Raw genomic sequence first — 56,218 nt, forward strand, 5'->3', positions numbered from 1 at the left:
GCGCCTCGAGCGTGTCGGCCAGGATGCTGGCCTTGTCCCGGCCGCCGGTGGTCTCCTCGCCCTTGCCGAGCAGCAGGTAGGCGCCGAGCCCGTCCGGGCCCAGCCCGCGGGCCACGTCGGCGAGCGCGCGCATGTTGACCACGCTGGCCCGCAGCTTGGCCAGCTGGCCCTCGGGCAGGTCGGGGTGGTTGTGGAAGAGCGCGGTGGTGATCACCACGCCGAGCACCGAGTCGCCGAGGAACTCCAGCCGCTCGTTGGTGGGCAGGCCGCCGTTCTCGTACGCGTACGAGCGGTGGGTCAGCGCCCGCTCCAGCAGTTCCGGGTCCAGCGTGACGCCGAACGCCGCCTCCAGGTGACCGACGGACGCCCGCCGCCGCTTGTCGTTGGTCATGATGTGCGTACCTCGGTGTCGGTGGTGCGGTCGATGCGGTCCTCCGCGGCGTCGAGCAGCGCGGAGACCAGGTCGGCGGCGCCCCGCCGCCACAGGTGGGCGGCGAGCGCGATGCCGGAGGCCACGTCGTCGGGCCGGGCGGCGCCGTGGCAGACGACCACGGTCCCGGCCACCCCGAGCAGGGCGGCCGCGCGCGGCGCCCCGCCGCCGGCCGGTGGTCCGCCGGCCATCGCGTACGCGCCCTCGATCGCCTTGAGCAGCACGTTACCGGTGAACCCGTCGGTGACCACCACGTCGGCGCGGGTGCCGAGCGAGACGTCGTAGCCCTCGACGAGGCCGACGTAGCGGCCGCCGCAGGGCAGCGGCTCGGCGGCCAGCAGCGGGTCGGCGTGCCGGCGGAGGCGGTCGCCCTTGCCCGCCTCGGTGCCGACGGAGAGCAGGCCGACCCGGGGCTCCGGGATGCCGTGCGCGACCGCCGCGTACGCGGCACCGAGCATGGCGTGCCGGGCGAGGGTGGCCGGCCGCGGGTCCAGCGAGCCGCCGACGTCGAGCAGCACGACCGGGCCGGCGACGGCCGGCAGGGTGGCGACCAGGGCCGGCTGGCGGACGTCGGACCAGCGCCCGAGGCCGAGCGCGGCGGCGGTGACGGTGGCGCCGGTCGAACCGGCGGAGACCAGCGCGTCGGCGGCCCCGTCGCGGACCGCGGTGACCGCCGCCCGCACGGTGCTGGGTGCGCGGGCGGCGCTGGGATGGTCGGCCATGCCGACGGCGGCGCGGACCGGCCGCACGGCGACCCGGGCACGTTGCGCCGGGTCGAGGGCGGCGATCACCTCGCCGGCGGCCTCGGCCGGGCCGACGAGCAGCAGGTGCAGGTCAGGGTCGGCGCGCACGGCCCGCAGAGCGCCGTCAACCACGACGGCGGGAGCATCGTCCCCGCCGAGGAGGTCAACGGCGATCCGCGCGATGCCCGGCTCCACCGGAACGCCGGCCGGAACAGGCCGGCCGGCGTTCGTGGGAGCCGGGGCACCGGGCGTTCGCCAGGGCGCGCGCGCCGCCCGACCCGTGGTCGGGGGCGTCACTCGGCGTCCGGTCAGACCTCGAGGACCTGACGGCCGTTGTAGGTGCCGCAGACGGAGCAGGCGGCGTGCGGCAGCTTCGCGGACTTGCACTGCGGGCAGGCCACGGTCGCGACCGCCGCGGTCTTCCACTGCGCCCGGCGGGACCGGGTGTTGCTGCGCGACATCTTGCGCTTGGGGACGGCCACGGTTCTTACTCCTCTTTACGGGTCAGTTGCGACAGGCCCGCCCAACGCGGGTCGATCTGCTGGTGACTGTGGTCGGCCGGCAGCTCGTCCCGGTGCACCCCGCACTCGGGGCACAGGCCTGGGCAGTCCTCCCGGCAGCGCGGGTTGGTCGGCAGTGTGAGCACCACCGCGTCCCGCAACGCCGGCTCCAGGTCGATCAGGTCTCCCTGCATCCGGCCCACCTCGTCCTCGTCGGTCGTGGTGTCCGTGGTGCTGTTCTCGTACGCGTACAGCTCCTGGATCCGCACGACCACCGAGTCGTTGATCTCGCGCAGGCAGCGCCCGCACTCGCCCCGGACGGGACCGCTGACGGTGCCCGAGACGAGCACGCCCTCGGACACCGACTCCAACCTCAGGTCGAGGTCGAGGTCCGCGCCCTCCGGCACGCCGATCAACTCCACGCCGAGGTCCGCCGGTGCCGGTACCACCCGCTTGACCGTACGCAACGCACCAGGCCGACGCGGCAGCTCCCTCGTGTCGAGGACCAGCGGCGACCTGGGGTCGAGTTGGGAAGGCGTGTGTTTGGGCATAGTCAGACTCCGGCCGGTGAGAGGCCGACAAACGAGGTTACCTGGGCAACCCCCGGACCGTCGAACCGGGGGCGACGCCCGCCCCGCCCTGCCGGCTGCTGAGGTGCCGGTCAGAAGGGTAGCGGGCGCTCCGCCTCGTCGCCGGCGAAGGTGCCGATCTCGCGCAGCGCGTGCATCTTGTCGCGCCCGCGTTCGATCGAGGCCAGCGCCCGGGTGAGGAACTGCTCGAAGTTGGCCAGCGCGGTGTCGACGTAGTCGTCGACCTCCTCGCGCAGCCGCTGCGCCTCGGCGCGGGCCTCGGCGATGATCCGGGCGCCCTCGTGCTCGGCGGAGACGGTGATCTCGTTCACCGAGACCAGGCGGGCGTGTTCCGCCTCACCCTCGCTGATGATCCGGTCGGCCTCGCGCTTGCCGGCCTCCATGATCTTGTCCCGCTCCTCCAGCAGGGCGGCCGCCCGGCGCAGGTCGGCGGGGAGCTCGGCGCGCAACTCCTCCAGGGCCGCGATCATCTCGCCCCGGTCGACCATGCAGTTGTTGCGCGACATCGGGACGGAACGGGCCGTCTCCACCATGGCGATCAGTTCGTCGATGCGGTCGAGCGGGTCCACCGGTACCTCACTCCTGTCGTTCGTACGGCCGACCTACATCATGCGGGCTGCGGCCCGGTTCCCGCTTCACCCATCATCACCCGCACCATCCACCACCGCCCCCACCGCCCCCGGCGCGTCGCACGCCCCCGGCCCTCGCGATCGGGCACGTTCCGCCCCCGCATTCCGCCCACCACGGGACGAAAGAGGGCCGAGGTCTCCGGCTCGCGGCAGCGGTGGGGTGGGGTCAGCCGCGGGGGAGGTTGGGGGTCAGGCGGGTGTGGAGGGCGTGGCGGACCACGTCGGGGACGTGGGCGGAGATGTCGCCGCCCCACTTGGCCACGTCCTTGATCAGGCTGGAGGAGAGGAACGAGTAGAGCGGGTTGGTCGGCATGAAGAGCGTCTCGACGCCGGCCAGCCCGATGTTCATCTGGGCCATCTGCAACTCGTAGTCGAAGTCGCTGACCGCGCGCAGGCCCTTGACCAGGACGCTCGCCTGCTGGGCGCGGCAGAAGTCGACCAGCAGCCCGCGGAACGACTCGACCCGGACGTTGTCGTACGAGGCGGTCACCTCGCGGAGCATGTCGATCCGCTCCTCGACGGTGAACAGGCCGCTCTTCGACTGGTTCACCAGCACGCCGACGATCACCTCGTCGAAGAGCCGGCTCGACCGGCCGATGATGTCGAGGTGTCCGTTGGTGACCGGGTCGAACGAGCCGGGACACACCGCACGTCTCATGATCGGCGACCGTACCAAAGGGTGGTCTCGCCGTAACGGCGACTTCGCTCGGCGGTGACACCCGGCACCCACTCGACCGGCCCGGTCCGGCTGGAGCGTTCCACCACCACCAGCGCGTCCGGGGCCAGCCAGCCGCCGTCGACCAGCGCGGCCAGCATCGCGGTGACCTCCACGTCCGGCAGCGCGTACGGCGGGTCGGCGAAGACCACGTCGTACGGGCCGCCCTCCGGGCCGGCCGCCAGCACGGTGCCCACCTTCCCGGTGACCAGCCGGGCGGCCGGGGCGGCGCGCAGGGCCGCCACGTTCTCCCGGATCACCCGGGCGGCCCGCGGGTCGGACTCGACCAGCAGCACGTGCGCGGCGCCCCGGGACAGCGCCTCCAGCCCGACCGCGCCGGAGCCGGCGTACAGGTCGGCGAAGCGGGCGCCGGTCAGATCGACCTCGGCCTGGACGGCACTGAACAACGCCTCCCGGACCCGGTCGGACGTCGGCCGGGTGCCCGCGCCGGGCGGCGCGGCGATCCGCCGGCCACCGAGCGTCCCGGCGACGATCCGGGTCACCGTCTCCTCCTGCTCATGGCCCCGACGCTACGCGAGACCGGGGGACCCGCCGACGACACCGCCGGTATGCGCGTCGCGCCGGCCCGGCCACCCTTCGTATATCAATGATCTCGCATTCATAACATCATCCTTAGGTCCCGCTGAACGCTGTAACGCACGCGGCGATCTCGCTAGGGTCTGCCGGGTGTCGGCGGTGGACCGCCGGCCCAGGCACGGAGCGGCGCCCGCACCGGACGCGCACCGAGGCACCCGCGACCGTCCGAACCGCCCCACTCCGCGCCCACCCCCTTCAGCTTCCTCACCCCGGGAGTACGCGTGATCCGTACCAGAGCGTCGCTGCGGCGACCACTGGCCGTACTGGGGGCCGCCTTCCTCGGCCTCACCGCGGCCGTCGCGGTGGCCGCGCCGGCCAGCGCCCACCACACCACCATCACCGCCACCGCCGACTGCGACGGGCTCACCGGCGAGCGGGTGATCACCTGGACGGTGGAGAACAGCGAGCGGGACAAGGCCGCGACCCTCAAGACCGTCACCGCCGACCCGTCCACCCCGGTGAACCTGGCGGCCGACACCACCAAGCCGCTGCAGGGCGCCGTCGTCCCCAAGGGCGGCTCGGTGCAGGCGGTGCAGCGGGTGCCCGGCGACACCGCCGGCGCGAAGCTGACGATCTACGCGCTGTGGAAGAAGAACGGCCAGGACCGCACCAACGAGGGCAGCATCAAGCTGGGCGGCGACAAGCCCTGCACCCCGGCGCCGAAGTGTGTGGACGCCAGCAAGGCCAAGTACAGCCACACCTTCGACGGCCCGAAGGGCACCGCGACCGTCAAGCTCGACGGTGACCTGCCGCTCTGCGGTGACAGCAAGCAGTACTTCACGCTGGTGTCCTACTTCGCGCCGCGGCCGCAGTTCGCCACCCCGCAGTACGTCTACGGCACGCCGGACAGCGACTGGATCGGCGGCACCCAGACCGAGATCGACCTGAAGGTCGAGATCCCGGACTGCCACACCCAGGTGGACCTGATCTGGGGCGGCACCGACGAGATCATCGACCCGCTGGTCGAGGGCGGCAAGCGGTACGGCGACAAGAAGCTCGGCTCCAAGGGCGCGCCGGGCAACCGGTCCACCGGCCCGCATGGTGCGTACAACGGCGGCGACAAGAGCTGCACCACCCCGGCGGCCACCTTCGCGTCCAACTGCGACGGCACCGTCACCGTGTCGCTGAGCAACGACGGCAAGATCTCGAAGTACCCGGTCGAGTTCGAGGTCCGGGGCGAGAACGGCTGGTCCAAGAAGGTCACCGTCGAGCCGGGCAAGGCCGACAACGGCACCGTGGTGCCGGCCGAGAACGCCGGCAAGGTCGAGGTGCTGGTCGACGGCAAGGTGATCGAGGACGGCAGCTACTCGTGGCAGCGTCCGGAGGACTGCCCGCTGCCCACCATCACCACCAAGGCGGACTGCGAGACCTTCACGCTGACCGCCACCAACCCGGAGGGTGGCCTGCCGGTCAAGGTGGTCTTCACCTACGGCAAGGAGACCGAGACCCGGACCGTGCAGCCGGGCGACTCCGAGACCGTCACCTTCAAGGCCGGCAAGGACGACACCGCGCTGGTCGTCCTTCCCGAGCTGGAGCTGGAGATGGAGGCCGTCTACGCCCCCGAGGGTGACTGCGGTGGCGGTGGCGGCGGTGGCGAGGAGCCGGGCCTGCCGGTGACCGGTGCGGCGGCCGGCGGCATCGCCGCGGGCGCGGTCGCCCTGCTCGCCCTGGGCGCGGTGCTCTTCGTCGTCGCGCGGCGTCGGCGGGTGCGCTTCACCGCGTGAGCTGAGCCGAGCTGAGCGCTGAGGGCGCGTCGACCCACCCGGGTCGGCGCGCCCTCACCATGTCCCGCCGGCACGGCCACCCGCCGCGCCGGCCCGGCACGCGGCGCGAGCCGATGCCGGTGCTGCCGCGGACCCGCTCCGCCGCATGGCACGAGCGGACGATGCCGACACGGACCACCGCCGCGCGGCACGCTCACCACCACAGGGCACGGGCGGACGGTCCTGGCGCGGGCCGCCGGGATGCCACACCGGGACCCCCGACACGGCACTGACGAGGTGCACCCGCGCGGGTCGGCCTCGAAGCATCACCTGGCCAGCGCGCGCGACCGCACGAGAGGTACGGCGGCGCTCCGGTCAGCCCTTCTCCAGGTATTCCGCGCGCTCCTCGTCGACCAGGGCGGCCACCGAGGCGGCCAACGCCGGGTGCCGGGACAGCTCCGGATCCTCCTCGACCAGGGTGATCGCCTCGGCCCGCGCGTCGCGGATCAGGTCGGCGTCGCGCAGCAGGGAGAGCAGTCGCAGGTGCGAGCGGCGGCCGGACTGGGTGGCCCCCAGCACGTCGCCCTCGCGGCGCTGTTCCAGATCCAGTTCGGCCAGCTTGAAACCGTCGGTGGTGGAGGCGACGGCGTCCAACCGCTCGCGCGCCGGGCTGCCCTCGTTCGCCTCGGTGACCAGCAGGCAGAGCCCGGCGGCGGCGCCCCGGCCGACCCGGCCGCGCAGCTGGTGCAGCTGCGAGACGCCGAACCGGTCGGCGTCCAGCACGATCATCACGGTGGCGTTCGGCACGTCGACGCCGACCTCCACGACAGTGGTGGCCACCAGCACGTCGAGGTCGCCGGCGGCGAAGGAGCGCATCACCGCGTCCTTCTCGTCGGCCGGCAACCGGCCGTGCAGCACCCCGATCCGCAGCCCGTGCAGCGGCCCCTCGGCGAGCAGCGGCGCCACCTCGGTCACCGCCAGCGGCGGCCGCCGCCCGGAGTCGTCCTCCCGCGGCGCCTCCTCCTCGGACGCCGGACCGTCACCGATCCGCGGGCAGACCACGTACGCCTGGTGCCCGGCGGCCACCTCCTCGCGCAGCCGGCGCCAGGCCCGGTCCAGGAAGGCCGGCTTCTCGGCGGCCGGCACCACGTGCGAGGCGATCGGCGACCGGCCGCGCGGCAGCTGGGACAGCGTCGAGGTCTCCAGGTCGCCGTAGACGGTCATCGCCACCGTGCGCGGGATCGGGGTCGCCGTCATCACCAGCACGTGCGGGGGCTGCTCGGCCTTGGCGCGCAGCGCGTCGCGCTGCTCGACGCCGAAGCGGTGCTGCTCGTCGACCACGACCAGGCCCAGGTCGGCGAAGTCGACCCCCTCGTAGAGCAGGGCGTGGGTGCCGAGCACGATGCCGGCGGCGCCGCTGGCCACCTCGGCCAGCGCCCGCCGGCGGGCGGCCGCGCCGAGCGAGCCGGTGACCAACTCGACCCGGGTGGCGTGCTCGGCGGCGCCCAGCTCGCCGGCCCGGCCCAGCGGCCCGAGCAGGTCGAGCATGCCGCGGTGGTGCTGGGCGGCGAGCACCTCGGTGGGGGCGAGCAGCGCGGCCTGCCCGCCGGCGTCGACCACCTGGAGCATGGCGCGCAGCGCCACCACCGTCTTGCCCGAGCCGACCTCGCCCTGCAGCAGCCGGTGCATCGGGTGCGGGGTGGCCAGGTCGGCGGCGATCTCGGCGCCCACGTCCCGCTGGCCGGGGGTCAGCTCGTAGGGCAGCCGGGCGTCGAAGGCGTCCAGCAGGCCACCCGCGCGCGGCGGGCGGGGGCGGGCGGGCCAGTCGGCGGCCCGGTGCTTGCGCTGCACCAGGGTCAGCTGCACGGCGAACGCCTCGTCCCACTTCAGCCGCCGCCGGGCCCGGTAGAGCTCCTCCTTGCTGGACGGCCGGTGGATCTCGCGCAGCGCGGTGCCGAGCCCGACCAGGTTGCGGCTGGCCCGCACGGTGGCCGGCAGCGGATCGTCCGGCGGGGTGAAGGTGTCCAGCACCACCCGCACGCAGCGGGCGATCACCCAGGTCGGCACCGCCGCGGCCGCCGGGTAGACCGGGATCAGCGCGCCGGCGAACTCCTCGATCTCCTCGCTGGCCGCCGCCTCGCCGTCGCCGCCCTCGCCGAGCAGCACGTACTCCGGCCCGTTGAGCTGCCGCTTGCCCCGGAACTCGGTGACCTTGCCGGCGAACAGCCCCCACCGGCCCGGCCGCAGCTCCCGCTCCCGCCACGCCTGGTTGCCGAAGAAGGTCAGGGTGAGCAGGCCGCCGGAGCCGTCGCCGACGGTCACCTCCAGCAGGTTGCCGCGGCGCTGGCGCATCGGGCGTACGGCGGTGCGCTGCACCTGGGCCAGCACGGTGACCTGCTCACCGACGTCCAGCGAGCGGATGTCGGTGTGCTCGCCGCGCTCGTCGTAGCGGCGCGGGAAGTGGTAGACCAGGTCGCCGGCGGTGTGCAGGTCGAGGTGGCTGGCCAGCGCCTTCGCCGTCTTCTCGCCGACCAGCTTCTTCAGCGGCGTGTCCACCGTGGCCGTCTCGGGCATCACTCGACCCCCACCAGGAGCGGATAGTGCGGCTGGCCGCCCGGATAGGCCTGCACCTCCACGAACGGCCAGTGCCGCCCGACGTGCTCGCGCACCGCCTCGGCCAGCCCGTCCGGGGCGTCCGCGCCGGCGAGCAGGGTGACCAGCTCGCCGCCGCCGCCGAGCATCCGGTCGACCATGGCGACGCAGGTGTCGAGCAGGTCGGCGCCGATCAGGTGCACCTCCCCCTCGACCAGCGCCAGCACGTCGCCGGGGCGGCACGGGCCGGCGACGGTGAGCGCCTCGCGGCTGGCGTAGCAGACCTCGGCGTAGCGGCAGGCGCCGGCCGCCTCGGCCATCGCGATCACGTCGTCCTCGAAGCGCCGTCCGGGGTCGCGTACGGCCAGCGCCGCCAGCGCCTGCACCGGCGAGCGGGTCGGCACCACGCTCACCTTGACGCCGAGCCCGTGCGCCTCCCGGGCGGCGGCGCTCGCCACCGCCTGGGTGTTCGGGTCGTTGGGCAGCACCACCACCCGGGCGGCCCCGGTCGCCCGGATGGCGTCCAGCAGCTCGCCGGTGGAGGGGTTGCCGGGCACCACCGTCGCGCCCTCGCCGCCGAAGAGCTCGGCGATGCCCGCGCCGGCGGCCACCACCACGGCGGCCCGCCCGTCCGCCGCCACGGCGGGTGACACCGGTGCGACCTGGTCGGCGAAGCGGGTCACCGAGATCCGGTGCGGCCGGCCGGCGACCACTCCCGCCTCGATGGCCGCCCCGACGTCGTTGACGTGCACGTGCACGTTCCAGGTGCCGTCGCCGTCGCCCACCACGACCAGCGAGTCGCCCAGCGCCGCCAGCTCCGCCCGCATCCGGGTCACCGCCGGCTCGTCGGCGTCGAGCAGGAACTGCACCTCGTAGGCGTACTCGTCGGAGCCGGTCTCGCGGGCGGCGACGGCCGGCGGGCGGGCCGCCGGCCGCGCGGACGCCGGCCGCTGCGGGCTCTCCCCGGTGATCACTTCGACCAGCGCGTCGAGCAGCAGGCAGAGCCCGCGCCCGCCGGCGTCGACCACGCCGGCCCGGGCCAGCGCGGGCAGTTGCTCGGGGGTGCGGGCGAGCGCCCGGGACGCCTCGCCGGCCGCCGCCCGGGCGACCGCGCAGAGCTCGTCGCTGTCCGCCCGCTCGGCCGCCCCGGCGGCCGCGGCGACGACGCTGAGCAGGGTGCCCTCGACCGGGCTGGCGACCGCGGCGTAGGCGGCGGTGGTGGCGTCGCGCAGCGCGACCGCCAGCTCCCGGCCGCGCACCGCTGGCCGGGCGGCCAGCGCGTCGGCGAAGCCGCGCAGGATCTGCGACAGGATCACCCCGGAGTTGCCCCGGGCGCCGAGCAGCGCGCCACGCGCCATCAGCCGCAGCGCGTGACCGTGCGGGGTGGGCCCGTCGTCGGGAAGGGTGTCGAGGTCCATGGCCAGCGCCTGCTGGGCCGAGGTCAGGGTGAGCACCAGGTTGGTGCCGGTGTCGCCGTCGGGCACCGGGTAGACGTTCAGGTCGTCGATCTCGCCCTGGTGCCGCTTGAGCGCGGCCAGCCCGCCCGCGCACCAGCGGCGGACCGCGGCGGCGTCGAGGGTGTCCAGCACGGCGTGAAGCCTACTGGCGCGCACCGACACCCGCCGGGCTCGGCCGGACCGCCCCGGCGTGTCCCGGCTACCACCGGTGGGCGGCCGGGCGCGCTACCCTTGCCGGGCGTCCCGTCACGCCGCGGGCCGCTCCCCCCGCCACCCCGCGGGCCCGCACGGCCCGGGCGGACCGGGCCGGTTGGGCAGGGCGGCGGGTCATCGGGTAACCTGGCCAGGTTGCCCGGGCACCGCCTGGCGGCGACCTCATGAACGTTTCAAACCCAGGAGTATCCCGTGGCTAGCGTGTGCGACGTCTGTGGCAAGGGGCCGGGCTTCGGCCACAACGTGTCCCACTCGCACCGGCGGACCAACCGCCGCTGGAACCCGAACATCCAGTCGGTGCGGACCCCGGCCGGTGGCGGCAACACCAAGAAGATGCAGGTCTGCACCTCGTGCATCAAGGCCGGCAAGGTCACCCGCGCCTGACGCGGTAACGCCGACCGACATATTCGCCAGCGCCGGCGGGCCCTCGTGGCCCGCCGGCTCTGTCGTGTCCGGGCACCGGCGTTGACCGGTACGCGACGCTGCGTCGACGCACCCGCACCGGTCCGGTTAGGGTCTGCGTGCGCCGGCCGTCCCCTTCCCGGCGCGCACCCCCGAGCACGGAGGACGACTGGTGCAGCTGGACCTGGGCCGAGACGAGATGATCATTGTCGGGGCGTCGATCGGCATGCTGCGCTGGTACGCCGAGGAGCTGCCGGCCGGCTCGGTGGTCCTGGTCGAGGAGCCGGACGTGATCCAGCGGCGCGGCATCGAGCAGCTGGCGGGCGAGCTGGCGTTCATCTCCCGGGTGGTGGCCGCGCGCTACCAGACCGGCCTGGACGCCGCCGCGCTGGTCGCCCGTGAGCCGGGGCTGCGCTCCGCCCGGCTGGTGGTGCCCGGACTGGAGTACGCGGTCGGCGCGGCGGCCCGGCTCGCCGCCGAACTCGGCCTGCCCGGCGCCGGGGCGGCGGCCGCCGACATCTTCTCCGACAAGCACCGGATGCGGCTGCTCGCCGCCGACGCCGGACTGGCCAACCCGGCCTTCGAGCTGGTCGGCACGGCCGCCGAGGCGGTGGCGTTCGCCGAGCGGCACGGCGGCCGGTGCGTGCTGAAGCCCACCCGCCGCTCCGGCAGCCTCGGCGTCCAGATCATCACCGACCCGGCGGAGATCACCGACGCCTGGGCGGCCACCGCCTCCCCGGAGGCGCCGCCCGAGGCGACCGACGGGCTGCCCACCGGGGTGCTCGTCGAGCAGGTCCTGGCCGGGCCGGAGCACAGCGTCGAGCTGCTGGTCGCCGACGGCGAGGTGATCTTCGGCAACGTCACCGACAAGCGGGTGTTGCCCGGACGCTGCCCGGTGGAGACCGGGCACACCGTGCCCACGGCCCTGCCGGCGGCCACCCGCCGGGAACTGCTCGCGGTGGCGGCCCGGCTGGCCACCGCCGCCGGCTTCCGCACCGGCGTGCTGCACAGCGAGTGGATCCTCGCCGACGGCCGGCCGACGCTGGTGGAGTGCGCCGCCCGGCTGCCCGGCGACATGATCACCGCACTGATCTCGATCGCCTACGAGTGCGGGTTCATCGAGGCGTACCTGCGCACGCTGCGCGGCGAGCGGCCGGCGCTGCGGCCCCGGCCGACCGGCGCGGCGGCGGTGGAGTTCCTGCTCGCCTCCCCCGGCACGGTCTCGGCCGTCGACGGGCTGCGCGACGCCCGCCGGGTGCCGGGCGTGCTGGACGTGCAGGTGGAGGTGGCGGTGGGCGACACCGTGACCGAGGTGACCTCCTCGCTGCGGCGCAGCGGCCACGTGCTGGCCTGGGGCATCGACGGCTCGGCCGCCACCGACGCCGCCGGCAAGGCCGCCGAACAGATCCGGATCACCACCGGCTGACGCCGCCGGTCACGGCCCCGCGCGGGGCGGTGGCTCAGAGGGTACGGCCGAAGGAGAGGCAGCCCGGCTCGTCCTTGTAGAAGCCGAAGTTCGGGATCCGCTCGTAGCCGGCCGAGGTGTACAACCCGATCGCCTCGGGCTGCCGGTCGCCGCACTCCAGGATCAGCCGCTTGCGCCCCTGCTCGCGGGCGGACCGCTCGACCGCCGCCAGCAGCGCCCGGGCCACCCCCCGGCCGCGCGCCGCCGGCGCGGTGTACATCCGCTTCAGCTCGGCGGTCCCCTCGCCGTGGCTGCGCCAGCCGCCACAGCCGACCGGCTCGCCGTCGAGCCTGGCGATCAGGAACGCGCCGCCGGGCGGCTCGAACTCGGCGGCGTCGACCGGGGTGTCGTCGCCGCTGCCGCCGTACCGGGCGCCGAGGTCGGCCAGCGCGTCCCTGATCAGGCGCTGCGCCTCCGGCGAGTCGAAGCGCGCGGCGTGGATCTCGATCTCCGTCACGGAGTAAAGGTTACGACCGCTCGGGGCCCTTACCGGAAGTGGTCCCAGCCGGTGACCCCCTGGTACGGCTCGCCGTCGACGGTGACGCCCTCGCCGGCCACCACCCGCCCGACCGGGCGCCACTGCTCGGGCAGCGTCACCTCGGGCGGGAAGGTGGCGGCGAGCGCGTGGTCCTCGCCACCGGCCAGCAGCCAGGCGTACGGGTCGACGCCGAGCGCCTGGGCCGCGTCGCGCATCTGCCGGGGCACCTCGAAGGCGTCCCGGCGCACGTCGATGCCGACCCCGCTGGCCCTCGCCACGTGGCCGAGGTCGGCGAGCAGCCCGTCCGACACGTCGATCATGGCGGTGGCGCCCAGCCCGGCGGCCTGCGGGCCGGCCGCGTACGGCACCTCCGGGCGCCGGTACGCCTCGACCAGCAGCCGCGGCGTCCGGAAGCCCCGGGAGAGCACGGTCAGCCCGGCCGCCGCGTACCCGGTGCGACCGGCGAGCGCGACCACGTCGCCCGGCCGGGCGCCGGAGCGCACCACCGGCGCCCGACCGGCCAGGTCACCCAGGGCGGTCACCGCGATGGTCAGCGTGGGGCTGCCGGACATGTCGCCGCCGACCACGCTCGCGCCGACCGTCGCCGCCTCCGCGGCCAGCCCGTCGGCCAGTTCCTCGGTCCAGCCGACGGCCAGGTCCGCGGGGATGCAGAGGGCCACCAGCAGGGCGGTCGGGGTGGCCCCCATGGCCGCGATGTCGGCCAGGTTCGCCGCCGCCGCCCGGTGCCCCACGTCCCGCGCCCCGGACCAGTCCCGGCGGAAGTGCCGCCCCTCCACCAGCACGTCGGTGGAGGCCACCACCCGGGCGTCCGGGGCGGCCACCAGCGCCCCGTCGTCCCCGGGCCCGAGCAGCACCGTCGAGCCGGCGGACAGCCGGGCGGTGACCCGGTCGATCAGACCGAATTCGCCCACCCCCGCGACGCTCATGCCGGCACTCCGCTCCGCCGCCGGCCGCCAGCAGGCAGAAACCCGCCGAGCCCGGTGATCCGCGCGCTCGTGCCGGCGCTCCGCCCCGCCGCACGTGCCCACGGCACCGTCGCGCAGCGCTCGATGATCCACTCCCTCATGCCGGCACCTTCCTCGCCGCCGGCGCCGCACCCGGTCCGACGCCCCGCCCGCTCCTGCCGCGCTCGCTCACCGCTTCTCCTTGACCACCGATAGGGATCAGACCTGGTCCGTAAGGTACTTTCTCCTCTCGGGCCGCTCGCGGGCGGCGACGGACGGAGGTCGAGTCGTGGTACAGGCGTACATCCTCATCCAGACGGAGGTCGGCCGGGCGCGTGACGTGGCCGGTCTGATCGCGGACCTTGCCGGCGTGGTACGGGTCGACGCCGTCACCGGGCCCTACGACGTGGTCGTGCTCACCGAGGCGAACACCGTCGACGAGCTCGGCAAACTCATCGTCAGCAAGGTGCAGATGGTGCCCGGCATCACCCGCACCCTCACGTGTTCGGTGGTACGGCTGTAAGTGGACAAGATCACTGATTCTCCCCGCCCGGAGGCCGGCGGGGCGGAGAGCCCCGCGCCCACGACGCCGGACGGCACCAACCGCCGCGCCGCGCTGATCGCGACGCTGGTCGCGCTCCCGGTCACCGTGCTGGTGGCCGGGCTCGCCTTCGTCCAGCTCGCGCCGGACGAGCCGGCCCCGTCGCCGAGCCCCTCGGCGACGACCGCCCGCGCCCAGTCCACCGCGCCCGTGGAGATGGCCGCGCCGGCCCTGGCCGAGCGCCCCGCCACGGTGTGCCGCGCGCTGCTCTCCCAGCTCCCGCCGAGCGTGCGCGACCTGCAGCAGCGCCCGGTCACCGCCGGCCCGGAGCAGAACGCCGCGTACGGCGACCCGGCGCTGACCGTCGCCTGCGGCGGCGCCGAGCCGGCCGTGGGCGCCACCGACGACGTCTGGCTGGTCAACAAGGTGTGCTGGCACGCCACCGAGCAGACCGACGCCACCGTGCTCACCACGCTGGACCGGGAGACCGCGGTCACCGTCCGGGTGCCGCGCGCCTACGAGCAGCCGTTGCAGTGGATCGCGCCGATCGCCGACACCGTGGTCGCCGCGGTCCCGTCCGGCGGCGAGGCCCCCACCGGCTGCCAGGGCTGACCCTCCCCCACCCACACCTGGCGCACCCCTGGACCCGGGCGTGCACGTTCACGGAAAGAGTGGCTTCCCACGCTCGGGAGGCCGCTCTTTCCCCAAAAGTGCGGGCGGGGCGACCCGCGCGCGGGTCAGTGGAGGCCGACGCCGCGGGTGAGGGCGGTGCGGATGAGGCGGTCGACCAGCTTCGGGTACTCCAGGCCGGAGGCGGCCCACATCCGCGGGAACATCGACGTCGGGGTGAAGCCGGGCATCGTGTTGATCTCGTTGAGGTAGACGTCCAGCTCCGGGGTGACGAAGAAGTCGACCCGGGCCAGCCCGGCGCAGTCGAGCGCGGTGAACGCGCGGACCGCGTACTCCTGCACCTGCCGGGTCACCCGGTCGGGCAGGCCGGCCGGGATGTCGTACTCGCAGGCGTCGTCGAGGTACTTGGCCTCGAAGTCGTACCAGTCGTGGTCGGCGACCACCCGCACCTCGGCCAGCACGGACGCCTCGGGCGCTCCGCCGGCCTCGCCCTCCAGCACGCCGCACTCGATCTCGCGGCCGACGATCGCCCCCTCGACGAGCACCTTGGGGTCGATCTGCCGGGCGGTGGCGACGGCCGCGTCCAGGTCGGCCCAGTCGTCGACCTTGGTGATGCCGAACGACGACCCGGCCCGCGACGGCTTGACGAAGACCGGCAGGCCGAGGCGCTGCTTGTCCTCCTCGCTCAGGGTCATCCCGTTGCGCAGCACCGCGTACGGGCCGACCGGGATGCCCTCGACGGCGCAGAGCTTCTTGGTGAACTCCTTGTCCATCGCGGCGGCGGAGGCGAAGACGTTCGCCCCGACGTACGGGATACCGGCCATCTCCAGCATTCCCTGGATGGTGCCGTCCTCGCCGTACGCGCCGTGCAGCACCGGGAAGACCACGTCCACGTCGGCCAGCGCCCGGGGACCCTCGGTGGGGTCGAGCACCATCAGCCCGTTGCCGGTCGGGTCGGCGCGCAGCACGATGTCGGTGCCGGACTCGGCGGTGATCTCCGGCAGCCGGCGCGAGTTGATCGCCAGCTGCGACGGGTCGCCGTTGGTCAGCACCCACTGCCCGGCCCGGGTGATGCCGACCGGCACCACCTCGAACTCGTCCGGGTCCAGCGCGCCGAGCACGCTGCCGGCGCTGACGCAGGAGATGCCGTGCTCCGGGCTGCGGCCGCCGAAGACGATCGCCACGCGGGTCTTGCCTGGGGTGGTCACTCCGGTCACCTCTCGGTACGCGACTGCGGGCTGGCGCTCACCCGGTTGACCTTACTGTGCGTGGCCGGAAACCGATGCCGATACCCGAGGAGACGCGAGGGGCCAGGACAACCGGTCACCGCGTGCTTTACGGTACGTGATCGGGCGCTGGACGCGCGGGGCCCTGCTGGGCGCGCTGGACGGCGGCGGGGGCGAGGGTACGCCGGCATCGGCGGGCGCCCACTACGCTGCTCGTCCTATGAGCCCTGATCCCCTCATCGCCTCGCTCTCGGCGGCCCTCGACGCCCGCCCGGACGACCTGCCGCTCCGACTGCACCTCGCCGCGCTGCTGCTCGACGCCGGCCGGTCCGGCGAGGCGATCGCGCAGATCGGGCAGGCGCTGGCCCGGGATCCGGGCAACGGCGAGGCCCAGGCGCTGATGCAGCGGGCGCTGGCCCCCGTACCCCCGCCCCCGGCGACCCCGCCGGCGCCGGCAGCCCCGCAGCCTCCGACCGCCCCGCAGTCGCCGCCGGCCCCGCACGCGCCGGCGCAGCGGCCCGCGCCGGCCGGGCCGGACGTGCCGCCGGCGGCCGACGGATCCGACCCGCTGGCCGCGTACGAGCAGGAACTGGCCGATATCGTGCCGCCGCGCTTCGCCCGGGCCGGCGACGAGCCCGAGCCGGTGACCGGCGACGCCGACCGGGTGTACGACGTGGAGGTCTCCGGGATCCGGCTGGCCGACGTGGGCGGCATGACGGCCGTGAAGGAGCGGTTGGAGCTGGCCTTCCTCGGCCCGCTGCGCAACCCGCAACTGCGCAAGATGTACGGCAAGAGCCTGCGCGGCGGGCTGATGCTCTACGGCCCGCCCGGCTGCGGCAAGACCTTCCTGGCCCGGGCGGTGGCGGGCGAGATGGGCGCCAAGTTCATCTCGCTGTCCATCGTGGACGTACTCGACATGTGGATGGGCAACTCGGAGCGCAACCTGCACGAGCTGTTCGAGGCGGCCCGGCGCAACGCGCCCTGCGTGCTCTTCCTCGACGAGATCGACGCGCTCGGCCACAAGCGCTCCCAGGTCAGCTCCAGTTCGATGCGGACGTTGGGCAACCAGCTGCTCGCCGAACTGGACGGCATGGAGGGCAACAACGAGGGCGTCTTCGTGCTGGCCGCCACCAACACCCCGTGGGACGTGGACCCGGCCCTGCGCCGTCCGGGCCGGCTCGACCGGGTGGTGCTGGTGCTCCCGCCGGACGCCGAGGCCCGCCGGGCGATCCTCGAGTACCACCTGCGGGACCGGCCGATCGCCGGGATCGACCTGCGCAAGGTGGTCGCCGGGACGGAGGACTTCTCCGGCGCCGACCTGGCGCACCTCTGCGAGACGGCGGCCGAGTTCGCGATGGCGGACTCGGTCCGCACCGGCGAGGTGCGGATGATCGAGCAGCGGGACCTGGAGCGGGCGCTGAAGGAGGTGCGCCCGTCGACCCGCCCGTGGATGGCCACCGCGCGGAACGTGGCCATGTTCGCCAACGAGGGCGGCGTCTACGACGACCTGGTGGCGTACCTGAAGCGGCGCAAGCTGCTCTGAGCGCGGGGCGGCCCGGCGGGGCGCCGGGCCGCGCCGCCCGCCGGGCCGGGCTACCACCGCGCGTGCGCGCGGGCCGTCCCTCAACCGCGGGCGTGCCGCCGGCCGATGGCGATCACCTTGACCCGCTGCCGGCCGGCCCGCACCATGCCCAGCGCCATGAACGCGCCGGCGATCCGCTCGGCCGCCTCCCGGCTGCTCGCGCCGACCACCTGGCGGCGCCGCTCGGGACAGGTCCGCTCGTTGCGCCAACTGCCGTCGATCGGGCGGACGTCCGTGAGCACCACCAGGAACCGGGTCATCGCCGGCCGCCGGCGCACTCGGCGGGATCCTGCTGACCAGTACGCACGTCGAGTCCCTTTCAGTGTGCGGCCGCCAGGTGGCGTGGCACGCGGCGGTCGGGTACGGGGGAGAAACCCGACCGCCGCGCGCCCCATCCCCTCCGGTCGCTCACCGCCGCCGTCGCCACGACAACCGGCGGTGAGGACGCGATGACAGATTGACACCTTCACAGCCATGAATGCAACTCTCATCGGCGTTCTCTCATGTACTAATTCCCGATACGTGTGCGACCATCGATGCATGGCCCCCAAGACCGCGCGTGCCCGCCGGCTCGGCATCGCGCTGCGCACCCACCGGGAGGCCGCCGGGCTCACCCTCGAGGCGGCGGCCGACGAGATCAACAGCACCCGGAGCACCCTCTCCCGCTACGAGAACGCCCAGACGCTGGTCAGCCCGGCCACGGTGCGCGCCCTGCTCACCCTCTACGGGGTCGCCCCCGACGACGTGGCGGCGGCCGTGCAACTGGCCAAGGACGCCCGCAAGCCGGGCTGGTGGGTGTCCTACTCGTACCTGCTGGACCGGCGCACCATCGACTTCATCGCGCTGGAGGCCGAGGCGACCGGGATCGCCAACTTCGAGCCGTCGGTGGTGCCCGGGCTGCTGCAGACCGCCGACTACATCCGCGGCGTGATGCGGGGCGGCCCGCACACGCTCGGCGACGACCAGGTGGAGCAGCGGGTCCAGCTGCGGCTGGACCGCCAGCAGCGACTCACCGCCGACGAGCCGCCGATCCTCGACGCGATCATCGACGAGGGCGCGCTGCTGCGGCCGGTGGGCGACCGCGGCGTGATGGAGGGCCAGCTACGCCATCTGCTGAAGATGGCCGAGCTGCCCAACATCACCGTGCAGGTGATCCCGCTGGCCGCCGGCTACCACCGGGGCACCCGGGGCTCGCTGCACATCCTGGAGTTCGCCGACCCGGAGGACCCGATCATCGCCTCGGTGGAGACGGTGGCCGGGCAGATGGTCCTGGACCGGCCGGGCGACCTGCGTACCTGCACCAAGATCATGGAACACCTGCGGACCGTCGCGCTCAGCCCGGCGGACAGCCGCGACCAGCTCCTCCAACTCCTGAAGGGACGGTAGGACCATGACCCCGACGATCAGCGCGGCGCTGGCCTCGGCCGGGTGGCGCAAGAGCAGCCACAGCGGCGACGAGGGAGCGTGCGTGGAGGTGGCGGCGATCCCCGGCACGGTGGCCGTCCGCGACTCCAAGGACCCGGCCGGGCCGGCCCTGCTCTTCCCGCCCGCCGCCTGGGCGGCCTTCGCCGCGGCGCCGCCGCGCCGCTGACCGTCCAGGCGCCGACGACGCGCCGCTGACCGTCCGGCGGCCGCCGCGCCGCTGACCCTCGCACCGCCGCCGCGCGGCGGGTCGGCGCTCAGCCGCCGACCAGCGGTCGCGGGGCCGGCTCGGCGCGCAGCGCCTCCAGCGCCGCAATCGCCGCGCCCCGGGCGCCGGCCATGTCCCGCTCCGGCACCAGGGCGAAAGTGGCCACCGCGGCCTGCTCCGCGCGCAGCACCGTGTGCTCGCGTACGGTCGCCAGGAACCAGTCCCGGAACTCCGGCTCCGCCTCCACCACCCCGCCGCCGACGAAGTACGCGTGCGGGTCGGTGAAGTTCGCCGCGACGGTGAAGAGCCGGCCGAGCGCCATCGCCTGCTGCGTGAAGACCTCCCGGGCCAGCGCGTCGCCCCGCTCCCCGTAGCCGCGGACCAGCTTCGCCGCGCGGGCCGGTGGTTCGGCCGCGAGCGGGTGCCCGGGATAGCGGGTCAGCCAGTACGGCAGCAGGTTGCGGGCGATCCCGGTCAGCGAGGCGACGCTCTCCGCGTCCCCGGCGAAGCCGCAGGCGCAGGTCGGCACGGGTTGGTCGGGGGCGAGCAGGCCGGTGAGCGGGATGTGCACGTGGCCCAGTTCCCCCGCCATCCCGGCGGCGCCGGCCACCACCCGGCCGCTCTCCACCACGCCGCCGCCCAGCCCGGTGCCGACGATGGCCGACACCGACGAGCGCCGCATCGCCTCGCCGCCGAAGTACGCGTGGTGGGCGTAGAGCGCGGCCGCGTTCCCGTCGTTGTGGTAGACCACCGGCAGCCCGAGCCGCCGCTCCAGCGCGCCGCGGACGTCGAACCCGCGCCAGGCCGGCTGGGAGAAGTTGGTCGACCCGCGCGACGAGATCACCCCGGTCGCGCTGGCCGGGCCGGGGGTGTCCAGGCCGACCGCGCGCACCTGCCCGCGCGGGACCCCGGTCAACGCCAGCACCCCGTCGAACGCGCGGGCCAACGCCTCGATCGCCGCCTCCGGGCCGGCCAGCACCTCGCTCGGGATCTCCACCAGCCCGTTCACCAGGAACCGACCGTCCACGGTGAGCACCGTGGCGTTGTTGCTGGTGCCGCCGTTGTCCAGGCCGACGACCACCGGACCGTCCACGCCGCCCACCGCGCCGCCTCCCGTCGTAGTGACCTGCCGGAAGGCTAGTTCCCGAGGCCCGGCTCCGCCATGCCCGCGCCGGCCACGCCCCGGCCCGCCGGCCGCGCCGGTCAGACCCACGACACCGGCGTCGCCGGTCAGGCCCGCCGCGGCGACGCGCCGGCCGACGGCGGACACCGGCACGGGTCCGGGCCGGACACCGGCGGCCGCCGGAACGCGTCGCGCTCCGGCGGCCGGGGTGGTCGGTCAGCCGTTGTCGATCAGGCTGGCGATCTCGTTGTAGATGAGGTGGGCCTTGGCGCCCTGGTTGGACGGGCAGCCGCCGAGGTGGTGCAGGGCGATCACCCGGTGGCTGCCGTTCAGCACCGGAGAACCCGAGTTGCCGCCCGAGGTGTCACAGCTGTAGCTGATGTTCCAGGTGTTGTAGTTCGCGTTCTTCACCGTGCAGAGCGCGCCGCCCTGGGTGTCCTCGTAGATCGACAGCCGCTTCGGCCGGCCGTCGCCGTGCCCCGGGATGTACATCCGGGTGCCGGTGGTGGTGGCGCTCGTCGCCAGGTAGAGCGTGCCGAAGCCCTGGATGCTGGCGAAGTTGTTGACCGAGTACAGGGTGTAGTCCAGTTGGCTGGAGCCGCCGGCGCTCACCTTGTACAGGGTGGCGCCGCTGACCTTCGTGCCGGCGCCCGGGTTGTTGCCGCCGCAGGTGGCGCACTGGTAGTTGAACTGCATCTCGCTGCCGCTGACCGTGGCCTGCGTCGACATGCAGTGCTTGTTGGTCAGCATCCGGTTGGTGTTGCCGACCCGCCAGGTGGTGCACATCCCGCCGCCGCTGATCAACAGCCGGGCCACCGCGTTGCCCCGGGCGTACTCGGTGGGGTGGCTGCTCTGGTAGCAGACCACGTCGCGGCGGGCGTCCGTGCTGCACACCGACTGCGTGGAGAAGTTGTACTGGCCGATCTCCGCGGCGTCGTACCCGCGCCAGAGCCGGTCGATGGTCGCGGCCTCGCCGCCCGAGCGGCGGCTGCTGTGCAGTTTCACCACCGCGGTGTCGCCGTCCACCGACATGGCCCAGAAGCCCGGCCGGCCGTCGGTGGTGTAGTCCGAGCCGGTGGCCCGGTTCAGGGAGCGGTCGTACCGGTAGCTCTCCCGGCCGTCCGGGCTGGACACCGTGACGTAGTCGCCCGGGGCCAGCCGCAGCGAGCTGAAGTGCACCTTCACGTACGCCGCGCCGGGGTGCCGGATGACCTGCGTGCGGCCGTCGCGGGCGTAGGACAGCGAACTGTCGACCGTGCGCAGTTCACCGACCGTGGTGACCCCCTCGGCGGAGAACTGCTCCGACTCGGGAGCCCGCTGCGACTGTGGCGCGAGGGGCTGGTCCGGATCCGCCGCGACGGCGGGTGCCGACACCAGGCTCAGCCCGAGCGCGCCGGCGGCGAGCGCGACCGCCGCCGTGCGCATGCGGAGTCGAGATTGCTTCATCGTCGCTCCTCCCCAAGGAGGCGGCCGGTCGCCGCCCTTGCCGCCTTCATACCGGAGCCGATCGATACATACAAGATTATCTATACCGCGGTATGGCCGGCGTGCCGGCCCGCCCGGAGCTGTCCGGAGCTGTCCGGGCGGGCTGGCGGCCGGATCAGGCGGGACGGCGGGCGGTGACCGCTGTCGCCTCCAGGTCGTCGTCGCGCAGCACGGTCGGCACCAGGCCGGCGGCGGAGAGCATCGCGCACAGCCCGCCTACCTGCCCGGCGCTGGTCTCCACCGCCAGGTGCCCGCCCGGAGCCAGCCACTCGGCGGCGCCCGCGGCCACCCGGCGCAGCACGGCCAGGCCGTCCGGCCCGCCGTCGAGCGCCACCGGCGCCTCGTGCAGCCGCGCCTCCGGCGGCATCAGCGCCACCGCCGCCGTCGGCACGTACGGGGCGTTGGCCACCACCAGGTCCAGCCGTCCCCGCCAGGCCGGCGGGACCGGGTCGAACAGGTCGCCCTGGTACACCTCGACGCCGGAGCCGGCCAGGTTGCGCCGGGCGCAGGCCACCGCCGCCGGATCGATGTCGGCGCCGGCCAGCCAGCGCGGCGCGAGCCGCCGGGCCAACGCCAGGGTGGTGGCCCCGGAGCCGCAGCAGAGGTCGAGAACGGCCGCCGCCGGGCCGGTCACCGCGACGGCGGCGTCCACCAGCAGCGCGGTACGACCGCGCGGCACGAACACGCCGGGGTCGACGGCGACCCGCATGCCGCAGAACTCGGCCCAGCCGAGCAGGTGCTCCAGCGGCAGGCCGGCCACCCGGCGGTCGACCAGGTCGGCCAGCGCCCGCGGCGAGTCGGCGGCGGCGATGAGTAGGTCCGCCTCGTCCTCGGCGTAGACGCAGCCGGCGGCGCGCAGCCGGCGCACCAGGTCGGAGTGGTCGAAACGGTGGCGCGATGTCATGGGGTACCTCCGGGAAACGCTCGTCGGCGCTCCCGGCCCGCCTACTCGGCGGCGACGTGGGAGGGAGCGCCGGTCCGGCTCGTCTGGTGGATCGGACTCACCTCCTCGGGTCGGGGCCCCACCCGGGCCACGGACGGGCCCGGTACGGGCCACCGAGACGATAGCTCAGCCGGCGGTCGCCGTACCGCCCGGTCCGGCGGCGTCCAGCGCGGCGGTGACGTCGGCGACCAGGTCGACGGTGTCCTCCACGCCGCAGGAGAACCGGACGAAGCCGGGGCCGGTGGCGTCGCCCCACTGGGCCCGCCGGTCGGCGGTGGTGTGCAGCCCGCCGAAGGAGGTGGCCGCGAACACCAGCTTCGCGGCGTCCAGGAACCGGGCCACCCGCTCGGCGTCGCCGAGGTCGAAGGAGAGCACGCCGGGTATCCGGCGCATCTGCGCCGACGCCACCCGGTACGCCGGGTCGCCGGGCAGCCCGGGCCAGCGCAGCCCGGTCACGTCCGGGCGGTCGGCGAGCAGCCGGGCGAGCGCCTCGGCGTTCGCGGTCTGCCGGGCCAGCCGCAGGTCCAGGGTGGCCAGCGACCGGTGCGCCAGCCAGGCGTCGAACGCGCCGGGGACCGCCCCGGTGGCGGACCGCCAGCCGGTGACCTTGTCGAGCAGTTCGGCCGACCGGCCGGCCAGGTAGCCGAGCAGCAGGTCGGAGTGGCCGGTCAGCGCCTTGGTGCCGGAGGCGACCACCAGGTCGGCGCCGAGGTCGAGCGGGCGCTGCCCGAGCGGGGTGGCGGTGGTGTTGTCCACCGCCAGCAGGGCGCCGGCGGCGCGCGCCTCGGCGGCCAGCGCGGACACGTCGGCCACGTCCAGGCCGGGATTGGCGGGCGTCTCGACCAGCACCAGGCGGACCCCGTCGAGCGACGGGTAGGGGCCGGCGGTCGGCACGAAGCGCACCCGCACCCCCAGCTCCTCCAGGGTCCCGGTGGCGAACGACCGCACCGAGTAGTAGCCGTCGGCGGGGAGCAGCACGGTGTCCCCCGGCCGCAGCACCGTCAGCAGCAGCCCGGTGATCGCCGCCTGTCCGCTGGCGAAGACCCGGCAGTCGCCGCCCTCGAGGTCGCCGATCGCCGCCTCCAGCAGCCGCCGGGTCGGGTTGTCCGGCCGGCCGTACCCGTTCGGCGCCGCCGCCGGGCCCTGCCACGGGTCGAGGTGGTACGGCGCCGCGAAGACCGGTCCGGGCAGGAACGGCTCCCCCGGCACCGGCTCGGGCAACCCGGCGTGCACGCATCGGGTGCCGTCGTGCTGATCGGCCATCTCACTCACTCCGGTTTGGTCGTACGACTCATCAGGGCGGCCACGGCCAGCCGGGGGTCGACCCCCTCGTGGCACACCAGTTCCACCTGCTCGGTGATCGGCATCTCCACCGCGTGCGCCCGCGCCAGGTCGCGGATGGCCAGCGCGCTCTTGACCCCCTCGGCGGTCTGCCGGGTGGCCACCCGGGCCTCCTCCAGCGTGGCGCCCCGGCCGAGGTGCTCGCCGAAGGTGCGGTTGCGGGCCATCGGCGACGAGCAGGAGGCGACCAGGTCACCCATCCCGGCCAGGCCGGCGAAGGTCAGCGGGTCGGCGCCGAGGGCCACCCCGAGCCGGGCCGTCTCGGCCAGCCCTCGGGTGACCAGCATCGCCCGGGTGTTGTCGCCGAAGCCCATCGCGGTGGCGATGCCGTACGCCAGGGCGATCACGTTCTTGACCGCGCCACCCAGTTCGCAGCCGATCACGTCGTCGTTGGTGTACGGGCGGAAGTACGGCGTGGTGATGGAGCGCTGCACGAGCGTGGCCCGGTCGGAGTCGGTGCAGGCCACCACGGTGGCGGCCGGCTGCTCGGCGGCGATCTCCGGGGCCAGGTTGGGACCGGAGACCACCACCACCCGGTCCGCCGCCACCCCGGCGGTCTCCACGATCACCTCGCTCATCCGCTTCGTGGTGCCCAGCTCGATGCCCTTCATCAGGGAGACCAGAGTCGCGTCCGGGTGCAGGTGCCCGGCCCAGCCGGCGAGGTTACCCCGCAGCGTCTGCGACGGCACGGCCAGCACCACGACTTCCGCGCCGGTGATCGCCTCGGCGGCGTCCCCGGTGGCGGTCACCCGCGCCGGCAGCACCAGGTCCGGCAGGTACTCCGGGTTACGCCGCTCGGCGCGGATGGTGTCGGCCACCGGCTGTCGGCGGGCCCAGATGGTGACGTCCCGCCCGGCGTCGGCGAGGATCTTGGCGAACGCCGTCCCCCACGAACCGGCCCCGAGCACCGCGACGTGCCCGCTCATGCCGGCACTCCGCCGCGCCGCGGGCCGCCCTGCGGCACCGTCGCGCCGAGCCTGCTGATTCGCTCGCTCCGCTGGCTCACGCCGCCGCCTCCGGCTGCTGCCCCTGGCTCGGCGCGGGACGGGGCGGTCGTTCCCACAGCGGTGGCGGGGTGCCGCCGCGGATCTCGGCGAGCAGGTCGCGGATGCTCAGCATGATCGCGTCGGTCATCTCCTCCAGGGTGGCCCGGGTCGGGGTGGCGCCGGCCCACGCGCTCAGGTCGACCGGCGGCCCGGCGGCCACCGAGACCGGGATCCGGGGCCGCAGGCTCAGCCGCGTGGTGCGCGGGTCGAAGATCCGCTCCGGACCCCACATGGCGACCGGGATGACCGGGGCGCCGGTGGCCAGTGCCAGCCGGGCGGCGCCGGTCTTGCCCTTCATCGGCCACAGGTCGGGCTCCCGGGTGATGGTGCCCTCCGGGTAGATCACCACCGCGCCGCCCTCGTTCAGCGCGGCGACCAGGGCGTCGAGCGACCGGACCGCGTCCACCGTGCCCCGCTCGACCGGGATCTGCTTGCACCGGTGCAGGATCCAGCCGATCACCGGGACCTTGAACACGCTGGCCTTGCCGAGGAACTGCGGCCAGCGGCCGGCGTCGTAGATGAAGTGCGCGGAGACCAGCGGATCGGCGTGCGAGAGGTGGTTGGGCACCACGATCACGCCGCCGGGGTGGCGCAGGTGCTCCATGCCGCGCCAGGTGCGCCGGGTCCAGACGGTCATCACCGGCTTGACCACCACCACGGCGAACCGTTGCCAGAACCCCAGCCTCCGCCGTGTCACTGCGCCTCCTCGTGCCGCCCCGACCCGCGCACCGGACCCCGCCGGTGACACCCGCCGCGGAAATCATGCCTGCTCGCCCTCGGTACGGCCAGTGAGGGTACCGCCGGCCGGCTGGCAGGATTGCGGGTGTGAGTCAGCCGACGTGGACCGTGGTGGTGCCGGTCAAGCGCCTGGCCGTCGCCAAGAGCCGGCTGCGGGGGGCGCTGGCGGGCGTACCGCACGAGGAACTGGCGCTGGCCCTGGCGGCCGACACGGTCGCCGCGGTGCGGGCCTGCCCGGCGGTGGCCGAGATCCTGGTGGTCACCGACGACGCGCGGGTGGCCGCGGCGGCCCGCGACGCCGGCGCCCGGGTGCTGCCCGACCGGCCGGGCGCCGGCCTGAACGCCGCGTTCCGGCACGGCGCGGCCGCGGCCGGCGGCGGGTGGGCGGCCGGGCTCACCGCCGACCTGCCCGCGCTGCGCCCGGCCGAGCTGGTGGCGGCGCTGCGGGCGGTGCCCGCCGGCCCGCCGGGGGTACGCCGGTTCGTGGCCGACGCCCCGGGCGACGGCACCGTGCTGCTCGCCGCGCCGCCCGGAGTGCCGCTGGACCCCCGCTTCGGGGCCGGCTCGGCCGCCGCACACGCGGCGAGCGGGGCGCTGCCGCTGGTCGGGGACTGGCCGAGCCTGCGCCGGGACGTGGACACCGCCGACGACCTGGCGGCGGCGGCCCGGCTCGGGCTGGGGCCGCGCACGGCGGCGCTGGCCGCGGCGCGCTGCCCGGCCTGACCCGCCCGGTGTACGGTGCTGGCATGCAGGGCACGGTGGCCACCTTCGACGCGGCGACCCGCAGCGGCGTGCTGCTCCTCGACGACGGCACCGAGCTGGCCTTCCCGGCCCGGGCGTTCGACGCCTCCGGGCTGCGGCTGCTTCGCCTCGGCCAGCGGGTACGGATCGACCGGGACGGCGCCGGTGAGGTCGTCCGGGTGACGTTGCCGACGATGGCCTGACCCGACCGGCCGAAGTTCATTTTGCGTTAACCCGGGTCGGGTGATTATGAGCGGGTGAGCACCCCTCGCGAGCACCCCGCCCGCCCACCGCGCGCCCCCGAACCGGCCGCCCCCCGCAACGGCACCCGCGCCCGCGGCGCCGACGGCCGCTTCCGCCCCGCCGAGACCCCGCACGCCGGGGTCGACCCGCTCGGGCCGGGCACCGACGCCGGTGCCGCCTCGGCCGGGCTGGAGGAGGTGCTGGACCCGGAGGTGGCCCCGCCGGCACCGGCGGACGAGGCGCCCGCTCCCCAGCCGCTGCCGGAGGACCGCTTCTTCAACCGGGAGCTGTCCTGGCTCGACTTCAACGCGCGGGTGCTGGCGCTCGCCGAGGACGCCCGCACGCCGCTGCTGGAGCGGGCCAAGTTCCTGGCCATCTTCGCCAGCAACCTGGACGAGTTCTTCATGGTGCGGGTCGCCGGGCTGAAGCGGCGGCTCCAGGCCGGCCTGCCGGTCCGCGGCGGCGACCGGATGCCGCTGCGGACCCAGCTGGAGCTGATCGCCGGGAAGACCGCGACGCTGGTCGCCCGGCACGCCGCCTGCTTCGTCGACGACGTGCTGCCCAAGCTGGCCGCCGAGGACATCCGGATCCTGCGCTGGGCGGAGCTGGACGACGCCGAGCGGGAGCGGTTGCGGGCGTACTTCCGGGAACAGATCTTCCCGGTGCTGACCCCGCTCGCGGTCGACCCGGCGCACCCGTTCCCGTACATCTCCGGGCGGTCGCTGAACCTGGCCGTGGCGGTCCGCGACCCGGACGGCGGCTCGGAGCTCTTCGCCCGGGTGAAGGTGCCGAACAACGTCCCCCGGTTCGTCCGGGTGCACCGCGACCGGCCGGGCGTGCGGATGCTGCCGGTGGAGGACCTCATCTCGGTGCACCTGGGGCAGCTCTTCTCCGGCATGCAGGTGGTGGAGTGCCACCTGTTCCGGGTCACCCGCAACGCCGAGGTGGAGGTCGACGAGGACCGCGACGAGGACCTGCTCCAGGCGCTGGAACGGGAACTGGCCCGGCGCCGGTTCGGGCCACCGGTCCGGCTGGAGGTGGCCGCCTCGATCTCCGACCACATGCTGGACCTGCTCGTCCGCGAGCTGGACATGGCCGACCAGGACGTGCTGCGGGTGCCCGGCCTGCTCGACCTCTCCGCGCTCTGGCAGGTCTACAACGAGGCCGACCGGCCGGACCTCAAGGACCCGCCGTTCGTGCCGGCCACCCACCCCCGGCTCACCGAGGGCGAGGTGCCGCGCAGCGTCTTCGCCACCCTGCGCGACGGCGACATCCTGGTGCACCACCCGTACCACTCGTTCGCCACCAGCGTGCAGCGCTTCATCGAGCAGGCCGCGGCCGACCCGGACGTGCTGGCCATCAAGCAGACGCTCTACCGCACCAGCGGCGACTCGCCGATCGTGGACGCGCTGGTCGACGCGGCCGCCGCGGGCAAGCAGGTGGTGGTGCTGGTCGAGCTGAAGGCGCGCTTCGACGAGGTGGCCAACATCGGCTGGGCCCGCACCCTGGAGCGCGCCGGCTGCCACGTGGTCTACGGCCTGGTGGGGTTGAAGACGCACTGCAAGACCGCCCTGGTGGTACGCCAGGAGGGCAACCAGATCCGCCGCTACTGCCACATCGGCACCGGCAACTACCACCCGAAGACGGCCCGGCTCTACGAGGACTTCGGCATGCTCACCGCCGACCCGGAGATCGGCGCCGACCTGACCGACCTGTTCAACGTGCTCACCGGCTACAGCCGGCAGACCGGGTACCGGCGGCTGCTGGTGGCCCCGCAGGGCATCCGCAGCGGCCTGATCGAGCGGATCGAGCGGGAGATCGCGCACGTCCGGCTGGGCGTGCCGGGCCTGGTGCAGTTCAAGGTGAACGCGCTGGTCGACGAGGAGATCACCGACGCCCTCTACCGGGCCTCCCGGGCCGGCGTGCACGTCGACCTGCTGATCCGCGGCATGTGCACGCTGCGCCCCGGGGTGCCGGGCCTGTCGGAGAACATCCGGGTGCGGTCGATCCTCGGCCGGTTCCTGGAGCACTCCCGGATCTTCCGGTTCGGCAACAACGGCGACGCCGAGTTCTGGATGGGCTCGGCCGACCTGATGCACCGCAACCTGGACCGCCGGGTCGAGGCGCTGGTCCGGGTCAGCGACCCGGTCGCCCGGGCCGAGCTGGACCAGGTGCTGACCGCCGCGATGAGCCCGGAGGTGGACGCCTTCGAGCTGGCCGCGGACGGCACCTGGACCCGGCGGATCGGCACCGCGGAGGCGCCGCTGACCCAGTTGCAGGAACTCCTGCTGCATCGGGTCGCTGGCACCGCGAGCTGACCCCGGCGCGCATAGGCTGACCAGATGCTGGATGAGCGGGATTCGGCCGGCGCGGGCCGGACCGGACCGGCCGGGGAGCCCGACGACGGGACGCGGATCCGGGCCGCCGGCGGGGTGGTGTGGCGCCCGGGCGGGCCGGGCGGCGCGGAGGTCTGCCTGGTGCACCGCCCCCGCTACGGCGACTGGTCGCTGCCGAAGGGCAAGCTGGAGCCGGGCGAGCGCCCGCTGGTGGCCGCCGTCCGCGAGGTGGCCGAGGAGACCGACGTACGGGCCGTGCCGCAGGTGCGGCTGCCCACCGTGAGCTACCGCAGCGAGGGCCGGCCCAAGGCGGTCGACTACTGGTCGATGCGGGCGGCGGCGAACGGCGGCTTCGAGCCCGGCACCGAGGTGGACGAGGTGCGCTGGCTCGGCGTCGACGAGGCGATCCGGCTGGTCAGCTACCCGCACGACGCGGAGGTGCTGGCCGCGTTCGCCGCGCTGCCGACGGTCACCGCGACGGTGGCGCTGGTCCGGCACGCGCACGCCGGCCAGCGCGGCACCTGGACCGGACCGGACACCGGCCGGCCGCTGGACGCCCGCGGCTGGTCGCAGGCACACGCGCTGGTCCCGCTGGTGGCGCTGGTACGCCCGGCGCGGCTGGTGTCGGCCTCGGCCCGCCGGTGCGTGCAGACCCTGGACCCGGCCGCCGCCGAACTCGACCTGCCCATCGAGGTGGTCGGCGACCTGGACGAGCCGCGGCCGGGCCAGCAGCCCGACGAGTGCGCCCTGGCCGCCGCCGCCCGGCTGGTCGAGCTGGCCGCCGCCGGCGAGCCGGTGGCGGTGTGCAGCCAGGGCAGGGTGATCCCGGGCGCGCTGGCCCGGCTCACCGGGCGGACGGACGACTTCACCACCCCGAAGGGCGGCGGCTGGCTGCTGGCGTTCGCCGGCGACCGCCTGCTCGCCGCCGACCGCCTCTGAGCCGGCGCCCGGACCGCCGGCGACCGGCTGCTCGCCGCCGACCGTTTCTGCGCCGGCGCCCGAGCCGCCGGCGACCCGGGCCGCCGCAGGGACGTCCCGCGGCCCCGCGCGCCGGCACGGGTTCCGCGCCGCCCGGGCCCGTCGCGCCGCTGCGGCCCGGGGCGCCGGCGGCGCGGGTCAGGGCAGGGTGAGCGTCACCGCGACCGGCAGGTGGTCGCTGGCCTCGCTGCGCGGCGCCACCGGGTCGGAGGCGGCGAGGCCCGCCGAGACGAGGACGTGGTCGATCTGCTGGCGCGGGTCGTCGGCCGGGCTGGTGGGCAGCGGCCGGGCCGCCGCCAGCGCGTCGACCAGGCCGGCCCGGGTGAACTCGGCGAAGGCCGCCTCGCCCGGCTCGGTGTTCAGGTCGCCGGCGACCACCAGCGGGCGGCCGGCGGCGTACCCGGTGGCGAACTCGGCGACCGCGCGGGCCTGGACCACCGGCTCCTGGTCGGGCGGGGGTTGCAGGTGGGTGCTCACCACGGCGAGCCGGACCCCGCCGCCGAGGTCCAGGTCGACCGCGAGGGCCTGCGCCCCGGTCGGCGCGCCGACCGCCGGCAGTGCCCGGGTGCGCGGCGAGGTGGTCGGCCAGCGGCTGAGCACGGCGTCGCCCCAGACCGGGTCGGCGGCCGGCGCGAAGACGTACGGCATGTCGAGCCGCTTCGCCAGCAGGGTGAGCGTGTCGTGGCCACCGTTGAGCAGCCAGGCCCGGTCCACCTCGCTGAGCACCACCACGTCCGGCCGTTCGGCGCGGACGACCCGGGCCAGGCCGGCCAGGTCGAACCGCCCGTCCAACCCGAAACCCATGCGGACGTTGTAGGCCACCAGCCGGACCGTCTCCGGCGGGCCGGGCCGGTTGCTCGACACCAGCCACGGGCCGTGCCCCCATGCGGCGAGCAGGGTCACCGCGGCCAGCACGGCGGCCGTCCGCACCGGCGGCAACGTGGCCGGCGGGCGGGGCGCGGGGGCGGTCACCGCCACCCCGGCGACCAGCGCGGCCACGGCGACCGGCGGCCAGCCGTTGGGGTAGCCGAGGTCGTAGGCCGCGTAGTAGCCGACGGCGGCGACCGCGAAGACCAGCATCCCGCCGACGGCGGCGTAGCCGCGCCGCAGGACGGCACGGGCGGGCCCGGGGGTGGCACCGTCCCCGGGCCCGCCGGCGCCGGCCGTGGCCGGCTGCGCCGGTGGGCCGGCGGCGGCGCCGCTCGCCGGAACGCCGGCGCCGACCGTGACCGCGCCGGCCCGTGCCGGCTCGGCGCGGGGTGCCGGCTCCGCGCCGGGTGCCGGCGCGGCGATCGGGCCCGGCTCGGCGCCGGGTTCCGGCTCGGTGTCGGGTGTTGGCGCGTCGGTGCGGGCCAGGCAGCCGCCGAGGCCGACGGCGGTCAACAGGAGCGCCGGGACGAGCAGCGCCGGCCGGTCGAGGGCGAACAGCAGCGCGCCGAGCAGCAGGGCCACCGGCGCGGCCGGCCACCAGCGCCGCGCCGGAGCGAGCGCGGCGAGCACGAAGAGCCCGACCGCCCCGCCGGCGAGCGCCAGGCCCAGCGGCGGCGGCCCGGCGATGCCGGCCGCCGGGCCGTACCAGTAGGACATCGCCGTCCCGGCCAGCGCCGGGGAGAGTGCGACCATCCCGGCCAGCAGCAGTCCCGGACCGGCCAGCAGCCAGGCACGGCCGCCACCGGCTGGCGCGGGCGCGGTGGGCCGGTCCAGGAACGCCGTGGCCAGGAAGAGCGCGACCAGCACGGCGCCGGCCGACCAGGCCAGCCAACCACCCCGCCAGACCAGGTCGTACGTGTCGAGCAGCGCGTGCCCGACGGCGGCGAGGGCGAGCCCCACCGCCAGGCCGGGCACCGGTCGGGGCGTGCCGGCGGCGACGCCGGCCAGCCACAGCAGACCGGCGAGCAGGCCGGCGGTGGCCAGCCACAGTTGGGCCCGGCCGCCCGGGGCGGCGGTGAGGGCGAGCCGGATCCCGGCCAGCGGCACCGCGGCGGCGAGGGTGACCCGGCGGACGCCGATCCGCCGCACCAGCGGCGGCGCGACCAGGGCGAGCAGGAAGCAGCCGAGCGCGAACGCGCCCATCAGCTCCGCCGGAGTGGACGCCGCCTGCCCGAAGATGGTGATGATCGACGGGAGCCAGACCCGCAGCACGTCGGTGAGCAGGACGAGGCCGAGGGCGAGCGCGGCGGTGGTGAGGTGGCGGAAGCGCACCGGCGCCCTCTTCTCGTGACCGGCGGGGTGGGTCGGCACCGCGATTCTGCGCGCGGGGTCGCTTTCCGGTCAACGCTTCCGGACCCGGTCGGCCGCCGAGGTACCCGCGCCGCTGGGACACCGAGCCGCCGAGACGCCGAGGGGCGTCCACCAGACGGTGGACGCCCCTGCGGTACGGGCCGGGTCAGCGGCGGGTCGCTGCCTTCTTGGCCGGGGACTTCTTCGCCGGCGCCTTCTTGGCCGCCGCGCTCTTGCTGGCCGTGGCGGTCTTCTTCGCCGCGGTGGCCTTCTTGGTCGCCGCGGCGCTCTTCGTCGCCGGAGCGGTCTTCTTGGTGGTGGTCTTCTTCGCCGCGGCGGTCTTGGTGGCCGCGGCGCTCTTCTTGGCCGGGGCGGTCTTCTTGCCGGCGGTGGTCGCCTTGGCCCCGGTCGCCTTGGCCCCGGTGGCCTTGGCGCCGGTGGTCTTGGCGGCGGCCGTGGTGGTCTTCTTCGCCGCCGCCGTGGCCTTCGGCACCTTGCCGCTGGCCACCATCTCCTTGAACCCGGCGCCCGGCCGGAAGGTCGGCACGGATGTCTTCTTGACCTTCACCGCCTCGCCGGTACGGGGGTTCCGCGCTGTTCGCGCGCCCCGGACGCGCTTTTCGAACGCTCCGAAACCGGTGATGGCCACCTTCTCGCCCTTGGTTACCGCCGCCTGGACCTCAGCGAGGACCGCGTCGAGCGCGGCCGTCGCCGTCTTCCGGTCCCCCAGGCGAACGGCGAGCGCCTCGATGAGCTCGGCCTTGTTCACGACTTCCTCCCGATTGTGCAACTGACTCGACGCGAGCCATTCTGCGCGCACGGTATGCCCTGTGCTGCCGGGACACAAACATTCGGTGGAAAAAAGCCCTTGTGTCGCAACGGATTCGCCCCCACCGGCAGAACCGGTGGGGGCGGAATCCGATGCGGGCTGGGGCGTACGGCTATCCGACGGTCGGCAGGAACGCCGGTCGGCGGGCCTCGAAAGCGCTGATCTCCGCCTCGTGCCGGAGGGTGAGTCCAATGTCGTCCAAGCCCTCCATCAGCCGCCAGCGGCTGAAGTCGTCCAGCGGGAACGACCAGGTGGCGTCCTCGACCCGGACCTGTCGGGCGGTCAGGTCGACGGTGACCGCGGCGGTCGGGTCGGCCTCGACGAGCGCCCAGATTTCTTCGACCGCTTTCAATTCCAGCTCGACCGGGAGCAGACCTTCCTTGAGCGCGTTGCCGCGGAAGATGTCGCCGAAGCGCGGGGAGATCACGGCACGGAACCCCCAGTCGCGCAGCGCCCAGACGGCGTGCTCCCGGGACGATCCGGTGCCGAACTCCGGGCCGGCCACCAGAATCGACGCTCCCGAATGCGCGGGATCGTTCAGCACGAATTGCTGATCTTCGCGCCAGGCGCTGAACAGACCGTCGGCGAACCCGGTCCGGGTCACCCGCTTGAGGTACACGGCCGGAATGATCTGATCGGTGTCCACGTTGGATCGCCGCAGCGGTACGGCGGTGCCGGTGTGGGTGGTGAACCTCTCCATCTGCGGTGTGCCCTTCTACAGATCGGCGGGAGCGGCCAGCCGGCCCACCACGGCGGTGGCGGCGGCGACCGGCGGGGAGACCAGGTGGGTGCGTCCGCCCCGGCCCTGGCGGCCCTCGAAGTTGCGGTTCGAGGTCGAGGCGCAGCGCTGGCCGGGGGCGAGGGTGTCCGGGTTCATGCCCAGACACATCGAGCAGCCGGCGAACCGCCACTCCGCTCCGGCGTCGGTGAAGACCTTGTCCAGCCCCTCCGCCTCGGCCGCCTCGCGGACCGCGGCGGAGCCGGGCACCACCAGCATCCGGACGCCGTCGGCCACCCGGTGCCCGCGCAGCACGTCGGCGGCGGCCCGCAGGTCCTCCAGCCGGCCGTTGGTGCAGGACCCGACGAAGACCACGTCGATCGGCAGTTCGCGCAGCGCGGTGCCGGGACGCAGGTCCATGTACTCCAGGGCCCGGCGGGCGGCGGTCCGCTCGCTCTCGGTGACGAACTCCTCCGGATCCGGCACCGACGCGCCCAGCGGAGCGCCCTGCCCGGGGTTGGTGCCCCAGGTCACGAACGGGGTGATCCGGCTGGCGTCCAGGGTCACCTCGGCGTCGAAGGTCGCCCCCTCGTCGGTGGGCAGGGTCCGCCAGTAGGCGACCGCCGCGTCCCAGTCGGCGCCGCGCGGGGCGTTGGGCCGCCCCTTGAGGTACGCGAAGGTGGTCTCGTCCGGCGCGATCATGCCGGCCTTGGCGCCCCACTCGATGGACATGTTGGCGATCGTCATCCGCCCCTCCATGGACAGCGACCGGATCGCCTCGCCGCGGTACTCCACGATGTGGCCGCGCCCGCCCCCGGTGCCCACCTGGGCGATCAGGGCGAGCACCAGGTCCTTGGCGGTGACGCCCGGACCGAGCTGCCCGGTGACGGTGACCGCCATCGTCCGCGGGCGGGCCTGCGGCAGCGTCTGGGTGGCCAGCACGTGCTCCACCTCGCTGGTGCCGATGCCGAAGGCGAGCGCCCCGAACGCGCCGTGGGTGGCGGTGTGCGAGTCGCCGCAGACGATGGTCATGCCGGGCTGGGTGAGGCCGAGCTGCGGACCGATCACGTGCACGATGCCCTGGTTGTCGTCGCCCAGCGGGTGCAGCCGGATGCCGAACTCGGCGCAGTTGCGGCGCAGCGTCTCGATCTGTGTACGCGAGGTGGGGTCGGCGATGGTGAGCAGGTCACCGCGCCGGGACCGGAACGCCGGATCGGCGTACCCGGTCGGGGTGTTGTGGTCCTCGGTAGCGATCGTGAGATCGGTACGGCGCACCCGGCGGCCGGCGAGCCGCAACCCGTCGAAGGCCTGCGGGCTGGTCACCTCGTGCAGCAGGTGCAGGTCGATGAAGAGCAGATCCGGCTCACCCTCGGCGGACCGTACGACGTGCGCGTCCCAGACCTTCTCGGCCAGGGTCCTGGGCGCCGGCTCGGGAGTGACTCCCACCATCTGGACATCCTAAATTCTGGGAGGTAAATTTCGGCTTGTGGGACACAGTATGAGCGGTGTCGGCGTTCTCGACAAGGCGGTGGTCATCCTGGCCGCCTGCGTCGACGGCGCCAGCCTGGCCGAACTCGTTGAACGCACCAAGCTGCCCCGGGCAACGGCGCACCGGTTGGCACAGGCACTGGAGATCCACCGAATGCTGGTACGCGACACCCAGGGCCGCTGGCGCCCGGGCCCACGCCTGGGCGAGCTGGCCAACGCCGCCCCGGACGTGCTGCTGACCGCGGCGGAGCCGCTGCTGGCCGCGCTGCGGGACGCGACGGGCGAAAGCGCCCAGCTCTACCTGCGCCGCGCCGACGAGCGGATCTGCGTGGCCGCCGCCGAGCGGGCCAGCGGCCTGCGGGACACCGTGCCGGTCGGCTCCGTGCTGCCGATGACCGCCGGGTCGGCGGCGCAGATCCTGCTCGCCTGGGAGCCGCCGGAGGCGGTGATGCCGCTGCTGCCCCGGTCGAAGTTCACCGGCCGCACCCTGGCCGAGGTCCGCCGGCGCGGTTGGGCGCAGAGCGTGGCCGAGCGGGAGGCCGGTGTGGCGAGCGTCTCCGCCCCGATCCGGGACCGCACCGGCCGGGTGATCGCCGCGATCAGCATCTCCGGCCCGATCGAACGCCTCGGCCGCCGCCCCGGCGAACGCCACGCCATGGCCGTAGTCCGCGCCGGCCAACGCCTCTCCGGCCTCTAACCCCCCACTCCCTCCCCCCACCCACCCCCCACCCATTCCCGGGTTGATCATGGGGTTGGCGGCGAGTTCGATCTCCCGGACCGCCGCTAACCCCATGATCAACGGGGTGGGGGTGGGGTGGGGTGGGGGTGGGGGTGGGGTGGGGTGGGGGTGGGGAAGGGGAAGGGGTGGGGAAGGGGTGGCGAAGGGGACAGCCCGCCTCGGGGGGCGAGGCGGGCTGTTGGGTGTAGCCCCGACCGGATTCGAACCGGCGCTACCGCCTTGAGAGGGCGGCGTCCTGGGCCGCTAGACGACGGGGCCAGGCACTTCCTGCGTTCACCGCCCTGTCGGGCGGGTGCCGCTGTAGTGTAGCGGCGTCCCCTCACCGGGTGTGGACCGGGTCGGGGCGGGTAGACCGCGCAGAAGCGGAACGACCCGCCTCACCGAAGCGAGGCGGGCCGTTACCCGGATGTAGCCCCGACCGGATTCGAACCGGCGCTACCGCCTTGAGAGGGCGGCGTCCTGGGCCGCTAGACGACGGGGCCAGAACCTGTGGTGCCGTGCCGCTCTGCCGAGCGGCGCCGCTGAACCCTATCAGAGACCTCGCCGGCCCCTCGCGGGACCGGCGTGGACTCCAGCAGAATCCAGCGACCGACGTTCTCACGAACATCGGTTTGCTGGGGTACCAGGACTCGAACCTAGACTAACTGAACCAGAATCAGTCGGGCTGCCAATTACCCCATACCCCATTGGCCCCTTGCGGCGCCGGGGACAAACTTTACCCTCCCGGTGCCGACAGGCCAAATCGAGCCCCCCGAAACCGCCCTTGAGCTGCGGAAACGGGCTCACGACGCGTCAGCCGACGGGCACCACCGGGTTGCTCAGCTCGCCGATGCCCTCGATTCGTACGGTGACCGTATCCCCGTCCGTCAGCGGGCTAACCCCCGCCGGCGTGCCGGTCAGCACCACGTCCCCGGGCAGCAGCGTCATCACGTGCGAGATGTACGACACCAGCGCCGGCACGTCGAAGACCATGTCCCGGGTGCGGCCCAGCTGCCGGACCTCCATCTCCTCCGGGCCGCGCCCCACCTCGCACCGGATCTCCAGGTCGCTGACGTCCAACCCGGTTGTGATCCAGGGCCCGATCGGGCAGAACGAGTCGAAACCCTTGGCCCGGGTCCACTGGCCGTCGGAACGCTGCAGGTCCCGCGCGGTGACGTCGTTGGCGCAGGTGTAGCCGAAGATGGCCCGCTCCGCGGCGGCCCGGTCGGCCCGGCGGGCGCCCGGCGCGCCGATCACCACGGCCAGCTCCGCCTCGTGCTCGACCTGCTTGGAGAAGATCGGCAGCCGGATCGCGTCCCGGGGGCCGATCACCGAGGTGGACGGCTTGAGGAAGAGCAGTGGCTCCTTCGGCACCTCGCTGCCGTGCTCGGCGGCGTGCTCGGCGTAGTTACGCCCGACACAGACCACCTTGCTGGGCAGGATCGGCGAGAGCAGCCGGACGTCGGAGAGCGCCCACCGGGCGCCACTGAAGGTGATCTGACCGAACGGGTGGCCCTCGATCTCGGCGATGGTCAGGCCCTCCGGGCCCACCCCCGGCTCCCCCTCGACGACCCCGAACGACATTCCCTTGGCATGAGCGAAACGAGCGATACGCACGACGCCAATCTAGCCCGGCCGGTGCCCGCCCGGCCGGCGCCACGGGCAGGTCGGAGCCGGGGCACGATACCCGGTCCCCCGGCCCCGGGGGCGGGATTCCCGGCTTCGTACCCGCACGACGTCCGGCCGCCCCTAGCGTCGGCTGCGGAGGTTCGTTCGTATGCCTGCATCGACACGACACCACAAGGCCCTCGCAGTGTTCGTCCACTGCCTCGGCGTCCTCGCCGCGCTGCCGGCGCTGCACCCGGCCCCGGAGGCGGCGGCCGCCCGGCCCCGGCCGGCCGCGGCCCCGCAGACGCCGGCACCGGCCATGCCGTCGGCACCGCCGGCGGTGCCCACCCCGACCCGGGCCGCGCCGGCACCGGCCCCGTCGCCGGTGACCGTCGCGGTGGCGCCGGAGAGCACGCCGGCCCCCCGCTACCGGATCCAGGTGCGCAACACCGGCGGCGCGCCGGTGGACACCACGGTCCGGCAGGAGCTGCCGCCGGGCTCGTCGGCCACCGCGATCTCCTCGGGCGGCCGGGCCGTCCGGTCGGCCGGCCAGACCTCGGCCACCGAGGTGACCTGGCGGCTCCGGCTGCCGGCTCGGAGCACCACCACCCTCGGCACGGCGCTCACCACCGCCGCGCCGGGCCGTCCGCTGACCGCGCCGGCCTGCGCCTTCGCCGGTGACGGCAGCCGGCCGTACGACTGCGCGACGGCGACCTGGAACGCGGCGCCGGTGCCGGCCGCCGAGGTGACCGAGACGCCGGTGTGGCGCCGGACACCCGTGGTGCTGGTGGGGCTGGGCGCGGTGCTGCTGGTCGCCGCGGTCGGCGCCGGTTGGATCTGGCGCCGGCGGCGCCGGCCGGTGGCCGCGGCGCTGGCCACGGACGGGCCCGGCACGGTGTACCCGCGACCGGCCGCGCCCCGGCCGCCGGAGCGCCGCCGCACCCCGCCGGTGTGGCTGCTCGTCGGGGTGGCCGCGGCGGTGCTGGCGGGCACGGTCGGCGCGGCCGGCTGGACGGCCACCCGGCGGGTCGCCGCTGTCGACACCGACAGCCAGCCGACCAGCGGCGCGTGGGTCGGCCGGGGGGTGAACGGCACGGTCGGGATGCCGCTGCGCGAGTCGGCGTTCGAGTTCACCGTCTACCGCGTCGCCTGCGACCCGGGGCAGGGCGCCCGGCGCTGCCAGGCCACCGTCGGGGTCCGCAACGTCAGCCCGGAGCAGGAGAGCTGGCACGGCCGGCTGCAACGGGCGTACCTGTCCGACGGCAACTTCGTCAGCACCGACGAGCAGGCCACCCGGACCGCCAACCAGGGCCGGGACGTCTTCGCCCAGCCGGTGGCGGCGGGCACCCGGATGGTGCTGCCGCTGGTGTTCACCGTCACCGGGCGGGAGCCGCCGACCCAGTTGGAGCTGCGCAGCGGGGTCTTCTCCGCCGGGGTGCGGGTGGACGTGCCCTGACCCGCCGGCGGCGGGCGGCGGTCGTACCCTGGGGTCCGTGACCGCCGCCCTCGCCCCCACCGCCGCGCTCGACGCCGCGAACTGGCAGGCCCGGCGGCGGGCGCACGAGCAGCGGGTGGACGCCTGGCTCACGCCGCACCTGGCCCGCCGCCGCCGGGGCGAGAAGCACCCGGTCGAGGACTTCCTCTTCACCTACTACTCGCACCGGCCGGCCCAGTTGCGCCGCTGGCACCCGGGCGCCGGGGTGGTGCTGCGGGACGCGGACCCGGCCGAGTTCGGGCGGGACTACCGCGCCACCGCCGCCGGGGTGACCCTCGACACCGCCGCGGTACGCGCCCGCCGAGCCGACTCGGTGGAGTGGATCCGCTCACTGCTCACGGCCACCGCCGGCCGGGCCGCGCACTTCGGCTGCTTCGGGATGCACGAGTGGGCGATGGTCTACCGGCAGACCCAGGCGGAGGTACGGCACAACGCCTGGCCGCTGCGGCTCAGCCCGGAGCAGACCGCGCGGACGGTGGAGGCGAACCGGATCCGGTGCAGCCACTTCGACGCGTACCGCTTCTTCACCGCGCCCGCCCGGCCGCTGAACCTGCTCACCCCCACCCGGGAGACCCAGCACGCCAACGAGCAGCCCGGTTGCCTGCACGCCAACATGGACCTCTACAAGTGGGCGTACAAGCTCTCGCCCCTGGTCGCGTCGGAGTTGGTGGCGGACTGCTTCGAGCTGGCGCGGGAGATCCGCACGCTGGACATGCGGGCCTCGCCGTACGACCTGGCCGCGCTCGGCTACCCGCCGGTCCGGGTGGAGACGGCCGAGGGTCGGGCCGAGTACGCGACCGCCCAGCGCGGCTTCGCCGAGCGGGCCGCCCGGCTGCGGGACCGGCTGCTGGCGGCCGTCCCGGACTAGCCCGCCGACGCCAGATCGGCGATCTGACGGTGTCCGGCAGGTGCGGATGCCGCCAGATCGGCGACCTGGCGACGGAAGCGGGCGCGGCGGGAGCCGCCGGGACGGGCGGCTATTCGCCGTCGACGCGGCGGTCGCGCTTGCGTTGCGACTGGCGCTTCTTCTCCGCCAGCCGGCGTTCCTTGGCGCCCCGCGACGGGCGGGTCGGCCGGCGCGGCGGGGGCGGCGGGGCGACCGCCTCGCGCAGCAGGGCGACCAGCCGCTCCCGGGCGGCCTCCCGGTTGGCCAGTTGCGCCCGGTGCTCGCTGGCGGCGATGGTGAGCACGCCGTCGACCAGCCGGTTGGCGAGGCGCTCCAGGGCCCGGGCCCGCAGCGACGCCGGCACGCTCGGCGACGAGCCGAGGTCGAAGCTCAGCTCGACCCGGGAGTCGGCGGTGTTCACCCCCTGCCCGCCGGGGCCGGACGAGCGGGAGAAGCGTTCCCGCAGCTCACCGGCGGGGACGACCCACCGGTCGGTCACCCGCAGTCCGTCGTCCACCCCTTGAGGCTATCGGCCCGGCCGCTCGCTGGGCGTGACACTCGGGGTGGGCGACGGTTGCGCGGACTCGTCGTCGGCGCCGACGGCCGCGTACGCCACCGCGCCGACCAGCAGCAGGGCGATCACGCCGATCTTCGTGGTGACCGCCCGGATCAGCAGCCACGCGGCGCGACGAGCGCCGGGCACGCTCTTCTTGACGGTCTGGTAGTCGGCCCAACTTCGACGCGCCCGGGCGTACGCCGACCCCACCCCGCACCCGATGACCAGGCCCACCAGCAGGAGGACCGCGATGAGAGGACGCTCCACCCACGCCAGTATCCATACTCAGCGTAATATTTCCATGGCCCGATCATTCCGCGCCGGGTATCCGACACTTCTCGCTTTCCCAGCACGGCGCGCCGGCCGCCTCGGCCGACCAAGCCGCCGGACCCGCAGCCACCAGGCCGCCGGCCCACCAGGCCCCCGGGGGCACGGCCAGCACAGCCCGAGCGGTCGGGACTCAGCCGCCCTTGCCGATGATCGTGTCGGCGGTCTGCTGGACCTGGTCGATCGGGATGGCGAAGCCGATGCCGATCGAGCCGTTGCCGTCGATGGTGGCGATCGCCGTGTTCACCCCGACCACCTCGCCGCGCGCGTTGACCAGTGGCCCGCCCGAGTTGCCCGGGTTGATCGAGGCGTCGGTCTGCACCGCGGAGTGCCGGTTGTCGCCGAGCCGGACCTGCCGGTCCACCGCGCTGACGATGCCGGCCGTGACGGTGCCGGGCAGCCCCAGCGGCGACCCGACCGCGAGCACCGGTTCGCCGACCCGGGTGGAGCCGGGTTTCGCCAGCGGCAGCGCCGCCAACCCGGCCGACGGCGGCACCTTGAGCACCGCCAGGTCGCTGCGCGGCTCCCGGCCGACCACCTCGGCGGCGAACCGCCGGCCGTCCGGCAGTTCCACGGTCACCGAGCCGTTGCGGCCCTTGGCCAGGATGTGGTCGTTGGTGATGATGTGCTGCTGGTCGTCGACGGCGAACCCGGATCCGGTGGCCGACGCGCCGCCGGCCCCGCCGACCAGCACCGAGACCACCCCCGGCACGGTCTTCCCGGCCGCGGTGACCAGCTCCGCCGGCACCGGGGCGGCGGACGCCGGCGTCCCGCCCGGTGCGCCGTCCCGGCTGGCCACCCAGCCGCCGGCCGCCGCGCCGGAGACGGTGGAGAGGGCGACCACCGCCAGCGCGGCCAGCAGCCGGGTACGCCAGCGCCGCCCCGCCGCCTCCCGGCCCGCGCCGGTCCCGTCCCGCCCGCCCCGCCCGTCCGGGTCCAGCTCGGGCGAGATGAACCAGGGGCCGCGCGGCTCGCCCAGTCCGGTCTGCACTGCCATGCGTACGCTCCTCACTCTCGGTCGGCCGGTCAGGGCAGGCGGGAGAACCAGCGCATCGAGCCGGCCGCCGCGCCCAGCGCGAACACCAGGCCGAGGCCGATGAACCGGGCCGACACGTCCTGCCGTTCGGTGCGGTAGCCGACCGAGCTGCCGATGTCCTCGTAGACCGCGCGCAGCTCGTCGCTGGTGCTGGCCTCGTGGAAGCCGCCGCCGGTCTCCTCGGCGACCGCGCGCAGGGTCTGCCCGTCCACCGGCACCTGGATCGGGCGGCCACCCCGGTCGACGAACCCGCTGGGGGTGCCGAACGAGATGGTGTGTACCGGGACCTCGACCGCGACGGCGTCCGCGGCGGCCTCCATCGGGTCCATCCCGGAGGTGTTCGCCCCGTCCGAGAGCAGGATGATCCGGGCCGGTGGTGGCTCCTTCGCCGCCTGGCTGTCCAGGCCCTTCACCGCGCCGAGCGAGGTGCTGATGGCCTCGCCGATGGCGGTGCCCTGCACGCCGGTGGCGCCCTCGGCGAGCCGCTCGATCCCCTCGTGCAGCGCCTCCCGGTCGGTGCCCGGCGGCACCAGCACCGCCGCGCTGCCGGCGAAGGCGACCAGCCCGACGTTGAACTCGTCCGGCAGGCCGTCGACGAACCGGCGGGCCGCCTCCTTGGCCGCGCTGAGCCGGTCGGGTTCGACGTCGGTGGCGAGCATGGAGGTGGAGACGTCCACCGCCACCATCACGGTGGCGCGTTCCCGCGGCACCTGGACCTCGGCGGTCGGTCGGGCGAACCCGACCACCAGCAGCGCCAGCATGGCCAGGAAGAGCCCGGCGGGCACGTGCCGCCGCCAGGCCGGCCGCTCCGGGGCCACCCGGTCGAGCAGCCGCAGGTTGGTGAACCGGACGGCGTACCGGCTGCGGCGCCGCTGGAGCACCAGGTAGCCGACCGCCAGCGCGAGCACCCCGACCAGCAGCCAGAGCCGGACCGGGGACAGCCAGATCACGCGCCACCTCCCCGGTTCGCACCGGCCGGGGCGGCCGCGAGCCGGCGCTGCGCCCGCACGTGCCGCACGATGTCCGCGCCCCAGTCCCGGTCGGTGCGCAGCGGCAGGTGCGTCGCCCCGCTGCGGTGTACCGCCTGGCGGACCTGCTCGCGCTGGGCGGCCGCGGCGGCCGCGTACCGCTCGCGCAGCCGCTCGTCGCCGGTCCACACCTCGCGGCGGCGGCCGGTTTCCGGGTCGACCAGGGTGACCAGGCCGACGTCCGGCAGCTCCAGCTCACGCGGGTCGGTGATCTCGACGGCGAGCACCTGGTGGCGGACGGCGAGCCGGCGCAGGGCGCGTTCCCAGGGCGGCTCGTGCCGGGGGTCGTCGGGCAGCCCGTCCAGGAAGTCCGAGACCACCACCACCAGCCCGCGCCGGTTGGCCACCCGGTGCACGGCGTCCAGCGCCTCGGCCAGGTCCGGCACCGCCGGGGGTGTGCCCGCCGCGTCGTGCCCGCCGACGCGGGGCGCGGCCAGCAGCGTGCGGAGCAGCCCGAGCAGGTGGGTACGCCCGCTGCGGGCCGGATAGCGGCGCAGCCCGTCGGGGCCGAGCACCTGCGCGCCGAGCCGGTTGCCGAGCCCGGCGGTGAGGAAGCCGACCGCCGCGACGGCCGCCACGGCCAGCTCGCGCTTGTCCAGCTCGGCGGTGCCGTACTCCATGCTGGGGCTGGCGTCGACCAGCAGCCAGGTGGTCAGTTCCCGGTCGGCGTCGACCTCGCGGACGTGCGGCACGGTGGTCCGGGCGGTCACCGCCCAGTCCATCCGGCGTACCTCGTCCTCACCGGGGCGGTACTCCCGGCTGCCGGCCGGTTCGCTGCCCGGACCGGGCAGCAGTCCCCGGTACTGCCCGTGCAGCAGGCCGTCGAGGCGCCGGGTCACTGTCAGCTCCAGCCGGCGCAGCCGGCGGTCGGGGGTGAGGTCGGCCAGCCCGGGATCCGCCGGCGCCGGCGTGGTGGTGGCGCGCCACCTCATGCCGCCGCCAGGTCGGGCGCGTACTCCGGGCGGTTGTTGGCGATCCGCGGCGGCGGCACCGCCTCCACCAGCCGGCGGACCACCGACTCGGCGGCCACCCCGTCGGCGATCGCGTCGAAGGAGAGCACCAGTCGGTGGGCGAGCACGTCAACGGCCAGTTCCCGGACGTCCTCGGGCAGCACGTACTCGCGGCCGCGCAACAGCGCCTGGGCGCGGGCGGCGGCCACCAGGCCGAGGGTGGCCCGCGGGCTCGCCCCGTACGCGAGCAGCGACGCGATCTCCGGCAGCCCGAACCGGCCCGGGTCCCGGGTGGCCAGGATGAGCCGGACCACGTACTCGGCGATGGCGTGGTGCACGAAGATGCTGCCGGCACGGACCTGGAGCGCGCGCAGCCGCTGCGGGTCGAGCACCTGCCGGGGGCGCGGCCGGTCGGTGCTCATCCGGTAGAGGATGGCCAGTTCGTCGGTGTCGCTCGGGTAGTCGACGACGACCTTCATGAGGAACCGGTCGCGCTGCGCCTCCGGGAGCTGGTAGACGCCCTCCGACTCGATCGGGTTCTGGGTGGCCAGCACCAGGAACGGCTCGGGCACCGGGTAGCTGCGCCCGCCGATGGAGACCTGCCGCTCGGCCATCGCCTCCAGCAGCGCCGACTGCACCTTCGCCGGGGCCCGGTTGATCTCGTCGGCGAGCACCAGGTTGGCCATCACCGGCCCCAGCTCGATGTCGAAGTTCTCCTTCGAGGCCCGGTAGATCCGGGTGCCGACGATGTCGGACGGGACGAGGTCCGGGGTGAACTGGATCCGGGAGAAGGTGCCGCCGACCGCCGTGGCGAGGGTCTGCGCGGCTAGGGTCTTGGCCACGCCGGGTACGCCCTCCAGCAGGCAGTGCCCGTCGGCCACGAGGGCGGTGAGCAGCCGTTCGACGAGCCGATCCTGCCCGACGATCACGCGTTTGACCTCGAAGAGGGTCTGTTCCAGCTCAGCGCCGGTCGCGTCGGGATCGGCCGGGCTGGGCATGCTGGCCAGGGTGTCCGAGATGTCCGTCACGGTGCTTGCTTCCCGGGGCGGCCCTGGGACAAACGTCGGAATATCGCACCCTGGGGCACCCATACCGCGCCGGAGCGGCGCGACGACCCGCAACGCCGCAGCCCGGCAGGAAACGGAGAAGCCGGCCCGCACGCTGGCGTGCGGGCCGGCTCCCCGGCGGGGGTCGGAGGCGTACCGGGGGTCAGAGGTGGACGACGAGGTGGAACGGCAGGTCGGCGGCGACCCCGGCCGAGTTGCGGGTCTGCACGAAGACCCCGTTCGGGGTGAGCAGCCGGGGAGCGACGGCGACCTCGCCGCCGGCCGGGACGCAGCACGAGTCCGGTCGGCCGATGGTGGCCACGTAGACGCCCCGGGTGACGTTGTACGGGAACTGGACCTCGTACTGGCCCACGCCGTACTTGATGACGGTGCCGGTGCCCCGGGCCCGGGTGCCGTTGGCGTTGACGACGGTGACGTAGTGGGTGCCGGCGGCGGCGGTCGTCTGGGCGCCGGCGGCCAGCGCCGCCTTCGCCTTGCGCGCCGACTCCGCGGTCACCGGCGGCTGGCTGCCGCCGCTGGCCCGGGCCACGGGCTGGCTGCCCCCGTCCGGGGCCTTCGCGACGGCGACCCCGCCGCCGGCCAGGCTGAGCGCCAGGACGGCGAACGCCACCGCCGCCGCCTTACGTCTGAAGATCGTGGTCATGACAGGTCTCCCCTTTTGTGACCGTGGTGATACTGCCGCACCCGCGCTGCGCGGGACGGTTGATGCCCTTTTCCAGCCGGGACGATAATTGACCGGAGTCGGTCACAGAATTGCCCCGCTCGCACCTGACCAGTTGACGACTTCTCTTTTCGCACCCTCGCTGAGCTGCGATAACTACTCACAGTTCCGATGCCTCAACCACGTGGAACGTAGCACCGCAAAAAGCTGGGCGTCAATAGTGGACGACCCTTTCCAGGGTTGTCGTATCGCCGTCCGATAATTGTGAGAAGCGAACGCTTCCGCATTCACGAAAAGGGCTCGCCGCCGAATGACCGGCACCCGGAACGACGCCCGCGCGGCTAGTCTTCAGCCATGATCACGCAGACCCTGGCGCGCCTGGCGGGCACCCGCTCCGGCCGGGTCCGGAGCACGCTCTGCTGGGTCGTCGTGACGCCCGGGGCGGTCTGGGCCGCGGTGCGGCTACCGGGGCTGGAACGCGGGCCGCTGGTGCAGGCGCTCGCCTTCACCCCGTACGTGGCGGCCTGGAGCCTGCTGCCCCCGCTGCTCGCGCTCGCCCTGCGACGCCGCTGGCCGGCGGTGGTCGCGGCGGTGACAGCGGTCGCGCTGGTCGCCGTGGTGGCGCCCCGGGCGCTGGGCTCGGCACAACCCGCGGCCGCCGGGCCGACCGTGCGGGTGCTCACCGCGAACCTGCTGGCCGGCTCCGCCGACGCGGCGGCGCTGGTCGACCTGGTCCGCGCGCACCGGGTCGACGTGCTGGCCGTGCAGGAGTTCACCCCCGCCGCGCAGGCCGAGCTGGACCGCCTCGGCCTCGACCGGCTGCTGCCGCACCGGCAGCTGAACCCGCAGGTGGGCACGCCCGGCTCCGGCCTCTACGCCCGCTGGCCGATCAGCGACGGCGGCGTGCGGCAGCTGCGCGGCGGCTGGGGCTTCACCCAGGCGTACGGCACGGTGGCGGTGCCGGGCGGGCCCGCGGTGCGGGTCGAGTCGGCGCACCCGGCCGCGCCGTACGCGGTCGACCAGGTCGGCTACTGGCGGGACGACCTGGCGGCGCAGCCGCCGGCCACCCCGGACGGCCCGCTGGGCATCCTGGCCGGCGACTTCAACGCCACCCTCGACCACGCACCGCTGCGCGCCCTGCTGGCCACCGGGTACGTGGACGCGGCCGACGCCGCCGGCGCGGGCCTGCGCGGCACCTGGGGCCCGTACGACGGCGACCCGATCCCTCCGGTGACCATCGACCACGTGCTGGTCGACCGCCGGATCGCCGTCCGCGCGGTGGCGGTCCACCCGCTCCCGCGCACCGACCACCGCCCCGTCCTGGCCACCCTCGCCCTCCCCTGACGGGTCCGGCGATCCATCGTGGACCGCGCTCAGACCCGGGTACGGTCCAGGCCGTAGGTGAGCGCGTCGACCAGGGCGTGCCAGCTCGCCTCGACCACGTTCGGGTGCACGCCGACGGTCGTCCAGTCGCGGCCGGTGCCGTCGGCGGTCTCCAGCAGCACCCGGGTCACCGCGCCGGTACCGGTGGTGCCCTCCAGGATCCGCACCTTGAAGTCCGCCAGCTCGAAGTCGCGCAGCTCCGGGTAGTGCCGGGCCAGCGCCACCCGCAGCGCCTCGTCCAGGGCGTTGACCGGGCCGTTCCCCTCGGCCGTGGCGATCACCCGTTCGCCGCGCACCCTGATCTTCACGGTCGCCTCGGAGACCACCGCGCCGTCCTCGCGGTGCTCCACCAGCACCCGGTACGACTCCAGCGCGAACGGCCGCACCGGGGCGGCGTCCGGCAGCTCGGAGCGGACCAGCAGCTCGAAGGAGGCGTCCGCGGCCTCGAACGACCAGCCGCCGGCCTCCAGTTCCTTGACCCGCTGGGTGACCCGGGACAGCGCCTCCGGATGGCCGGCCAGGTCCAGCCCGAGCTCGCGGCTCTTGAGCTCGACGCTGGCCCGGCCGGCCATCTCGGTCACCAGGATCCGCATGTCGTTGCCCACGACCTGTGGGTCCACGTGGTTGTAGAGCAGCGGATCCACCTTGATCGCGCTCGCGTGCAGCCCCGCCTTGTGGGCGAAGGCGGCGGCCCCGGCGTACGCCTGGTGGGTGTCGGGGGCGATGTTGGCGATCTCGGCGATGGCGTGGGAGACCCGCACCATCTGTTCCAGGCAGCCCTCCGGTAGGACGGGCAGCCCGAGCTTGAGCTGGAGGTTGGCGACCACCGCGAAGATGTCGGCGTTGCCGGGGCGCTCGCCGTAGCCGTTCGCGGTGCCCTGGACGTGGCGCACCCCGGCCTCGACCGCGGCGATGGTGTTGGCCACCGCGCAGGCGGTGTCGTTCTGGGCGTGCATGCCGAACAGTTCCGGGCCGACGCCGAGCCGGTCGGTCAGGTCGGCGATCGCCGCGCTGACCTGGGAGGGGAGCATCCCACCGTTGGTGTCGCAGAGCACCACCCGCTCGGCGCCGGCGGCCAGCGCGGTCTCCACCACCGCGGCGGTGTACGCCGGGTCGTGCCGATAGCCGTCGAAGAAGTGCTCGCCGTCGACGAAGACCCGCCGCCCCTGTCCCACCAGGTACGCCACGGTGTCGTGGACCATCGCGAGGTTCTCCGCGGCGGTGGTGCGCAGCGCGCGCTCGACGTGCCGCAGGTCGGCCTTGGCGACCAGGGCCACCGCCGGGGTCCGCGCGTCGAGCAGGCCGCGCACCTGCGGGTCGTCGGCGACCGCCACGCCGGCCCGCCGGGTGGCGCCGAACGCGACAAGCACCGCGTGCTTCAGGTCGAGTTCGCCGTACGCCCGGCGGAAGAACTCGGTGTCCTTGGGCACCGCGCCCGGCCAGCCGCCCTCGATGAAGCCGACGCCGAACTCGTCGAGCAGCCGGGCGACCGCGAGCTTGTCGACCACCGAGTAGCTGAGCCCCTCGCGCTGCGCGCCGTCGCGCAGCGTCGTGTCGTACACCTGGAACGTCATGGGGAGTCCTTTCGGGGAGCAACAAAAAGACCCCCCGCGGGATGCGGGAGGTCTGCGCGCTCGGCGGAGGGGGGCCGGCGCGCTAGGCGCGAATAATCAGGACGGTGCTGGTCACGATCAGTACTCTGCCACCCCCGGCTGATTTTGGGAGGCAAAATCCACATGCCGGGACGGTGACGCAGAGTCGCGGCCCCGCGCGGTACCCGACTTCGGGACACAATCCGCCCTCGGTGATCGACTTCACAAATCACCCGGCCGCCATCAGGCGGAAACAACGCTGAGGAAGCATCTGGAACTGATCCAGTTACGGCCTCGTGCCGCTGTCAAGGAGGACCTGTGCTCACTGTCGGTGACCGCTTCCCCGAGTACGAACTCACCGCCTGCGTGTCGCTGGAGGCCGACAAGGCGTTCGAGACGATCAACCACAAGTCCCACGAGGGCAAGTGGCGGGTGGTCTTCTTCTGGCCCAAGGACTTCACCTTCATCTGCCCCACCGAGATCGCGGAGTTCGGCCGGCTCAACGGCGAGTTCGCCGACCGGGACGCCCAGGTTCTCGGTGTGTCGGTGGACAACGAGTACGTCCACTACGCCTGGCGCAAGGACCACCCGGACCTGCGTGAGCTGCCCTTCCCGATGCTCAGCGACATCAAGCGCGAGCTGACCAGCGCCTGCGGCGTGCTCGGCGAGGACGGCGTGGCGCAGCGGGCGACCTTCATCGTCGACCCGAACAACGAGATCCAGTTCGCCATGGTGACCGCCGGATCGGTCGGCCGGAACGTCTCCGAGGTGCTGCGGGTGCTGGACGCGCTGCAGACCGACGAGCTCTGCCCGTGCAACTGGAACTCCGGCGGCGAGACGCTCGACGCCAACGCGCTCCTCGCCGGCGCCGGGGCCTGAGCATGGGCCTGGACGCGGTCAAGGCGGCTCTGCCCGAGTACGCCAAGGACATCAAGCTCAACCTGGGCTCCACCATCGGGACCAGCACGCTGAACCCGGTCCAGGCCTGGGGCACCGCGCTGGCCTGCGCGGTCGCCGCGCGCAACCCGGTGGTGCTGCGGGAGATCGCCGCCGAGGCGGCCGACCACCTCAAGCCGGAGGCGATCGAGGCGGCCAAGGGCGCCGCCGCGATCATGGCGATGAACAACGTCTACTACCGGGCCAAGCACCTGATCGGCGACGAGCAGTACCAGTCGATCCCGGCCCGGCTGCGAATGCAGATCATCGCCCGGCCCGGGGTCGAGAAGGCCGACTTCGAGCTGTGGTGCCTCGCCGTCTCGGCGATCACCGGCTGCGGCGTCTGCCTGGAGTCGCACGAGAAGACGCTGCGTGCCGCGGGGTTCAGCCGCGAGCAGGTGCACGAGGGGCTGCGGATCGCCGCGGTCGTGCACGCCGCCGCGGTCACCATGGACGCGCAGGCCGCGCTCGCCTGAGCCGTCGTCGAGGGCCGGCCGGTCGCACCGGCCGGCCCTTTTCGTGGGTCACAGGTGTAGCGATCTCGACACCGGGTAGGACATGGGGCTGACAGGGCACCAACCCCCGATCAGTCGAGTAGAGGAGTGAAACGCCATGGAGCGGCTCGACCCTCGAACGACCCACGGGACGCCGGATCCGCTCGTGCAGGGTGGTCAGGGCGCCTTCCCGGGCGGCACGCCCGGCGGCACCTTCGACCCGTGGCGCTACCGCGACGACGCCGGGGTGACCGGCGCCGACCTGGTGGGCTACAAGGTGGAGGCGAGCGACGGCGGCATCGGCAAGGTGGACCGGGCCAGCCACGAGGTCAACTCCAGTTACCTCGTGGTCGACACCGGTCCGTGGATCTTCGGCAAGAAGGTCATGATCCCTGCCGGCACCGTCAACCACGTCGACCACGACGAGCGGAAGGTCTACGTCGACCGGAGCAAGGACCAGATCAAGGCCGCGCCCGAGTACGACGAGACCGCCGACACCGACCCGGCCTACCGGGACAAGCTCGGTGGTTACTACGGCGACACGTACTCGGCCATCCCGCCGGGTACCGCCCGGTAACGGTTGATCCTGTTTGGACGGCCGGTGGGGCCGCGGCCCCACCGGCCGTTACCGTGTCAGGGTGGACGCCATCGAGGTGAATCGCCGGATCCCCTTCTCCGCCATGTTCAACTTCCGTGACGTCGGTGGCTACACCGGTCACGACGGCCGGACGGTGCGCCGGGGCCGGCTCTACCGCTCCGACTCGCTGCACCGCATCGACGAGACCGACCGGGAGGCGTTCGCCGCCCTCGGCATCCGGACCGTCATCGACCTGCGCCGCCCGTACGAGGTCGAGCGCGACGGCCGGGTCCCCGACTTCCCCGGCCTCACCTGGCGGCACGTCGCGCCCGAGCACGCCGAGTGGCACCTGCGGCCGTACGAGCCGGGCAGCGACCTGGCCCGCTACCTCGCCGACCGGTACGCCGAGCTGGCCGACACCGGCACCGCCGGGCTGGCCGAGGCGGTGGGGCTGATCGCCGAGGCGGGCAACGCCCCGGTGGTGGTGCACTGCGTGGCCGGCAAGGACCGCACCGGCACCGTCTGCGCGCTGACCCTCGCCGCCCTCGGCGTCGACGACGAGACCATCGGCGCGGACTACGCGCTCAGCACCGAGGCGGGTGAGCGGTTCCTCGCCTGGTTCGCCGGCACCGGCCAGCGGACCCCGTCGGGCCTGCCGCCGCTGGCCTGCCCGCCCGAGGCCATCACGCTCTTCCTCGCCGAGCTGCGCGAGCGGCACGGCTCGGTGGAGGACTACCTGCGCCACGCCGGGGTCACCGACGCCCAGCTGGCCGCGCTCCGCGACCACCTGCTCGAATAGCGGCCCGGCGGGCCGCCGGCCCGGCGCCGGTCAGGTGCGGCGAGGGCCGCCGACATCGATCGCCCGACGGCGCCGCGGCGACCCTGGGTCGCCGCGGCGGCGCGGATCAGAGGACCCGGGTGACCCAGCCGTGCGGGTCGGCGACCTTGGCCCGCTGGAGGTCGACCAGCTGCTGGCGCAGGGCCATGGTGACCCGCCCCGGCTCGCCGCCACCGATCAGGAACTCGCCGTCCGGGAACCGCACCTCACCGATCGGGGTGATCACGGCCGCGGTGCCGCAGGCGAAGACCTCGCGCAGCCGGCCGCTGGCCGCGTCCGCCTGCCAGTCGGCGAACGTGATCGGCCGCTCCTCGACCCGGTGCCCGGCCTCGGCGGCCAGCGTGAGCACCGACTCCCGGGTGATGCCGGGCAGGATGGTGCCGGTCAGCGGCGGGGTGACCAGGGTGTTGTCGTCGTAGACGAAGAAGACGTTCATCCCGCCCAGTTCGTCGACGAACCGGCGCTCCACCGCGTCCAGGAAGACCACCTGGTCGCAGCCGTGCTCGATGGCCTCGGCCTGGGCGACCAGCGACGCGGCGTAGTTGCCGCCGCACTTCGCCGCGCCGGTGCCGCCGGGCGCGGCCCGGGTGTAGTCCGGCGAGACCCAGACCTTCACCGGCTGGACCCCGCCGGAGAAGTACGCCCCGACCGGCGAGGCGATCAGCACGTAGAGGTATTCGTTGGCCGGCCGGACACCGAGGAACACCTCGCTGGCGAACATGAACGGCCGCAGGTAGAGGCTGCCGTCCTCGCCCTCGGGGATCCACTCCCGGTCGATCTCGATGAGCCGGTGCAGCGAGTCGACGAACGCCTGCGGCGGCAGCGTCGGCATCGCCATCCGCTGGGCCGAGGCCACGAACCGGGCCGCGTTCGCCTCCGGGCGGAACATGGTGACCCCGCCGTCGGCGGTGCGGTAGGCCTTCAACCCCTCGAAGATCTCCTGCGCGTAGTGCAGGACGGCGCTGGCCGGATCCATCGGGATGGGCGCCCGTGCCTCGACCCGGGCGTCGTACCAGCCCTTGCCGTCGGCGTAGCGGATGGTGACCATGTGGTCGGTGAACACCCGGCCGAACCCGGGGTTGGCCAGCAGGGCGGCCCGGTCGGCGGCGGATACCGGCGCGGGATTCGGACGGATCTCGAACTCGATCTTGTCACCACCGCTCATCGCGCTGACCTCCCTGCTGGGCAACGGCATGCGGGACCGCATGCCGGGAAACTGTGCCAGAAACTTACCCCGAACGGTCGTTCAGCGGGTAGCGCCGCCCGGGCGTACCGGGACGGCCGAACCGGTCACGGCCCGCCGGGCGAACGCCCGCCGGGCCGGCGACGACCCCGCTCAGGCGACGGCGTAGGCCGCGAGCCGGTCGCCTACCTCGGCGGTGCGCAGCGGTACGCCCGGCGCGCGGGCGGCCAGTTCCTGGCCGACCGCGGCGGTGACCCGGGCCGCGGCGTCGGCGTGGCCGAGCTGGTCGAGCAGCAGCGCGGCGGAGAGCACCGCCGCCACCGGGTCGGCCACGCCGCGCCCGGCGATGTCCGGCGCGGAGCCGTGCACCGGCTCGAACATCGACGGGTACGTCCCGTCGGGGTTGATGCTGCCGCTGGCGGCCAGCCCGATGCCGCCGGTGACGGCGGCGGCGATGTCGGTGAGGATGTCGCCGAAGAGGTTGTCGGTGACCACCACGTCGTAGCGCTGCGGCTGGGTGACCAGGAACATCGCGGCCGCGTCGACGTGCTGGTACTCGGTGGTCACGTCCGGGTGCTCGGCGGCGACCGCCTCGAACGTGCGGGCCCAGAGCGAACCGGCGTGGGTGAGCACGTTCGTCTTGTGCACCAGGGTGACCTTGCGCCGCTCCCGGCGGGCGGCACGGGCGAAGGCGTCGCGGACCACCCGTTCCACCCCGTGCCGGGTGTTCAGGCTCTCCTCGGTGGCGATCTCGGCGGGGGTGCCCCGGTGCAGCGCGCCGCCGGCGCCGGCGTAGAGGCCCTCGGTGCCCTCGCGCACCACCACCAGGTCGACCTCGCCGGGCTTGACACTGCCGAGCGGGCCGGCCGTGCCCGGCCAGAGCCGCGACGGGCGGAGGTTGACGTACTGGTCGAAGGCGAACCGGAGCTTGAGCAGCAGGCCGCGCTCCAGCACGCCGGGCGGGACGCTCGGGTCGCCGACCGCGCCGAGCAGGATCGCGTCGTGCCCGGCCAGCTCGGTCAGCACCGACTCGGGCAGCACCTCGCCGGTCCGGTGGTAGCGGGCCGCGCCGAGGTCGTACTCGGTGGCGGTCACGCCGGGCAGGACGGCGTCGATGACCTTGCGGGCCTGCGCGACCACCTCGGGTCCGATCCCGTCACCGGCCACCACCGCGATGCGTGCCACGTCCTGTGCTCCCTCGACTCGCCCGACGCCCCGACGGTACGCCGCCATCCCGTCTCCCGGTACGGATCTTCCAACATACGGGAAACCGGGATGCACAGGAGGCTCCCAGGTGGGATTCATGATGTGGTCAACTCCGCTGGTTAGCGTGACCCCATGCGGATCGATGAGCAGCCCCGTACCCGCTGGGTGGACCAGTCGGCCTTCCACAGCCGCCGCCCGGACCTGCGACTCGGCCCGCGCAGCCAGCGGTTCGACCGGCCCGGCGCGGTGACCGGCGACCGGATCGCCGTGCGGCACACGGTACGCACCTCCACCGCCGAGTACGCGCTGCTGCTCAACGCCCCGGAGTGGCTCGGCCACCGCCGCGTCGGCGAGGCGCTGCGCGACGCGGTGGCCGAACTGCGCGCGATCGACCTCACCTACGGCCCGAACCGCCCGGAGAGCCTGGTCTCCCGGCTGCGCCGGGGCGAGATCAGCGCCGAGTCGTACCCGCCGCTGGCCGACCTGGTGGACCGGTGCGCCGCGATGCGGGCGGCCACCGACGGCTGGTTCGACGCCTGGGCGGTGCCCGGCGGCTTCGACCCCGGCGGCCTGCTCGGCGGCTGGGCGGTGGAGCGGGCGGCGGCCCGGCTGCGCGCCGCCGGCGTCCACGACTACGCCGTGCTCACCGGCGCCGACCTGGTGGTACGCGGCCACGCCCCGCACGGCGGCCCCTGGCGGGTGGCGGTGCACCACCCCACCGACCGGCGGCGGGCACCGCTGGTGCTGGAGATGACCGCGGGGGCGGTCGGCACCTCCGGGGTGACCGGCCGGCAGGGGCACGTGGTGGACCCGCACACCGGGGAACCGGCCGACCAACTGGTGGCGGCCACCGTCGTCGGCCCCGATCTCGCGGTGGCCGACGCGTACGCCACCGCGCTCTACGCCGCCGGCTCGGCCGGGCTGGCCTGGTTCGGCAGCGGTTCGGACTACCGCCCGCTCTTCGCCCACCGCCGCTGAGCGTCGCGCCGGCGCCGGGTGGGCTGACCCGCGATCGGCCCCCACGGCCGCGGCAACGACCGTGGAGGCCGGTCAGCGACGAGTGCGCGTGGCTCGCGCAATCGAGGGGTGCGGGCCGGTCGGGCCGGACGTCGACCTCGCCACCCGAAGACGGGCCGCCGCCGCGAGCTCGGCCAGTGACCGCACAGGTACGCTAGCGAATCGACGCAACTCGACGCAAGAGTCTCCACAGCGGACTGTCCCGGCAGGATGATGGCGGGTCGGCGGCCGGCCCGCGGCGGGGCAGTTTCGACATGGTGAACCTCTGATGGCACGCTGTCCGCCGTGAGTTTCGATCTGAGCGTGTGGGCCCTCGCGGACGGGGCGACACCCGAGGACGTCCGGGGCGCGGTGCAGCGGTGCCGCCAGGGACAGCACCTGGACCGGCACCCGGACCCACGGGTCGTGGGCTTCTACCGGGCGATCACCGCCACGTACCCGGACCGGCATCCCGGGCCGGACACCCCGTGGGCGGTCACCCCGCTGCACGCGGCCCACGACCACGTCGAGCTGAACCTGCACCCGACCTGCGAGGACCAGGTGCTGCTCGACATCGAGCGGCTGGCCGGCGAGCACGGGCTGATGCTCTTCGACGCCCAGGACGGCACCGTCTACCCGCCCCCGGCGCGGCTGCCCCACTGAGCGCCCCGACCGGTACCAGGGCCCGGTCGGCGTACGACAACGGGGCCCGGCGGATCGCCGGGCCCCGCCTCGTCGTGCCCGCGACTACTCGTCGCGCAGGTCGGCGGCGCTGGCCGCGGCCGCGCCGATCGACTCCGCGGCCGAGGTGAGCAGGTCGGCGCCGAGCGCCTGGTCGACGGTGAGCGTCATCAGCGTCTCGCCGCCGGCCTCCCGGCGGGCCACCTGCATGGCCGCGATGTTGATGCCGGCCTCGCCGAGCAGGGTGCCGACGGTGCCGACCACACCCGGCCGGTCGACGTAGCGCAGGAAGAGCAGGATGCCCTCGGCGCCGATCTCCACGTCGAAGCCGTCGACCTCGGTGAGCTTGATGATGTCCCGGGCGCCGGCGGTGGTGACCGTGCCGGAGACGCTGACCGTACGGCCGTCCGGCAGCGCGCCGCGGACGGTGACCAGGTTCGGGTGGTCGGCGGTCTCGGCCTGGGTGACCAGGGTGACCTCGACCCCGCGCTCGGCGGCCAGGTGCGGCGCGTTGACGTAGGTGACCTGCTCCTCGACCACCGAGCTGAACAGCCCCTTGGTGGCGGCGAGCTTGAGCACCGAGACGTCGTGGTTGACGATCTCGCCGCGGACCTCGACGGTGACGCTGGCGGCGACCCCGCCGGCGACCGCGGTGAAGGCCCGGCCGAGCTTCTCGGCCAGCG

57 protein-coding genes and 3 tRNA genes (2 of these 60 only partly in view) are annotated in these 56,218 nt (G+C 74.5%); 22 read left to right on the top strand and 38 right to left on the bottom strand.

Translation table 11 applies throughout. From position 1 onward, the window contains the following. From rnc to rsmD, 7 genes are all read right to left on the bottom strand, one after another. Positions 1-391 carry the 5' end (the start) of a ribonuclease III gene (rnc, locus tag SM577_RS07500; RefSeq protein ID WP_302917767.1) on the bottom strand. It extends 449 nt beyond the left edge of the window, so 391 of the gene's 840 nt are visible here — the first part of the coding sequence; its start codon is at positions 389-391; its stop codon lies beyond the left edge, outside the window. Then, complete coding sequence (locus SM577_RS07505) at positions 388-1,368, bottom strand: phosphate acyltransferase PlsX (RefSeq protein WP_302917768.1); 981 nt, start codon at positions 1,366-1,368, stop codon at positions 388-390. The genes rnc and SM577_RS07505 overlap by 4 nt, the downstream gene beginning before the upstream one ends. Positions 1,369-1,481: 113 nt before the next feature. Further along, positions 1,482-1,655: a 50S ribosomal protein L32 gene (rpmF, locus tag SM577_RS07510; RefSeq protein ID WP_012181392.1), complete on the bottom strand. Its 174-nt coding sequence runs from the start codon at positions 1,653-1,655 to the stop codon at positions 1,482-1,484. 5 nt (positions 1,656-1,660) lie between these two features. Further along, the gene (locus SM577_RS07515) at positions 1,661-2,224 is read right to left on the bottom strand and encodes a YceD family protein (protein WP_302917769.1); all 564 of its coding nucleotides are present in this window, start codon (positions 2,222-2,224) and stop codon (positions 1,661-1,663) included. A gap of 110 nt (positions 2,225-2,334) precedes the next feature. Continuing rightward, positions 2,335-2,832: a hypothetical protein gene (locus tag SM577_RS07520; RefSeq protein WP_109906109.1), complete on the bottom strand. Its 498-nt coding sequence runs from the start codon at positions 2,830-2,832 to the stop codon at positions 2,335-2,337. 226 nt (positions 2,833-3,058) lie between these two features. Continuing rightward, on the bottom strand, positions 3,059-3,550 hold the full coding sequence (gene coaD / locus SM577_RS07525) for a pantetheine-phosphate adenylyltransferase (protein ID WP_474586551.1): 492 nt from the start codon (positions 3,548-3,550) through the stop codon (positions 3,059-3,061). Further along, positions 3,547-4,110 carry a 16S rRNA (guanine(966)-N(2))-methyltransferase RsmD gene (gene rsmD / locus SM577_RS07530; protein WP_474586552.1) on the bottom strand — a complete coding sequence of 188 codons (564 nt, stop codon included), beginning with the start codon at positions 4,108-4,110 and terminating at the stop codon, positions 3,547-3,549. Before rsmD ends, coaD begins: the two co-directional genes overlap by 4 nt. Positions 4,111-4,425: 315 nt before the next feature. Here rsmD and SM577_RS07535 point away from each other — a divergent pair, with 315 nt between their 5' ends. Beyond that, a complete protein-coding gene (locus SM577_RS07535; protein WP_302917772.1) occupies positions 4,426-5,928 on the top strand; it encodes a cell wall anchor protein in 1,503 nt (500 codons plus the stop codon). A gap of 354 nt (positions 5,929-6,282) precedes the next feature. On the opposite strand, the gene recG is transcribed toward SM577_RS07535, so the two are convergent. Together recG and SM577_RS07545 are read right to left on the bottom strand one after the other, a co-directional pair. Continuing rightward, positions 6,283-8,481: an ATP-dependent DNA helicase RecG gene (recG, locus tag SM577_RS07540; RefSeq protein WP_474580392.1), complete on the bottom strand. Its 2,199-nt coding sequence runs from the start codon at positions 8,479-8,481 to the stop codon at positions 6,283-6,285. Then, the gene (locus SM577_RS07545) at positions 8,481-10,088 is read right to left on the bottom strand and encodes a DAK2 domain-containing protein (RefSeq protein WP_302917774.1); all 1,608 of its coding nucleotides are present in this window, start codon (positions 10,086-10,088) and stop codon (positions 8,481-8,483) included. Before SM577_RS07545 ends, recG begins: the two co-directional genes overlap by 1 nt. A gap of 273 nt (positions 10,089-10,361) precedes the next feature. On the opposite strand from SM577_RS07545, the gene rpmB reads away from it, so the two are divergent. Next, on the top strand, positions 10,362-10,553 hold the full coding sequence (gene rpmB, locus SM577_RS07550; RefSeq protein WP_088963534.1) for a 50S ribosomal protein L28: 192 nt from the start codon (positions 10,362-10,364) through the stop codon (positions 10,551-10,553). Positions 10,554-10,743: 190 nt separating this feature from the next. Continuing rightward, the gene (locus SM577_RS07555; RefSeq protein WP_474586553.1) at positions 10,744-11,997 is read left to right on the top strand and encodes an ATP-grasp domain-containing protein; all 1,254 of its coding nucleotides are present in this window, start codon (positions 10,744-10,746) and stop codon (positions 11,995-11,997) included. A gap of 34 nt (positions 11,998-12,031) precedes the next feature. On the opposite strand, the gene SM577_RS07560 is transcribed toward SM577_RS07555, so the two are convergent. Further along, the gene (locus tag SM577_RS07560) at positions 12,032-12,493 is read right to left on the bottom strand and encodes a GNAT family N-acetyltransferase (protein ID WP_302917776.1); all 462 of its coding nucleotides are present in this window, start codon (positions 12,491-12,493) and stop codon (positions 12,032-12,034) included. Positions 12,494-12,522: 29 nt separating this feature from the next. Continuing rightward, positions 12,523-13,461 carry a thiamine-phosphate kinase gene (locus SM577_RS07565; protein ID WP_474586554.1) on the bottom strand — a complete coding sequence of 313 codons (939 nt, stop codon included), beginning with the start codon at positions 13,459-13,461 and terminating at the stop codon, positions 12,523-12,525. 307 nt (positions 13,462-13,768) lie between these two features. On the opposite strand from SM577_RS07565, the gene SM577_RS07570 reads away from it, so the two are divergent. Then, positions 13,769-14,002: an Lrp/AsnC ligand binding domain-containing protein gene (locus tag SM577_RS07570; RefSeq protein WP_013284547.1), complete on the top strand. Its 234-nt coding sequence runs from the start codon at positions 13,769-13,771 to the stop codon at positions 14,000-14,002. 9 nt (positions 14,003-14,011) lie between these two features. Then, entirely contained in the window at positions 14,012-14,632 is a 621-nt protein-coding gene (locus tag SM577_RS07575; protein ID WP_474586641.1) for a DUF3515 family protein, read from the top strand. 125 nt (positions 14,633-14,757) lie between these two features. Here SM577_RS07575 and SM577_RS07580 read toward each other — a convergent pair whose 3' ends face one another. Next, on the bottom strand, positions 14,758-15,858 hold the full coding sequence (locus SM577_RS07580) for a D-alanine--D-alanine ligase family protein (RefSeq protein WP_302917778.1): 1,101 nt from the start codon (positions 15,856-15,858) through the stop codon (positions 14,758-14,760). A gap of 238 nt (positions 15,859-16,096) precedes the next feature. Here SM577_RS07580 and SM577_RS07585 point away from each other — a divergent pair, with 238 nt between their 5' ends. Next, the gene (locus tag SM577_RS07585; protein ID WP_474586555.1) at positions 16,097-17,419 is read left to right on the top strand and encodes an ATP-binding protein; all 1,323 of its coding nucleotides are present in this window, start codon (positions 16,097-16,099) and stop codon (positions 17,417-17,419) included. A gap of 80 nt (positions 17,420-17,499) precedes the next feature. Here SM577_RS07585 and SM577_RS07590 read toward each other — a convergent pair whose 3' ends face one another. Then, positions 17,500-17,718, bottom strand: coding sequence for a hypothetical protein (locus tag SM577_RS07590; RefSeq protein WP_088995555.1), 219 nt, complete (start codon positions 17,716-17,718; stop codon positions 17,500-17,502). Between the two features lie 280 nt (positions 17,719-17,998). Here SM577_RS07590 and SM577_RS07595 point away from each other — a divergent pair, with 280 nt between their 5' ends. Next, positions 17,999-18,844, top strand: coding sequence for a helix-turn-helix domain-containing protein (locus SM577_RS07595; RefSeq protein WP_302917780.1), 846 nt, complete (start codon positions 17,999-18,001; stop codon positions 18,842-18,844). A gap of 4 nt (positions 18,845-18,848) precedes the next feature. Next, the gene (locus tag SM577_RS07600) at positions 18,849-19,049 is read left to right on the top strand and encodes a DUF397 domain-containing protein (protein ID WP_302917781.1); all 201 of its coding nucleotides are present in this window, start codon (positions 18,849-18,851) and stop codon (positions 19,047-19,049) included. An 88-nt stretch (positions 19,050-19,137) separates the two neighbouring features. On the opposite strand, the gene SM577_RS07605 is transcribed toward SM577_RS07600, so the two are convergent. The 6 genes from SM577_RS07605 to SM577_RS07630 form a co-directional block, all read right to left on the bottom strand. Next, a complete protein-coding gene (locus tag SM577_RS07605) occupies positions 19,138-20,190 on the bottom strand; it encodes an ROK family protein (RefSeq protein ID WP_474586556.1) in 1,053 nt (350 codons plus the stop codon). A 237-nt stretch (positions 20,191-20,427) separates the two neighbouring features. Continuing rightward, positions 20,428-21,657: a trypsin-like serine peptidase gene (locus tag SM577_RS07610; protein WP_302917783.1), complete on the bottom strand. Its 1,230-nt coding sequence runs from the start codon at positions 21,655-21,657 to the stop codon at positions 20,428-20,430. Between the two features lie 154 nt (positions 21,658-21,811). Further along, complete coding sequence (locus SM577_RS07615) at positions 21,812-22,600, bottom strand: putative protein N(5)-glutamine methyltransferase (protein WP_474586557.1); 789 nt, start codon at positions 22,598-22,600, stop codon at positions 21,812-21,814. Positions 22,601-22,765: 165 nt separating this feature from the next. Continuing rightward, positions 22,766-23,902, bottom strand: a complete 1,137-nt coding sequence (locus tag SM577_RS07620; RefSeq protein ID WP_474580398.1) for a cystathionine gamma-lyase — start codon at positions 23,900-23,902, stop codon at positions 22,766-22,768. 5 nt (positions 23,903-23,907) lie between these two features. Further along, positions 23,908-24,906 carry an NAD(P)H-dependent glycerol-3-phosphate dehydrogenase gene (locus SM577_RS07625; protein ID WP_302917786.1) on the bottom strand — a complete coding sequence of 333 codons (999 nt, stop codon included), beginning with the start codon at positions 24,904-24,906 and terminating at the stop codon, positions 23,908-23,910. A 76-nt stretch (positions 24,907-24,982) separates the two neighbouring features. Continuing rightward, entirely contained in the window at positions 24,983-25,723 is a 741-nt protein-coding gene (locus SM577_RS07630; RefSeq protein ID WP_302917787.1) for a lysophospholipid acyltransferase family protein, read from the bottom strand. A 128-nt stretch (positions 25,724-25,851) separates the two neighbouring features. Between SM577_RS07630 and cofC the strand changes: the two genes are divergently transcribed. From cofC to SM577_RS07650, 4 genes are read left to right on the top strand one after another with little or no spacing between them, the layout of a single operon-like run. Further along, positions 25,852-26,487, top strand: coding sequence for a 2-phospho-L-lactate guanylyltransferase (gene cofC, locus SM577_RS07635; RefSeq protein WP_474586558.1), 636 nt, complete (start codon positions 25,852-25,854; stop codon positions 26,485-26,487). A 23-nt stretch (positions 26,488-26,510) separates the two neighbouring features. After that, entirely contained in the window at positions 26,511-26,708 is a 198-nt protein-coding gene (locus SM577_RS07640; RefSeq protein WP_302917789.1) for a cold-shock protein, read from the top strand. A 54-nt stretch (positions 26,709-26,762) separates the two neighbouring features. Continuing rightward, positions 26,763-29,066 (top strand): RNA degradosome polyphosphate kinase, encoded by a 2,304-nt coding sequence (locus SM577_RS07645; RefSeq protein WP_302917790.1) that lies wholly within the window; start codon positions 26,763-26,765, stop codon positions 29,064-29,066. Between the two features lie 24 nt (positions 29,067-29,090). Then, complete coding sequence (locus SM577_RS07650) at positions 29,091-30,023, top strand: NUDIX hydrolase (protein ID WP_474586559.1); 933 nt, start codon at positions 29,091-29,093, stop codon at positions 30,021-30,023. A gap of 177 nt (positions 30,024-30,200) precedes the next feature. On the opposite strand, the gene SM577_RS07655 is transcribed toward SM577_RS07650, so the two are convergent. The 4 genes from SM577_RS07655 to leuC all read right to left on the bottom strand — a co-directional run bounded on the left by SM577_RS07655 (position 30,201) and on the right by leuC (position 35,278). Next, positions 30,201-32,264: an endonuclease/exonuclease/phosphatase family protein gene (locus SM577_RS07655; RefSeq protein WP_474586560.1), complete on the bottom strand. Its 2,064-nt coding sequence runs from the start codon at positions 32,262-32,264 to the stop codon at positions 30,201-30,203. A 184-nt stretch (positions 32,265-32,448) separates the two neighbouring features. Continuing rightward, entirely contained in the window at positions 32,449-33,051 is a 603-nt protein-coding gene (locus tag SM577_RS07660) for an HU family DNA-binding protein (RefSeq protein ID WP_368050159.1), read from the bottom strand. A gap of 172 nt (positions 33,052-33,223) precedes the next feature. Beyond that, entirely contained in the window at positions 33,224-33,811 is a 588-nt protein-coding gene (gene leuD / locus SM577_RS07665; protein WP_474586561.1) for a 3-isopropylmalate dehydratase small subunit, read from the bottom strand. A 15-nt stretch (positions 33,812-33,826) separates the two neighbouring features. Continuing rightward, complete coding sequence (leuC, locus tag SM577_RS07670) at positions 33,827-35,278, bottom strand: 3-isopropylmalate dehydratase large subunit (protein WP_302917795.1); 1,452 nt, start codon at positions 35,276-35,278, stop codon at positions 33,827-33,829. Positions 35,279-35,327: 49 nt separating this feature from the next. On the opposite strand from leuC, the gene SM577_RS07675 reads away from it, so the two are divergent. Continuing rightward, on the top strand, positions 35,328-36,014 hold the full coding sequence (locus SM577_RS07675; protein WP_013284529.1) for an IclR family transcriptional regulator: 687 nt from the start codon (positions 35,328-35,330) through the stop codon (positions 36,012-36,014). A gap of 227 nt (positions 36,015-36,241) precedes the next feature. On the opposite strand, the gene SM577_RS07680 is transcribed toward SM577_RS07675, so the two are convergent. The 4 genes from SM577_RS07680 to SM577_RS07695 form a co-directional block, all read right to left on the bottom strand. Next, positions 36,242-36,314: transfer RNA gene (locus SM577_RS07680), tRNA-Glu, on the bottom strand. A 151-nt stretch (positions 36,315-36,465) separates the two neighbouring features. After that, a tRNA-Glu gene (locus SM577_RS07685) sits at positions 36,466-36,538 on the bottom strand. A gap of 132 nt (positions 36,539-36,670) precedes the next feature. Beyond that, a tRNA-Gln gene (locus SM577_RS07690) sits at positions 36,671-36,742 on the bottom strand. 106 nt (positions 36,743-36,848) lie between these two features. After that, positions 36,849-37,652: a fumarylacetoacetate hydrolase family protein gene (locus SM577_RS07695; RefSeq protein WP_474586562.1), complete on the bottom strand. Its 804-nt coding sequence runs from the start codon at positions 37,650-37,652 to the stop codon at positions 36,849-36,851. A 160-nt stretch (positions 37,653-37,812) separates the two neighbouring features. On the opposite strand from SM577_RS07695, the gene SM577_RS07700 reads away from it, so the two are divergent. Both SM577_RS07700 and SM577_RS07705 read left to right on the top strand, forming a co-directional pair. Then, on the top strand, positions 37,813-39,099 hold the full coding sequence (locus tag SM577_RS07700) for a hypothetical protein (RefSeq protein ID WP_474580404.1): 1,287 nt from the start codon (positions 37,813-37,815) through the stop codon (positions 39,097-39,099). 37 nt (positions 39,100-39,136) lie between these two features. Next, positions 39,137-40,006 (top strand): 3-methyladenine DNA glycosylase, encoded by an 870-nt coding sequence (locus SM577_RS07705; RefSeq protein ID WP_474580405.1) that lies wholly within the window; start codon positions 39,137-39,139, stop codon positions 40,004-40,006. A gap of 109 nt (positions 40,007-40,115) precedes the next feature. Here SM577_RS07705 and arfB read toward each other — a convergent pair whose 3' ends face one another. From arfB to SM577_RS07740, 7 genes are all read right to left on the bottom strand, one after another. Continuing rightward, positions 40,116-40,541, bottom strand: a complete 426-nt coding sequence (gene arfB, locus SM577_RS07710; protein WP_109899383.1) for an alternative ribosome rescue aminoacyl-tRNA hydrolase ArfB — start codon at positions 40,539-40,541, stop codon at positions 40,116-40,118. A gap of 9 nt (positions 40,542-40,550) precedes the next feature. Then, positions 40,551-40,847 carry a hypothetical protein gene (locus SM577_RS07715; RefSeq protein ID WP_302917800.1) on the bottom strand — a complete coding sequence of 99 codons (297 nt, stop codon included), beginning with the start codon at positions 40,845-40,847 and terminating at the stop codon, positions 40,551-40,553. Positions 40,848-41,040: 193 nt separating this feature from the next. Next, entirely contained in the window at positions 41,041-41,904 is an 864-nt protein-coding gene (locus SM577_RS07720) for a S1C family serine protease (RefSeq protein WP_302917801.1), read from the bottom strand. Positions 41,905-41,933: 29 nt separating this feature from the next. Then, entirely contained in the window at positions 41,934-42,893 is a 960-nt protein-coding gene (locus SM577_RS07725) for a VWA domain-containing protein (protein ID WP_474586563.1), read from the bottom strand. Continuing rightward, complete coding sequence (locus SM577_RS07730; RefSeq protein ID WP_302917803.1) at positions 42,890-43,903, bottom strand: DUF58 domain-containing protein; 1,014 nt, start codon at positions 43,901-43,903, stop codon at positions 42,890-42,892. The genes SM577_RS07725 and SM577_RS07730 overlap by 4 nt, the downstream gene beginning before the upstream one ends. After that, entirely contained in the window at positions 43,900-44,949 is a 1,050-nt protein-coding gene (locus tag SM577_RS07735) for an AAA family ATPase (protein ID WP_474586564.1), read from the bottom strand. Before SM577_RS07735 ends, SM577_RS07730 begins: the two co-directional genes overlap by 4 nt. 181 nt (positions 44,950-45,130) lie before the next feature. Next, positions 45,131-45,631 carry a hypothetical protein gene (locus SM577_RS07740; RefSeq protein WP_474586565.1) on the bottom strand — a complete coding sequence of 167 codons (501 nt, stop codon included), beginning with the start codon at positions 45,629-45,631 and terminating at the stop codon, positions 45,131-45,133. 387 nt (positions 45,632-46,018) lie between these two features. Here SM577_RS07740 and SM577_RS07745 point away from each other — a divergent pair, with 387 nt between their 5' ends. Then, a complete protein-coding gene (locus tag SM577_RS07745) occupies positions 46,019-46,993 on the top strand; it encodes an endonuclease/exonuclease/phosphatase family protein (protein ID WP_474586642.1) in 975 nt (324 codons plus the stop codon). 29 nt (positions 46,994-47,022) lie between these two features. Here the strand turns inward: SM577_RS07745 and cimA are convergent, their stop codons facing one another. Next, complete coding sequence (gene cimA, locus SM577_RS07750; protein ID WP_302917807.1) at positions 47,023-48,606, bottom strand: citramalate synthase; 1,584 nt, start codon at positions 48,604-48,606, stop codon at positions 47,023-47,025. Positions 48,607-48,942: 336 nt separating this feature from the next. Here cimA and SM577_RS07755 point away from each other — a divergent pair, with 336 nt between their 5' ends. The 4 genes from SM577_RS07755 (at position 48,943) to SM577_RS07770 (ending at position 51,430) form a co-directional block, all read left to right on the top strand. Continuing rightward, positions 48,943-49,503: a peroxiredoxin gene (locus tag SM577_RS07755; protein ID WP_474580408.1), complete on the top strand. Its 561-nt coding sequence runs from the start codon at positions 48,943-48,945 to the stop codon at positions 49,501-49,503. A gap of 2 nt (positions 49,504-49,505) precedes the next feature. Then, positions 49,506-50,036 carry an alkylhydroperoxidase, AhpD family gene (gene ahpD, locus SM577_RS07760; RefSeq protein WP_302917808.1) on the top strand — a complete coding sequence of 177 codons (531 nt, stop codon included), beginning with the start codon at positions 49,506-49,508 and terminating at the stop codon, positions 50,034-50,036. A gap of 136 nt (positions 50,037-50,172) precedes the next feature. Next, positions 50,173-50,631 carry a PRC-barrel domain-containing protein gene (locus tag SM577_RS07765; protein ID WP_088995583.1) on the top strand — a complete coding sequence of 153 codons (459 nt, stop codon included), beginning with the start codon at positions 50,173-50,175 and terminating at the stop codon, positions 50,629-50,631. Between the two features lie 61 nt (positions 50,632-50,692). Continuing rightward, positions 50,693-51,430: a tyrosine-protein phosphatase gene (locus SM577_RS07770; RefSeq protein WP_302917810.1), complete on the top strand. Its 738-nt coding sequence runs from the start codon at positions 50,693-50,695 to the stop codon at positions 51,428-51,430. Positions 51,431-51,536: 106 nt separating this feature from the next. On the opposite strand, the gene SM577_RS07775 is transcribed toward SM577_RS07770, so the two are convergent. Together SM577_RS07775 and SM577_RS07780 are read right to left on the bottom strand one after the other, a co-directional pair. Further along, a complete protein-coding gene (locus SM577_RS07775; RefSeq protein WP_302917811.1) occupies positions 51,537-52,634 on the bottom strand; it encodes a branched-chain amino acid aminotransferase in 1,098 nt (365 codons plus the stop codon). Between the two features lie 171 nt (positions 52,635-52,805). Further along, positions 52,806-53,837, bottom strand: a complete 1,032-nt coding sequence (locus SM577_RS07780; RefSeq protein WP_302917812.1) for a 3-isopropylmalate dehydrogenase — start codon at positions 53,835-53,837, stop codon at positions 52,806-52,808. Positions 53,838-53,990: 153 nt separating this feature from the next. On the opposite strand from SM577_RS07780, the gene SM577_RS07785 reads away from it, so the two are divergent. Together SM577_RS07785 and SM577_RS07790 are read left to right on the top strand one after the other, a co-directional pair. Beyond that, on the top strand, positions 53,991-54,836 hold the full coding sequence (locus SM577_RS07785; protein ID WP_302917813.1) for an FAD:protein FMN transferase: 846 nt from the start codon (positions 53,991-53,993) through the stop codon (positions 54,834-54,836). Between the two features lie 324 nt (positions 54,837-55,160). Next, the gene (locus SM577_RS07790; protein WP_302917814.1) at positions 55,161-55,517 is read left to right on the top strand and encodes a hypothetical protein; all 357 of its coding nucleotides are present in this window, start codon (positions 55,161-55,163) and stop codon (positions 55,515-55,517) included. 84 nt (positions 55,518-55,601) lie between these two features. On the opposite strand, the gene serA is transcribed toward SM577_RS07790, so the two are convergent. Then, positions 55,602-56,218, bottom strand: the end of a protein-coding gene (gene serA, locus SM577_RS07795; protein WP_302917815.1) for a phosphoglycerate dehydrogenase. Its footprint extends 982 nt past the window's final position; only the last 617 of its 1,599 coding nucleotides appear in the window; its start codon lies beyond the right edge, outside the window; the stop codon is at positions 55,602-55,604.

Source organism: Micromonospora desertarenae (assembly GCF_056150265.1).

What these genes read in the sequence shown, in the direction of transcription:
- ahpD (WP_302917808.1), top strand. Translation starts at nt 49,506, where the DNA reads ATGGGCCTGGACGCGGTCAAGGCGGCTCTGCCCGAGTACGCCAAGGAC.
- SM577_RS07590 (WP_088995555.1), bottom strand. Translation starts at nt 17,718, where the DNA reads ATGACCCGGTTCCTGGTGGTGCTCACGGACGTCCGCCCGATCGACGGC.
- SM577_RS07730 (WP_302917803.1), bottom strand. Translation starts at nt 43,903, where the DNA reads ATGAGGTGGCGCGCCACCACCACGCCGGCGCCGGCGGATCCCGGGCTG.
- SM577_RS07740 (WP_474586565.1), bottom strand. Translation starts at nt 45,631, where the DNA reads ATGACCACGATCTTCAGACGTAAGGCGGCGGCGGTGGCGTTCGCCGTC.
- SM577_RS07620 (WP_474580398.1), bottom strand. Translation starts at nt 23,902, where the DNA reads ATGGCCGATCAGCACGACGGCACCCGATGCGTGCACGCCGGGTTGCCC.
- SM577_RS07515 (WP_302917769.1), bottom strand. Translation starts at nt 2,224, where the DNA reads ATGCCCAAACACACGCCTTCCCAACTCGACCCCAGGTCGCCGCTGGTC.
- SM577_RS07675 (WP_013284529.1), top strand. Translation starts at nt 35,328, where the DNA reads ATGAGCGGTGTCGGCGTTCTCGACAAGGCGGTGGTCATCCTGGCCGCC.
- leuD (WP_474586561.1), bottom strand. Translation starts at nt 33,811, where the DNA reads ATGGAGAGGTTCACCACCCACACCGGCACCGCCGTACCGCTGCGGCGA.
- SM577_RS07585 (WP_474586555.1), top strand. Translation starts at nt 16,097, where the DNA reads ATGAGCCCTGATCCCCTCATCGCCTCGCTCTCGGCGGCCCTCGACGCC.
- SM577_RS07785 (WP_302917813.1), top strand. Translation starts at nt 53,991, where the DNA reads ATGCGGATCGATGAGCAGCCCCGTACCCGCTGGGTGGACCAGTCGGCC.
- SM577_RS07650 (WP_474586559.1), top strand. Translation starts at nt 29,091, where the DNA reads ATGCTGGATGAGCGGGATTCGGCCGGCGCGGGCCGGACCGGACCGGCC.
- SM577_RS07765 (WP_088995583.1), top strand. Translation starts at nt 50,173, where the DNA reads ATGGAGCGGCTCGACCCTCGAACGACCCACGGGACGCCGGATCCGCTC.
- SM577_RS07775 (WP_302917811.1), bottom strand. Translation starts at nt 52,634, where the DNA reads ATGAGCGGTGGTGACAAGATCGAGTTCGAGATCCGTCCGAATCCCGCG.
- SM577_RS07615 (WP_474586557.1), bottom strand. Translation starts at nt 22,600, where the DNA reads ATGACATCGCGCCACCGTTTCGACCACTCCGACCTGGTGCGCCGGCTG.
- SM577_RS07700 (WP_474580404.1), top strand. Translation starts at nt 37,813, where the DNA reads ATGCCTGCATCGACACGACACCACAAGGCCCTCGCAGTGTTCGTCCAC.
- SM577_RS07600 (WP_302917781.1), top strand. Translation starts at nt 18,849, where the DNA reads ATGACCCCGACGATCAGCGCGGCGCTGGCCTCGGCCGGGTGGCGCAAG.
- cimA (WP_302917807.1), bottom strand. Translation starts at nt 48,606, where the DNA reads ATGACGTTCCAGGTGTACGACACGACGCTGCGCGACGGCGCGCAGCGC.
- SM577_RS07640 (WP_302917789.1), top strand. Translation starts at nt 26,511, where the DNA reads ATGCAGGGCACGGTGGCCACCTTCGACGCGGCGACCCGCAGCGGCGTG.
- SM577_RS07565 (WP_474586554.1), bottom strand. Translation starts at nt 13,461, where the DNA reads ATGAGCGTCGCGGGGGTGGGCGAATTCGGTCTGATCGACCGGGTCACC.
- SM577_RS07595 (WP_302917780.1), top strand. Translation starts at nt 17,999, where the DNA reads ATGGCCCCCAAGACCGCGCGTGCCCGCCGGCTCGGCATCGCGCTGCGC.
- recG (WP_474580392.1), bottom strand. Translation starts at nt 8,481, where the DNA reads ATGCCCGAGACGGCCACGGTGGACACGCCGCTGAAGAAGCTGGTCGGC.
- SM577_RS07625 (WP_302917786.1), bottom strand. Translation starts at nt 24,906, where the DNA reads ATGAGCGGGCACGTCGCGGTGCTCGGGGCCGGTTCGTGGGGGACGGCG.
- SM577_RS07720 (WP_302917801.1), bottom strand. Translation starts at nt 41,904, where the DNA reads ATGGCAGTGCAGACCGGACTGGGCGAGCCGCGCGGCCCCTGGTTCATC.
- coaD (WP_474586551.1), bottom strand. Translation starts at nt 3,550, where the DNA reads ATGAGACGTGCGGTGTGTCCCGGCTCGTTCGACCCGGTCACCAACGGA.
- SM577_RS07610 (WP_302917783.1), bottom strand. Translation starts at nt 21,657, where the DNA reads ATGAAGCAATCTCGACTCCGCATGCGCACGGCGGCGGTCGCGCTCGCC.
- leuC (WP_302917795.1), bottom strand. Translation starts at nt 35,278, where the DNA reads ATGGTGGGAGTCACTCCCGAGCCGGCGCCCAGGACCCTGGCCGAGAAG.